Here is a 54,835-nt window from a genome sequence, read left to right as displayed (position 1 = left end):
TGACGTAGACGAGCAGGTCGGTGGCGCTGGTGTTGGCCACCTCCCCGGCCCAGGCCACGTCGACGCCGCCGTTGTGGGAGGGATCGACGACGGTGAAGGCGGTCTCGGCCAGCTGCGCGGCACCTCCGTCGGAGGCCGAACCCAAGGCGCGCAAGGGTTCGGTGAGCGTCGTGGCCGGCGGCTCGGGGTCCGGGGGCAGACTCGGCCGGCCCCCGCACGCCGAGGCGAACAGCAAGGGGGACAACGCGAGCAGGACGCCCGCCGCTCGCGTCGACCGGCGGATGGTCACCGCTTCGGGCCGAACTCGGACTCCGGCGGCACGTGACCGTCGGAGATGTCGGTGGTGCCGTCGTCGTTGGGCTCGTTGGCCAGGATCGTGCCGACGGTGAGGGGGTCGGAGGAGGACAGCCAGCCCTGCAGCTTCGTCTCGGTCTCGGCGAGACCGTCGGCGATGGCCTGCTCCTCGTTGTCCATGGCCTCCTTGAGGTCGTCGAGGGTGGTCCGCAGCTGCGACATCACCGACTCGACGGTGTCGCCGTTGATGTTCTGGGCGGCGCTGACGCCCGTGCTCACCGCCGAGATCCCGGATCCGATGAGCCCCAGCGTGAGTCCGGTCGCCGTCCCTCCAGATGCGACGGTCGCGACCACGCCGACGGCCACGCCGAGGACGCCGAGGGTCACCTGCACGTCCTCGGGAGTCTTGTCGGTGATGCTGTCGAGCACCTTGATCGTCTCCCTGGCGATGGCGACGGCGTCGTGGCGGCACTGCCGCAGGATGCTCTCGTAGGCCTGCATCGCGACGGTCAGCTCGTCGAACATGAGCTGCTGATTGCTCACCGCCTGGGTCAGCATCGGGTTGAGGAAGTAGGACTTGAAGTCGTGCTGCGCCTCGCCGGCCCAGGCGTCGGTGACGTCGGCGACGTTGTTGATGGGCGTCATGCGGCCCGACAGGAGCGACTGCTTCGCCTCCTGAAGGGACGAGGCGATGCCACCGGCGAAAGCCGGCCAGCGCTCGTAGAAGTACTGGAACTTCTCGCCGATCCAGTCGAAGTCGGCGTCGTTGACCATCTCGCGGTAACGCTGCGCGTCGCCGACGGTCGGGCCCTCGTTGAGCACGTCCGCCTGGTGGATCTCGGCGACCCTCGCCGTGATCGCGGCCTGCACGATCAAGTCGGCGGCCTCCTTGACGTCCGACCACGGGATCACCGAGACGCTGTTGAGCTCGTCGGCCGGTGCCGGGGTGAAGTCGACGTCGACGATCCGGGCCGAACCGCCGTTCTCCTCTTGCTTCGTAGCCATGGCGCGCCTCTTTCGGAAGAATCGTCGCGATCAGTTGGGTCCGGGATGGCCGCCGGAGTCCTCCGGGTGCGGATCGCCGCTGGAGGGCGCCTCGGGAACCGACGGCGGCCGCTCGTAGGCGGGACCGGTCTCGATGCCGGTCTTGAAGTCGGCGTACTCGTTGAGCTGCGCGGCGTTGAGCCGGTCGGTGGTCGCGAAACCGTCGGCGATCTTGGTCAGCGCGCGGCCCGCGGAGATGAGATTGTCGTGGGTGCGCACCAGGACGCGGTCCTGGAATGTGTCGCGCAACCGTTTGAAGACAGGGTGAAGGGGACCCATTCCGCCTTCGGAGCGACTGAAGGCCGAGGATTCCCCGACCGCGCTCGCGTGCGTCTTGGCCGCCGCCTCGGCGTATTGAATCGCCACGGTCGGAAGATCGACCGCCCCCGAACGCCACAGCGCTTCGAGGTCGTCCACTTTGATTTCGGCCGCCATTTGTCGTGGCACCTCCGTGTGTCATCGCTGCCGGTTTTGCGATCCGAGCACGTCGGACTCCCAAGCTACCCATCGACGTCAAGTAGATCGATCTTGCGCATTCAGCGAGGGCCTTCGATGCCGAATCCCCGCCCTGATCCACATCACCCACAGTCGCTACGCTGACACGGTCCGACGTTCGTTCCCCCACAAAGGACGCCCCATGAGCGAGACCCTGCGCGTCGATCCGGCCGTGCTGCACGCGACCGCGGTCGTGGCCGACGAGGTCGCGGCGGAGGCCGGCCGCGTCGCGCGGTCGCTGGAGCGGGACAGCGGCGAGGTCGCCGATCGCCTCAGCGGCTGGGTTCTGGCGTCGATCACCCGGGATCTCGTCGACGGGGTGTGGCACGACGACCTCGGGCACCTGCAACAGCGCCTGCAAGGCTTCGCGGGGAGCCTGCGCGCGGCGGCGTGGGCCTACGAGGCGGCGGACACCGAGAACACGCGCGGCCTGGGCGGGTAGCCGGCGTGGAGTTCGCGCGCTTCCGCGACACCGACGTCACCGCCTTCGCCGATGTGGCGCGGATCTGGCGCGATTTCGCCGAGGGCCTCTACACCCTCGACGACACCGTCGCGCCGAGGATGGTCGGCCCCTTGTCGCAGGCCCGCTGGAGCGGAAGCGGCAGCTTCAACGCGCGCAACGAGGTCGCCCGCATCCGCGAACTCTGCGAGAGCCGCGCGATGCGCGCCGAGGCCATGGCCGACGTCTTCGAACAGGTTCACGCGCAGGTCGGGCCGATCCACACCGAGCTGTGCGCCGTGATCGACGGCGCCCGGGCCGACGGACTGCTCGTCGGCGAGGACGGAACCGTTGCGGCACCGGGAATCGCGCCGATCGATCCCGGCACGGCCGGGCCCTGGCCCTCGGCAGCCGTTCGCGCGGGCGAGTACGGCACCACGATCGGCGCGCTGCTCGCCGAGGTCGAGCGGATCAGCGCCGCCGCCGCGAAAGCCGCCACCGATCTGGCCCCGGAGAGGCCGGGGATCCTCGCGCCGGACGAGTTCAACGACATCCGCGACGACTCGCATGAGCACTCCATCGCCGACGACGTCGTGTGGCCGCGCGAGAACATGTCGCCCGAGCAGGCGAGGACCTGGTGGGAGTCGCTGTCGGGTCCCGACCGTCGCGCCTACCTCCTGGCGTTCCCTGAGGAAGTGGGCGCCATGGACGGGCTCCCCACGCTCGTGCGCGACGAGGCCAACCGCTGGAACCTGCGCCGCGACATCGAGGTCGGCCACGACCCCACCGGGGCCCGCGACATGCTCGGCCGCCTGGAATCGCGTGACCACCTTCCTGCGAACCAGCGCGCCTACCTGATCGACTACGCCCCGCCGGGCCCGGGCGGCGCGCCCGACGCCCGCATCGTCGCCTCCATCGGCGACCCCGACAAGGCGACCAACACGGGGATCTACGTGCCGGGGATGACGACGGACCTGCCGAGCTTCAGCGACGAGGGCGGCGGCTTCGACCGGACGGTGGCGATGTTCGACGCCGCCGGCGGGATGTCAGCGGACGGAGACACCGCCATGGTCTTCTGGCTGGGCTACGACACCCCCGACGCACCGGATCCGATGAGCGGCGACCCTTTGACGGCGGGGATGCGGAGGGACGCCGCCCACGAAGGGGCACCGGAACTGGACAGGTTCGTCGACACCCTCAACGCCACCCACGACCCCTCGATCCCGTCGCACACGACCGTTGTCGGGCACAGCTACGGGTCCCTGGTCACTGGTGTGGCTGCTGCGAGCGGGGACGGACTCGCGGTGGACGACATCGTGCTGGTCGGCAGCCCCGGTGTGGGTGCCGACCACGCCGACGAGCTTCAGGTCGGCAGCGACCACGTCTGGGTCGAGGCGGCCGACGACGACCCGATCACCGCGTGGGGAAACCATGGGACGGATCCGGCGGGCGAGGACTTCGGCGCGCGGAGACTACTGACGGATACGCCGGGGCATAGTGCTTACTGGGATGAGGGCAGCACCAGCCTCATGAACTTGGGTGCGGTCATTGCTGAGGATTCTGAACGCAAGGTCGAAACCCCGGCTCGCAACGAGATACTCGGACTGGTCGTCGAGTGAAGCGGCTCGGACCACTCGCCGTAGTAGTCGCCACCTTGGGCGCCTGCGGCGGGGCTCCGGCGGTTCCGAAAGTGGCCACCGACGAAGCCGCGGAATCGGTGCAGTCACAAGGCCTTGAGATAGCCGAGTTGGCCGAAACCCAGCTGGTCTGGGGATTCGGTACTCCGCACGTGCTCAAGTGCACGGGTAAGGGCGGCGAGGACACTGATCGCATCTACAGCTACCTCGCGGCATTCGAGTTGTATCCGCCACCGGACCGGTCATTGCCGTTCGGCATGGATCTCCACGAGCAGTGGAAGTCGGCGGGCTGGCGAATCGCCGCCTACAAAGAGATCCCTGACGGACTCGTCCTGTTGACAACCAACCCGAGCAATGACCTTCAAGTAAGACTCGACGTCTTCGGCGACGGTCGCATCCTCCTCAACATCAGCACCCCCTGCTACGAGCAACCCGACGGTCCGGCCCCCTTCGGTGCCCAGTACTACTCCGGTGCCCAGGAAGGCGAACCCGTCCCCTCCCCCGCACCCGCCGAGTCGTGAGGCTAGAACAACCCGCCCTCGACCGCCTCGAAGTCCTCGTAGGCCACCGCCCGCCGCTCCCCCACCGGCCGCGCCAGCTCCTCGGCCATCCCCAGCGCCGCCAGCCGGTCGGCGCGCTCGTTCCCGTCGTTCCCCGCGTGCCCCTTGACCCAGAACCACGTCACGTCGTGCTCCCGGACCGCCGCGTCCAGCGCCCGCCACAGCTCCGCGTTCTTCACCGCCGACTTCCGGTCCCGCGTCCGCCAGTAGTCGTTGCGCCAGCGCACGATCCACTTCGTGATCCCGTCGCGCACATAGGTCGAGTCCGTGTGAATGTGCACAGTGGACCGCCCCGGCAGACTCCGCAGAGCCTCGATCGGCGCCGTCAACTCCATCCGGTTGTTCGTCGTCGGCCCGACGTCCCCGCCGTACAGCTCCGTCTCCCGCCCGTCGTGGAGCAACAGGGCCCCCCATCCGCCCGGGCCGGGGTTCGGGTGGCAGGCGCCGTCGGTGTAGATGTGCACGATCTCGTCCGTCACAGCTTGACAATAACTAACGTTCTCAACCGGAGGCGGCACCCGTCGGCCGGCGTGCCGCCCGTCGGTCGCCCTATCCGTGCCGCAATCCCTCCAGCACCGCAGCCGCCGCCGTTCCCGGCGCCGCCGAGTAGACCAGCACGCTCTGGTCGGCCTCCGGCACCGTCAGCACGTCGCAGTCGAGCGCCAGCCGCCCGAACCGGGGGTGGTCGATCGTCGCGGTCGCGGGACGGTGCTGGCCACCGCGGCCGGCGAGCCAGAGTTCCTCGAAACGCGGGCTTTCGGCGCGCAGTTCGGTGATGAGCGCGATGAGGTCGGGGTCCCCGGGGTAGCGGGCGTGGGCGGCGCGGAGGCAGCCGACGCAGTGGGCGGCGGAGGCGTCGTCCTCGGCGCGAGTGAGGGTGACGGGGATCGGCTTCTCGGCGAGGAATCGGTTGCGGGCGAGGTTGCGGTCGCGGGTCGATAGAGCGCCGAGGTCGCCCAGGATCATTGTGGCCGGCGGATTCCAGGCCAGGATGTCCGACTTGGCCGACAGAATGACCGCAGGTGTGTCGACCATGCGGTCGAGAAGGCGCCGGACACTCGGGCGGACGGTCATCGAGACGCGGCCGGCCGCCGGGGGCTGGGTACCCGCGAGGCGGTAGAGGAGTTCGCGGTCGTCGTCGCCGAGCCGAAGCGCCCGGGAAAGCGCCCCCAGCACCTGATCCGACGGTTTGGGCGCGCGGGCCTGCTCCAGCCGCACGACGTACTCGACGCTGACCCCGGCCAGTCGGGCGACCTCCTCGCGGCGCAGGCCCGGCACCTGCCTGCGCGTGCGCAGCGGCAACCCGACTTCGGCGGGGGTGAGGCGGGCGCGGGCGGTGCGAAGCACGGTCGCCAGTTCGGTGCGGTCCACCCGCCAATGGTGCCTCGCGGCCGATCTTCCCGCCTAGTACTCGCGGTACCTGGCCGTCGGCGGCATGCGCGGTGATGCTCGTGGCATGTCAACGACGATCGCCCTGGTTACCGGGGCCAACAAGGGTTTGGGGCGCGAGACCGTCCGGCGGCTCGCGGGTCTCGGCTGGCGGGTCTTCCTCGCCGCCCGGGACAGCACACGCGGGGAAGCCGCGGTGCAGGAGCTGGGCGCGGACAACGTCGAGTTCCTTCCCCTCGACGTCACCTCCGACGCCTCGGTCATCGCCGCCGCCGACCTCGTCCGCGAACGCGCCGGCCGCCTCGACGTGCTGATCAACAACGCCGGGATCGGCGCCCCGCCCACGCATCCCGAGGACACCACGGCCGACGAGGTCCGCGATGTCCTCGACGTCAACGTTCTCGGCGCCGTCCGCGTCACCAACGCCTTCCTTCCCCTGCTGCGCAAGGCCGGCAACCCGCGAATCGTCATGGTCTCCAGCGGCATGGGCTCCATCGCCGTCACCCGCGACCCGCGCTTCGCGGGAATGGTGCCGCCCATGCTCGCCTACCCGGCGTCGAAGGCGGCCCTGAACATGGTCACCGTCCAGTACGCCGCCGGCCTCGACGGCATCCGCGTCAACGCCGTCGATCCCGGCTACACCGCCACCGACATGACCGACAATGCCGGCGTCCAGACCGTCGAAGAGGGCACGGATGCGATCATCCGTCTGGCGACCGTCGAAGCCGACGGTCCCACCGGCGGCTTCTTCGACAGGACAGGAGACGTTCCATGGTGAACAGCGCACGAGCACTCTCGATCGGCCTGCACCCCGACGAACTCGACTACAGCAACTTTCCCGGCCTCACCAAGGAGATCCTCCTTGAGCGCGTCACCGCCGGCGAGGCCGCCATCCGCGCCCAGGGCATCGACTTCGTCCCCTGCTACGTCTCCGCCGACCCCGCCAAGGCCGAGGCGCAGATCCGCGCCACCACCGCCGACGGCCCCTTCCGCGTCGCCATGATCGGCGCCGGCATCCGCATGGACGCCGCCCAGACTCCGCTGTTCGAGCGCCTGATCAACGCCCTGGTCGAGACGCACCCGGGCATCAGGCTGTGCTTCAACACATCGCCGGAGTCCACGGTGGACGCGATTCGGCGGTGGCTCTGACGCCTGAACCGCGCTCCGTCCGGCGGACTGATCGCCCGCCGGACGGAGCCCGTCAGAGCTCGATCTCCGGGGTCGCAAGGGGAGGGCCCGGTTCCAGGTGCACCGTGACGGTCACCGGTCCGGCCGCCACTGCCGGGACGGCGAAGCGGCCGCCGGCATCGCTCTCGACACGGCGGGTCTCGTCGCCGGCGACGACCGTGACCTCGTACTCGCCCGGTGGCGCGAGCCATCCGTCGAGATGCGCCCCCTTTCCGGCGGCCTCGGTGGTGCTGACAGTGATCTCCAGGCGCCGCGACACGAAGACGTGCACGGCGTCCCCCTCGCCGCGCGCTCCGGTCGCGGGACAGGGTGCCGGCACCGCGATCTCGACGTGTGCACCGGCTTCCCGCATGCGGGCACCGGCCCGGCGCTTGACCTCGGCGAGGCCGGCGACGAGGTCGTGCTCACGGCGGAAGCGGGCGGCCGTACGGCGGTCGGCCCGTGCGACCAGCGCGTCGAAGCCGCTGAACTCCGGTCGTTCGTTCATGTCATCTCCCCCTTGACGGTGAACTTGGCCTTGAGCGTTCTCCTGGCACAAGACAGGCTCCCCCGAGCCGCCTCGGGCTTGATCGCGAGAATCCGCGCGATCTCGGTCGGCGTGAAGCCCACGTGGTAAAGCGACATCACCTCGCGCTGACGGGTCGGCAGTGCGGCGATGGCCGCGAGCAGCTCGCCGTCATCCTCGTCGGTGGCGGCCTGGACCGCGTCGACCGTCCACCAGCCGATGGTGCATTCGGTGCGGTCCCGTTCCCGTCTGCTGCGCGTGCGCTGCCGATAGAGGACGTTGCGCGCGGTCTCGTAGATCCAGGCGCGTGGCGCCGTGATCTCCGCCCAGCGCTCGTAGGCCTTGACGAACGCGGTCTGCGCACAGTCGCGGGCGTCCTCGCGGCTGCCGCCGAGCTTGGTGAGGAATCCGACGAGCGCGGGCAGCTGGGCGAGGTAGAACGCGTCGAAGTCGTCGTCTGTCATCGGTGCACCTCGGCGCTCTCGACGGTGTCGTTCGGTCCATGATGGACGGAGCCGGCGCGCATGGCGTCGACGGCCGCGAGAACGATGAGCGTCTGCCCCCGTTGGCGCTCGGCGGCGAGGTTCCCCCGCGTGACGACGATCAGCCGGGTGATCGCGAGAGTGCCGCGCAGCGCGACCATCGCGCAGCCGGCAAGGACGACCAACCACAGTTCGTACATGGGCTCTCCCACCTCGATGTGAGCTGACCTCTGGGAGAGTCACAGGAGGGCGAGAGCGTGAAACGGGAGGGCCTGATCGGGTGAGACGCCCACTCGATCGGGCGGGAGCCGTGGGGAGCCGGGGTCAACCCGCCCGCACGGCCTCCCTCTCCGCCATGTGGTGGCGTCCGAGCGGGATCACCATCGGCGTACCGCTGCGCGGGCAGGGCATGACGTCGCACGAGAGCCCGAAGACCTCCTGGACGACGTCGGAGGTGATGACCTCGTTGGGGCGGCCTTCGACGACGATGCCGCCGCTCCTCATGGCCACGACGTGGTCGGCGTAGCGGCAGGCGAGGTTCAGCTCGTGGAGGACCATGACGATGGTGGCGCCGCTGCGGCGGTTCAGATCTGTCAGAAGGTCCAGCACTTCGACCTGGTAGTTGATGTCGAGGTACGTGGTGGGCTCGTCGAGCAGGAGAATGTCGGTGCCCTGGGCCAGGGCCATGGCGATCCAGACGCGCTGGCGCTGCCCACCGGACAGTTCGGCGAGCTTGCGGTCGACGAGTTCCGCGGTACCGGTGGCTTCGAGGGCGTCACCGACGGCCTTGTCGTCCTCGGCGTTCCAGCGCGCGAACCAGCCCTGGTGGGGGTATCGGCCGCGGCTGACGAGGTCGCCGACGGTGATGGAATCCGGCGCCACCGGCGACTGCGGGAGCAGACCGATGACCTTGGCGACGTCGAGGCTGCGCATGTCGTGCACGGCCTTGCCGTCGAGGATCACCGATCCGTTGCGAGGCTTGAGGAGCCGGGCGACACCGCGCAGCAGCGTCGACTTCCCGGAGGCGTTGGCCCCGATGATGGCGGTGATCTCACCGGCCGGAATGGTCGTAGTGACCCGTTCGACGATGTTGCGGTCGTCGTAGCCGAGGGTGAGGTCGGCTACCTCAAGACTGTGGCTGCTGGTCACCCTGCTGCTCCGCTCTTGTTGGCACGGATGATGATCCACGCGATGTACGGGGCGCCGACGAAGCCGGTCACGATGCCCGTGGAGATCGGCGTGGCGAGGAGGTGCTGGGCGGTCATGTCCGACAGCTGCACGATCAGCGCGCCGACGCAGGCCGCGCGGAAGATGCTCTCGTCGGCGCGCGGCGAGATGCGCGAGGCGATGGGACCGGCCATGAGCGCGACGAAGGCGATGGGGCCCGCGGCGGCGGTGGCGAGGGCGACGAGGATGACCGCGGCCAGCATGAGCAGGAGGCGGTCGAGGGTGACCCGGGCGCCGAGCGCGGTGGCGGTCCCGTCGCCGAGTTCGAGCACCCGCAGTCGTTTCCCGAGGAACGCCGAGGCCGGCAGCAGCAGGACGAGGGCCACCGCCAGGGCGATGATGTCGCTGGTCTTGGCCATGCCCACCGAGCCGATGAGCCACGACATGGCGGCCTTGGCGTCGGAGATCGTGGCGCGCGTCAGCAGATAGGAGGTCGCCGAGGCCATCAGCGACGAGATGCCGATGCCGACGAGGATGAAGCGGTAGCCGCTGACGGTGCCGCGCCAGGCGAGCACGTAGATGAGGATCGCGGTGGCGAAACCGCCGATGATGGCGGCCGTCGACAGCTGGTAGCCGGTCAGGTTCCACAGCACGAACCCGGCGACGACGGCGACGTTGGCGCCCGAGGACACGCCGAGGAAGTCCGGCGAGGCCAGCGGGTTTCGCAGCAGGCGCTGGAAGATCGCGCCGGACGCGCCGAGGGCGAGTCCGACGACCACGGCGGTGATCGCGCGCGGCAGCCGCAGCTCGTAGATGATGAAGGTGTGCCACTTCTCCGTCGGGGAGCCGATCGTGGCCAGCACGACGTCCAGCGGTGGAACGGTGACGCTGCCGACGGACATGGAGAGCACGAAGATGACCACGACGGCGATGGCCAGTCCCGCCGACAGCGCGATTCCCCAGCGGACGCGGGCGCGCCGGTGCGCGCGGAAGCTCCTGGCGGCCGGCGCGATCGCTGTCCTGGTCACAGTTCCACCAGCTTGCGGAATCGCGCGAGGGCGATGAAGACGGGGGCGCCGACGATGCCGATGACCACGCCGACCTGGAGTTCGCCGGGCGCGGCGACGACGCGGCCGGCGATGTCGCAGGCGAGCAGCAGGATGGGGCCGAGGATCGCCGAGAAGGGCAGGATCCAGCGGTAGTCGGGGCCGCAGATGAAACGGGCGAGGTGCGGGACCATCAGGCCGAGGAAGGCGATCGGTCCGGCGGCGGCGGTCGAGGCTCCGCACAGGACCGCGATGAGCACGAACACGATCGTGCGGGTCAGCGCGACGGGCTGGCCGAGGGCGCGGGCGACGTCGTCGCCGAGCGCCAGGGTGTTGAGGGGGCGGCCGGCGAACAGCGCGATCGCCGAGGCGATCACCAGGAAGGGCGCCAGCTGCCAGAAGATCGGCATGAAACGGCCGGACAGGGCGCCTACCTGCCAGAACCGCAGCTCGTTGAGAACGTCCACGTTGGACAGCAGGATCGCCGAGGTGACCGAGGTGAACACGGCGGTGACCGCGGCTCCGGCGAGCGCGAGTTTGACCGGTGTGGCGCCTTCGCGGCCGGTCGCGGCGAGGCCGTAGACGATGACGGTGGCGATGCCGGCGCCGATGAAGGAGAACCAGACGTATCCGCCGGCCGACTGCACGCCGATGAGCATGATGCCGCCGACGATCGCGAGCGCGGCTCCGGCGTTGATGCCCATGACACCGGGGTCGGCCAGGGGGTTGCGGGCCACGCCTTGGAGGAGGGTGCCGCCAATGCCGAGGGCCATGCCGACGACGATCGCCAGAAGCGTTCGCGGGACGCGCATGTCGCGGATGACGGTGAGGTCGGTCGAGGTCGCGTCGGGGTCGAAGAACGCGTCGATGACGGTCTGGATGGTGATCGACCGGGAGCCGAGGGCGATGCTGAAGAAGGCGAGGACGGCGATGACGCCCAGGCCGATGAGGAGGCCGCCGCCGAGCCCGATCCCTTTGGTGATCGAGGTTCTCGGCGGTTCGGCCGCGGTGGAGGCCGCCTTGGCGGGCGGCCTCCCGGTGGTGACCATGGTTAGTCGCCGATGTTCTCGTCGGCCGCCTGGATGAACGTGGTCAGGCGGTCGAGCTGGGCGGCGTAGTCGGTGTAGGTGTGCAGCCAGTAGGCGGGCCATTCGGTCATGGCGCCGGCGGCGTAGGCCTTGATGCTGTTGGCGATCGGCTGCGAGGCGAGTTTCTCCTGGCCGCCGGGGGCGTTGCGGTCGTCGAAGAGCAGCACGTCGGGCTGGTACTTGTCGGCGTTTTCGAAGCTGAGCGACTCCCAGTACGGGAACTCGGGGTCGGGGGTCTCGGGGTCGATGACCTTCAGGCCCCACTTCTGGAAGTCGAGGAGCTCCGGCGCGTACTTCGGGACGGCGACGGCGTAGATGTCGTCGTAGGGGCTGATGGCCAGCGCGGTGAGGTTCGGCTTGGCGGCGGTGGCGGTCTTGAAGCGCTCAAGGGCCTCGTCGAAGGTCTTGCGGTGGCCTTCGATGACGGTGGTGTCGGCGCCGAGCGACTTGGCCAGCTCGGCGTAGCCCTCGATGACGCCGAGGATGGAGTCGCCCTGGGCCGGGCCGACGACGTCGGCGAGCTCGGAGAGCTTCTTGGCGGAGTCCTCGACGCCCTCTTCCTGGCCGCTGTAGACCTCTTCGGCGGGCCACCAGTCGGCGACGATGAGGTCGGGGGCGAGCGTGACGGCCTTCTCGGCGTCGATCTTGCCCCACTCCTCGCCGAGGATCTCGACACCGGTGAAGTCGACGCCCTTGAGGCCGACGTCCTCGGTGATCTTGCCGTCGGCGTAGATGCCGACGGGCTTGATGCCGAACTCCATCAGGGCCTTCGCGGCGTACGCGTGGGCGATGATGCGGGTCGGGGTCTTCTCGGCGGTGTAGGTCTTGCCGTCGCCGGCGGTGTACGACCAGGCGCCTCCGGTGGGGGCGGCGTCTTGGTCGTCGTCGCCTCCGCCACCGCAGCCGGCGAGGACGAGTGCGGCGGCGGTGAAGGCGGTGACAGAATGGAGCAGGGTGCGGCGGCGCATGGGGGTGTCTCTCGGTCCGTGGTGTAAGGGCAGGCTCACCTTACCGGAGACGAATGCCGAGTTGATCGGGCGTTCGGTGGACTTCGATGTCCGGGCGAATTCGCCCGGTAGCTCCTACAGCCGTCCCCAGGCCCGCAGGATCCGCAGCGCGCGCACCGTCGCGCCCGGGCGTGCCTCGAACTCCGTGGTCGGTGACCAGCGGGCCCATCCGATCGGCCAGCCGCCGTCATCTCGCTGTTCAGCGCCCAGGAAGTCGAGCGCGGCGTCCATCTCCGACGGTGTGAACCAGGCGGCGGCGACGCTGTCCGGGGTGGGCGCGTAGTCGTACGCGTAGTGGTGTTCACCGGGGGCGTAGCCCGAGGCGAGGTAGGCGTCGGCGGGGTCGAGCGGGTCGAGCGCCACGTGGCGCTGATCACGGACGAAGCGGCCGAGTCCGGCGGCGGCGGCGAGGGCCTGGCCGCGGTCGAGCAGGCCGTCGAGGTACGTGACGGCCGCCTCGATCTCGTAGGGGTGGGACTCACGCAGTTCGGCGACGGTCCGGCGGCAGAACTCGGCGGCCGGAGCGAGCCACGGGTGGTCGATGCCGCCGCCGAGCATGTGGCCCACGATCTCGGCCGTGGGGAGCAGCTGCCCGCGCGGCTCGTCGGGGATGGGCAGCCAGGTGGGGCGCGGGTATTTGCGCAGGCTCGGCAGGACGGCGGGGACGCCGCCGTCGGGGGCGGTGACGGTGGTGAGCCAGTCGAGGATCGGGAGGGCCGTCGAGCGGTCGAGGCGGCCGACGGAAGCGAGGACGTCGAGCGCCGAGCGCAGCGTGGCCGGCTGCGACTCGGGGCCGCGCACGTCGGGCTCCATGCCATAGGCGTAGCCGCCGTCGGCCGCACGGTAGGCGTCGAGGGCGGTGCGGACGGCGTCGGCGCTCCCACCGCGGAACAGATGCCCGAAGTGAAGCTGTTCGAGTACGCGTCCGCTGCGCCAGAGATAGGTCTCGGCCTTGCCGATGATGTCGTTCATGCGGCGACGCTATGCGCGTCCGGAGCGCCGATCTTGCAGAAATCGGACCTCTGCGAAGTCTCGCCGTTGACCACCGGCACTACCCTTCCGCCAAGCCTTTCGAAGGGATCCCGATGACCACCAGCTCCCGCGTCAGTCCCGTCGCACTCGCGCTGCTCACCCTGTGGCGCCTGGGCGTGGCCGTGTGCGGCCTGGTCGGGGTCTACTTCACCGTCGACGAGGTCGACGACTTCTACTACCTGAGCAGCCTGGGCAGCCTCGCGGTCGGCATCGTCTACATCGGACTGGCGCTGGTGCCGGTGTTCACCGGCGGCCGGACGCATGAGCCGCCGACGGCCTGGCCGCGCGGGGCGATGGCGGTCCTGATGGTGCTCATCTCGCTGACCTCGATCCTTTTTCTGCACCCGGGTCTCGACCACACCGGCCTGCTCTTCGAGCACCTGGTCACGCCGATCGTCGTGGTCGCCGACTACCTGTTCGTCGGCGGCGCCCAGCTCCGGACGCGGCCGTGGGAGCCGCTCACGTGGGTGCTGCCGCCGCTGCTGTACTTCGTGTTCCTGCTGTCGACCGGTGTGCAGGCCTACGCGAACCTCTTCGACCCGCACAACGACGACTTCGTCTCCACCGTCCTGGCCTTCTTCGCCGCGCTCATCCTGTGCGGATACGCGCTCTTCGGACTCGCGCGGTTCATCGGGACGATCCGCCGACCCGGTGCGGATTCGGCCACCCGCACCGAAATGCCCGCGACCGCGAGCCGCTGACCTGCGGCTATTGTCCGACTGGCGCGCAGGGCCCGCACTGCTGTCGGTGCCCGGTCATCCGCCGTTCACCTCTCGGCCTCCGGTGGCCGATAGACACATCGCGTGCGACTCCCCCTCTTGCGCCTGCTCGCCGGTTCCACCGGCCTGACCGCGGCGTTCATCGTGCCCGTATCCGCCCCCGCCCAGGCCGAGGACACCGCGGTGTTCCAGCGCGCGGCGACCTTCCCGGTCCACCTGAACACATCCATCGGCGAGGAGACCGCCGCCGAGATCTCGGCGGTCACCGACGACGGGAACACACTGGTCTACACCGACTCCCCCGGCGAGCGGCTGGGCTTCGTCGACATCTCCGACCCGAATGCGCCCAAGGCCGCCGGGATCCTCGCGCTCGACGGGGAACCGACGTCGGTGGCGGTCGCCGGGGACCGGATCCTCGCCGTCGTCAACACCAGCGCGGACTTCGTCGACACCTCGGGGCAGCTGGTGGTGCTCGACGCCGCCACGCGCGAGGTCGTCGAAACGGTGGAGCTGGGCGGGCAGCCCGACTCGATCGCCGTCGACGCCGGTGACGCCTTCGTCGCGATCGCCATCGAGAACGAGCGCGACGAGGACGTCGCCGACGGGGATCTCCCGCAGGCGCCGGCCGGTTTCCTGTCCATTGTCGACCTCGGCGACTACTCGGTCCGCGAGGTCGCGCTGACCGGCATCGCCGAGGTGGCGGGAGACGACCCGGAGCCCGAGTACGTCGCGATCAACTCCCAGGGCCTGGCCGCGGTCACCCTGCAGGAGAACAACCACGTCGTCTTCGTCGACGTCGCCCAGGCGAAGGTGACCGGCGACTTCTCCGCTGGGACGGCCACTGTGGACGGTGTGGACACCGTCGAGGACGGCGTCATCGATCCGACCGGTTCACTGACGGCGCCGCGCGAGCCCGACGCGGTGACCTGGATCGGCGACGACCTGATCGCCACCGCCAACGAGGGCGACTGGAAGGGCGGCAGCCGCGGCTGGACCGTCTTCGGCACCGACGGCCGGATCGTCTCCGACGCCGGGAACTCCTTCGAGCACCTGGCGATCGCGCACGGCCTCTACCCCGAGCACCGCTCCGAGAACGCCGGCGCCGAGCCGGAGGGCATCTCCTTTGGCGTCTTCGACGCAAAGCCCTACCTGTTCGTGGCGGCCGAGCGCGGCAACTTCGTCGCCGTCTACGACGTCGCCGACCCCGCGAAGCCGCGGTTCACGCAGATCCTGCCGGTCACCAACGGGCCCGAGGGCCTGGTGAGCGTGCCGTCGCGCGGGCTGTTCATCGTGTCGAGCGAGGAGGACCTGGCCGACGAGGGGATCCGCTCCTCCGTGCAGCTGTTCCGGCTCGGCGGGGAGCCGGCCTTCCCGACCATCGTGTCGGACACCGTCGAGGGCACCCCGATCCCGTGGGGCACCCTGTCCGGCCTGTCCGCCGATCCCGCCGCGGCCGACAAGCTGTACGCCGTGACCGATTCGGCCTACGCCGAGACGCGGCTGCTGAGCATCGATGTCGCGGCCTCGCCCGCGCGGATCACGTCGTCGAAAGCGGTCACCAAGGACGGCGCGCCCGTCGGCTACGACGGTGAGGGTGTCTTCGCGCGGCCCGCGGGCGGGTACTGGCTGGCCAGCGAGGGCAAGCCGAGCAAGGACGTGCCCAACCTGCTGGTGCGTCTCGACGCCGACGCCGTCGTCGAGCGGGAGATCCCCCTTCCCGCCGAGGTCGCCGGCGCCGTCTCCGACAACGGCCTCGAAGGCGTCACCGCGACCGGCAACGGCGCCGACGAGGTCGTGTGGGTCGCCGTGCAGCGGCCCGTCGACGGTGAGGACGCCGCCCGCATCGGCCGCTACGCGGTCGCCACCGGCGAGTGGACCTGGCTGTCCTACGAGCTCGACGCGGCACCGGAAGGCGCGACGGTCGGCCTCAGCGAGATCATCGCACTCGACGACGAGACCCTCGCCGTGATCGAACGCGACAACCTGCGCGGCCCCTCGGCGAAGGTCAAGCGCGTGTACACAGTGGACCTGGCCGGGGTCGCGCCGACTGCCACCGGTACTCCCCCGGTGGCGCCGAAGAAGCAGGCCGTCGACGTGCTCCCGGTGCTTACGGCCGGGCACGGCTGGACGCAGGACAAGCTCGAAGGCCTCGCGATCGCCGGAAACGGTCGCGTCTACGCCGTCACCGACAACGACGCCGTCGAGGACGCCACCGGCGAGACGGTCTTCGCCGACCTCGGGAAGGCAGCCGACCTGTTCGGCGGCAGGGACGGCGGCGACGACGGGCTCGCCACGACCGGTGTGGCCGTGCCGGTGCTGATCGCGCTGGCGGCCGTGGTCGCGGTGGGCGGCGGCGGGCTGTTCGTGCTAGCACGGCGCAGGAAGGTGCGGCTGTTCTGGTAGCGGGAGGGGTGTGACGCGGCGGTTCCCGGCTTCGGGGGCCGCCGCGGTCGTCAGGTGAGGAAGTTGTGGACGGAGACGACTTCCACATCGTGCTCATGCGCAGCACGGATCCGCGGGTCATCCGCAGGCGCGTCGTCGGCGATCACGAAGATGACGGTCTTCGTCACGTTCACAGCCGCCTTCGCGCCACTCTCGATGGCGAGATCCATGACTTCTCCGGCAGCGTGTGAATCGGCGACGGCGAACAGACGCCAGCCCTTCAAAGGCCCGTTCCGGCGGGCGCGCTCGCCTTCGGCCTCCGCCTCCAAATCGTGGATGAGGGTTGTGGCCGCGAGTTCCTTGGCCTCTCCTCGACGGAGCTCGACGGCTCGCGGGCAGATCAGACCGGTCCGCTGGATCTCAGGCAAGGCCGACGGTGTCGGCCCGTGCCACGACAAGGGCTGCGGTGCTTCGGCGATCATCGTCCGCAGATCCACCCGAGAGTCCGCGCCCCGTCGAGAGCGCGGTGAAGACACCGTGGCCGGCTGCCGGTGATGACGTGAGCGACACTCCCGAGGCGGTATCCCTTCCGATCGAGCTGAGTCCTGGCCATGGCGGGTGTGCACAGACCGGGAATTCCGGTGATCCGGACACCGAGTCGTTTGAACTCCGAGATCAAGAACCTGTCCTCGAACTCAAGGTTGTGGCCCACGGGGTGAAGGCCGGTCGTCTCCACGTCCATGAGAGCGAAGGTCAGGTCGCGCGGGTCAGTCCCGTGCTGCCGGGTGAGGTGGCCTTGAACTAACACCGATGCCTCCGACCGGACGACGTGGCGACCGGCACGAACGGCCAGCGCTTCGGTCACCGCTGCGTGCCCTCACACCACAGCGAACGTCCCACCCGTCAGGCCGCGACCGCCCGGCAGATCTCCGCGAACAGCCGCTGCTTCCACCTCGGCGCGAGCCCCAGGTGGTACAGGCTGAGCCGCTGCGCGCCCGCCTCCACCAGGCGGCGGACGTGCGGCAGCACATCGCTCTCGTCGGCCGGTGGGAGGACCGTGACGTAGGCGTCGACGGGGAGGCCGAGGTTCGCGGCGCGGGTGACGGTGTCGGCGGTGGTGGTCGCGGTGGGCCAGGCGGGAACCAGAAGGGCGTCGACTTCTGTCAGGGCCTGCGCTGTGATGCCCGGGGACGGGCCGGTGGCCCAGGGGTCGGGGCCGGCGTGCAGGGTGACGGGAGCGGTCGGCGCGACTCCCCTGACAGCGGCGAGGACCTGGGCGCGCAGCTTGTCGGCCGAGGCGTGGCGGGTGGCGAGGATGAGGGCTTCGACGTCGGCGTCGAGTGGGGCGGGTGTCCCGTGGGCTTCGCCGGTGACGGCGGTGCGGAGGGCTTTGACGACGGCCGCCGGGTCGAGGCCCCGTTCTCGCCAGCCACCGGTGCAGATCCCGCAGCAGCACACCGACAGCAGGCGCGCGGCCTCGGGCGTCCAAGCGCCGTCGGACTTCTCGTGGTGACCCAGGTGGGCCAGGCCGAGTTGGCCGCACGCCTCCAGCGACACCACGTCGACGGGGGCGTCGCGGATCGCCTCGGCGGCCAGCGTCGCGGCGAAGTCGCGCACCTCTTCCTGCGCGGGGCACAGGGCGTAGGGGTAGCGCTCGCCGAAGCAGTTGACGACGGTGAGCTCGGGAAAGGCCGTACCCAGGCGCGTGTTGTGGGTCAGGACGACCCAGGCGGCGACGGAGAGACCGGCCGCCTTCAGCTCGGCGGCGGCCTGGCCGTAGGGATCGGAGGCATCCATCCACTGTGGAGCGGCGGGGCGCAGTCGCCTGCCCTGCCAGACCTCGTCGCGGACCGGGCGGTACAGGGCCGCGCAGGTGGCGTCGACGATCTGGTGGGCGGGGTGAAGCGGTGTCGCCGCGCGGGCGGAATGGTAGGCGGCCGCGAGGGTCACGGTAGGGACGCCGTGGTCGGCGACGCGTGCAACGAAGTCGGCATCGCCCAGGACGTCCCAGGGGTAGGCGTGTCCGGAGACGGTCACCATGGCGGTCGCTTCCTCTCACGGGTCGGCCGGAGTTGATCTCGGCAGCGTATCCGGTACCGGGCCGCGCGGGAATGGACTCGCCCCGGTTTGCCCGCCACCGCTACCGTCCACATTGCACTCCACCCCGAGGAGACGACGTGAAGAAGATCCCCACCCTGTTCGGCCGCGACCCCCAGGACATGAAGCTCGTGACCCGCGAGGTCCACCCGGACTGCGCCTGGGTCCTCGACGGCGAGGGCACCGCGACCCGCAAGTACGACGGGACCTGCGTCCTCCTCGACACCGACGGCACCTGGTGGGCGCGCCGGGAGGTCAAGCCGGGTAAGACCGCCCCGCCGGACTACCGGCCCGAGGAGACCGACCCCAACACCGGCAAGACCGTCGGCTGGGAACCCGTCGGGCAGTCGGCCTTCGCGAAGTTCCACGCCGAGGCGCTCACCGGCGGCGAGGACTTCGAGCCCGGCACCTACGAACTCCTGGGCCCGAAGATCAACCGGAACCCCGAAGGATTCGACGCGCATGCCCTGGTACGCCACGGATGGGCCGCGCCGGAGGTCGACGAGGACTTCGCCGCCGCGCCCCGCGACCGGGACGGACTGCGCGACTGGCTTCGCGCGCGGCCCTTCGAGGGCATCGTGTGGCACCACCCCGACGGCCGGATGGCCAAGCTGAAGCGGCGCGACTTCCCCGGTTAGTTCGGCTCCCCCAAAGGGATCGAGCACCAGTTACCGCCGACCCGGCGCAGCTCCGGGTCGTCCTCGTCGAGCGGCCCGAACCTCGCGATCAGCTCCTCGGCGTAGACCTCTGAGTCGTCCTGCGGGTGATAACCGATCGCCTCGCCCTCGGCGAGGGAGTACCAGCCGCGCGTGTTGCGGCTGACGCCCCACACCAGCCGGTAGCCGGGGTCCGGAGTGGACAGACACGCCTCGATGAGCCGGCCGCCGTCGTCGGGCGACATCCACAGCGCCAGGCCCCGCACGTCCGCCGGACTGCTGAACCAGACGCCGATGCGCAGGCAGATCACGTTCATGCCGAAACGGTCGGCGAACAACCGGCCCGCCGACTCGATGGAGACCTTGGACCAGCCGTAGAGGGTGTCGGGCCGCGCCGGGACGTCGGCGGGAAGACCGCCGGCCGGAATGTCGGCGCGGTCGTGGAAACCGACCGCGTGGTTGGAGGACGCCAGGACGACCCGGTCGACACCGGCGCGCCGGGCGGCCTCCAGAACGTTGTAGGTGCCCCGGATGTTGTGCTCGATCACGTCGGCGGCGCTCGCCTCGCGGCTCTTGCCACCGAGGTGGATGACCGCCCGGGCGCCCGCGAAGTCCTCGACGAGACCGTCGAGGTCGGCGACCGAGCGCTCGACGAAGGTCTCGCCCACCTCCGGCGGCCGGGCGGGGGCGTGCAGGTCGAGCAGGCGGATCTCGCGGTCGGCACGCCGAACGCGCGGCCGCAGCAGGGTCGCGACCCCGCCCGAGGCGCCGGTGATGACGATGGTTTCGGCTCCCATGGCTGACTCCCGGTCGGGTCGCGCGCGTGCGGATCTGGGTCGAGCGGCCCTCAAGATACCCCTCGCCGCGGCCTCGCGCCGGGTTTCCCGATCTTGACCGGCGGACCGGTGGTGGGGCGGGCCGGTGCGTCGGCTCGCCCCACCGCCCGGCAGTCCATCCACAGTGGACGGCCGCGCGCCGGGAGCGGGCGGATAACGAGGGACCCTGTGGTTCCCCACTCCTCACAGGGTCCCCCGCCTCGGGCGGATGTCGCCATCCGCTCCCGACGGGCCGGTGCCGCGGCCCGACGGGAGCGCCCCGCCCGAGGAAGCTCAGCCGGCCGGTGTCTCTTCCGTCCCGGTCGCCGTGGCGACCCCGGCCGTCCACCGATGGCCGATGGCGTCGAAGGCGATGACGTGGCCGGAGGACTGCTCGGTGGCGTTGCCGGAACCACCGTGGAACTCCCGGCCCGAGGGCGCCGGCGGGGCGGTGAACGCGACCGCGAAGTTCTCGCCGGTCGGCGTCCTGGGATGCCCTGCCATGTCTCCCTCTCAGGTCATGCGTTCGCCTTCGCCACATCGGCCGTTCGGTGTGGCTTCCGCTGTCCTGTTGTTCCATGCCGGGAGCGAAAAATCACGCCCCGGAGGGCCCCGCAAGGGTGGGCGCAAGGGAAAACCTCCACCGAAAGCGAAACTTCGGGGAGGCTTGATCAGGCAGGTGTGGGGACGGGCAAGGGGCGGCCGCGCGTGGAAGCGTTCGCGCCGGGCAGGAGTGGGACGCGGAGGACCGGGAGGCGGTTTCCGTCGGGGGAACTCACTCCGTGAGCCGGTGCAGCAGCTCCGCCCGGTTGCGCACCCCGAAACGCCGGTACAGCCGGGAAAGCCGCGCCTCCACGGCCTTGACCGACAAGAACAGCGCGGCCCCGACCTCGCGGTTCGTCGCACCCGCGCGCACCATCGCGACGAGCCGCCGGTCGGCCTCGGAGAGGCCGTCGCCACCCTCGGCGCGGCTGTCGCGGTGGTGGTCGAGGCGGTCGAGTTCGTCGCGCGCGACGGCGAGGTGGGCGTGGGCGCCGATCGCGGCGAAGCCCTCGACGGCGGCGGTGAAGGCGGTGCGCGCGATGGCGCGGCGGCGGGCGCGACGGGCGATGCGCCCGAGGGTCAGTTCGGCGCGAGCGGCCTCGATCGGGTAAGCGGCGGGCCCCTGGGCGTCGATGGCCGCCCGGAGTCGCGACAGCGCGGCGAGCGCGTCGCCTTTGGCGGCGGTGAGGAGGGCGCGGACGCGTTCGACCTGCACGCCGATCACCGGGCGGGTGAAGAGTTCCATGCGCTCGGCGAGGTCGGTGAGGCGTTCTTCGGCGGCGTCGAGGTCACCGGTGGCGATCAGCGCCTCGATGTGGTCGGCGTGCCAGGGGATGATGGCGGGATCCCGTGCGGCGCTTGCCATTTCGAGTTCGGCGGCGCGGTCGAAGGCGGTCACGGCGGCGGTGGCGTCGCCGGTGGTGAGCAGGGCCTGGCCGTGGATGGCGAGGGCCGGTTCCAGCCATTCGTCGTCGCCGAGGCGTTCGCAGACGGCGACGGCGTTGGCGGCGCGTTCCACCGCCCGGCGCGGGTCGCCCGCGCACCATTCGCCGCTGGCGCCGACGACGAGTCCGACGCAGGGGGTCGGGGCGGCGTCGAGGAACAGCCGTTCGCACTCGTCGCCGGCGCGCAGGGCGGCGGGGCCGTCTCCGGCGCGGACGTTGACCGAGGTCGTGGAGATGAGCACGCCCATGAGGTCGGAGACGAGGCCGCGCGAGCGGACGTCGCGTTCGAGGCGGCCGATCTCGTCGACGGCGGTGGCGAGGTCGCCGCGGAACAGCGCGGTCATCGCCCACATCTGCCGGGCGTCGATGGAGGCGGTGGTGACCGGGAGTCCTTCCGCGAGGCGGTATGCGGCCTCGTGCAGGGCGTCGGACGACTCGCTGCCGCCTTCGGAGGCGTAAGGGGAGGCGATGGTGGCGCGGACGCCGAGCGCCTCGACGATCAGCGCGGTCTCGCCGGCCTTCCGGGCGAGGCTTTCGGCCCGGTCGGCGTGGTCTGCGGCGTCGTCGTTGCGGCGGTCGAAGTACGCCAGCGAGGCCTCGTAGAGGCTCACCCGGGCGCACAGCGCGGTGTCCTCGCCGGCGTCGGCGGCGGCCGCGGCGAGGTGCTCGGGCGCGTCGGAGAGGTCGCCGAGGTCGATGAGCAGGATGCGGGCCCGTACGCGCGTCTCGGGCTCGCCCCCTGCCGACAGGGCGGCCTGGGCGAGTTGCCGCGCCTCGGCGACCTGCCCGGCGTCGTGGGCATAGCAGGCGGCGGTGAGGAGGCGGGCGGCGATCGCGGCCGTGTCCTGCGGCGGGGTGCGGCGGGCCGCCAGGCGTGCCAGCGACACGGCGGTGCCCGGCGCTCCCCTGCCCGCGGCCTCGGCGGCGGCGGTCTCGGCGAGCGCGGCAATGTCGGCGTCGGCGGCGGGGTTGCCGAGGGCGTGATGGCGGGCGCGTTCGACGGGGTCGTCGACGACGGTGGCGAGTTCGGCGTGGGCGGCGCGGCGGGCGGCGCAGCCGGCGTCGCTGGTGACGAGTTCGCGCAGGAGGGGGTGGAGGAAGCCGACGTCGCCGTCGTCGGTGGCGGTGATGATGCGGGCGGTCTCGGCGGCCTGTAGTCCGTCGGCGGGGAGGGTTCCGGCGCGGATGAGCAGCGCGAGGGTGGGGCGGGAGACGAGCGCGGCGTAGAGGAGGGCGCGGCGGGTGTCGTCGTCGAGGCCGGTGAGGCGCTGGGCGAGGAGGTCGCGGAGGCGGTCGGGGACGGGGAGGGGTTCGTGGTCGGCGGGTGCGGGGCCGCTGCCGAGTGCTCGGGCGAGTTCGACGGCGTACATGGGGTTGCCGCCGCTGGCCTCGAAGACGCGGCGGGCGGCGTGGGCGCCGGGTTCGCCGGTGAGCAGTTCGGTGATGGCGGCCTGGCCGAGGGGTTCGACGGGGAGGGTGAGGGGGTCGGGGCACAGGGCGCGGGCGGTGGGTTCGCCTTCGTCGACGCGTTCGGTGACCAGTAGCGCGACGGGGAGGTCGCCGATGCGGCGGGCGGCGAAGGCGAGGACGTCGGCGCTGGCCTCGTCGACCCATTGGGCGTCGTCGATGACGAGGAGGACCGGCGACTCGGCGGCCATGCGGCGCAGGTGTTCGAGGACGGCGATGCGCACGGTGAGCTCGTCGGGGCCGATGCCGGCGCCGCGGGTGCGCAGGAGGGCGACGTCGAGGGCTTCGCGCAGGTGCGCGGGGAGCGTGCGGGCGGCGGTGACGCTCTCGCCGAAGAGGTCGATGAGCACGAGGTAGGGCAGTTCGCTCTCGACGGCGGCGGGAACCGCGCGCAGGACGCGGACGCCTTCGGCGCGGGCGCGGGCGGCGAGGGCGTCGGCGAGAGTGGACTTGCCGATGCCGGGAGGGCCGTGGAGGAGGACGTTGCGGTGCCCGGCGAGGGCGCACGCGGCCTCGTGCATCGTCCGTTCGCGCCCCACCATGCGCACGTCGGCACCTCCCCGCCGTTGGCTGACGGCCAGGATAGTGGCGTTCAGTCACGGATTGAAATACGTCGTCGCTGGTGGACACACCGGCGTGGGCAGGTTTGTTTACCGGCGGTGGTTCAGATGCGGCCCGCTTTACGTTCGGTGACCAGCAGCCAGACGAGGTATCCGCCGCCGAGGAGGCCGCTGACGACGCCGACGGGCAGCTGGTGTCCGGGGAAGGCGCGCTGGGCGACCCAGTCGGCGACGACGAGGATCGCCGCGCCCATCGTCGCCGAGGCCAGCAGGTTGGGGCCGGGCGCGCGGGTGAGGCGGCGGGCGAGATGCGGGGCGGTCAGCGCGACGAAGGAGACCGGTCCGGCCGCGGCGGCCGCGAAGGACACCAGCAGGACCGAGACGGTGAACAGCAGCAGTCGCAGGCGTCCGACGGGGACGCCGAGCGCGCCGGCGCTCTGGTCGCCCATTTCGAGCATGAGCAGCGCGCGGGACGCCGCGACGAGCAGTGGGATCACCGCGACGAGGAGGACGGCGAGCGGCAGCGCGTCATCCCAGCCGCGGCCGTCGAGGCTGCCGGTGAGCCACAGGGAGGCCTGGGCGGCGTCGATGATCTGTGCCTTGGTGAGCAGGTAGCCGTTGACCCCCGACAGGATCGCGGCGAGGCCGATGCCGACCAGGACGAGGCGGTAGCCGTGGGCGCCGGCGCGGCCGGCGAAGCCGAACATGATCGCGCCGGTGACCAGTCCGCCGACGACGGCGCCGCCGGCCAGGACCGCGCCACCGCCGCCGAAGAGGACGATGACGGTGAGCGCGCCGGCCGAGGCCCCCTGTGTGAAGCCGAGGACGTCGGGACTGCCCAGGGGGTTGCGGACGAGGGCCTGGAAGACCGTGCCGGACAGGCCGAGGGCGATGCCGACGACGAGGGCGGTCGCCACGCGCGGGAGGCGCAGTTCGTTGACGACGAAGGCATCCATGCGGCTGCCCTCGCCTAGGAGGGTGGTGACGACCTCGGCGGGACTGAGCGGGTAGTCACCGCTGCCGATGGAGACCACGGCGACCGCGGCGGTGATCAGCGCGCAGCCGGCCGCGACGAGCAGGGGCCGGGCGCGCAGTCGCAGCGAGATGGAGCGGTGGCGCAGGACGGTCATGCCGCGACCGCCTTGCGGCGCAGCAGCAGGAACAGGAAGAGCGGGCCGCCGACGACGGCGGTCACCACGCCGACGAGGATCTCGCCGGGGCGGGCGACGACGCGGCCGATGATGTCGGCGCCGAGGAGCATGACCGGCGACAGGACGACGCAGTAGGGCAGCATCCAGCGCAGGTCGGGGCCGGTGACGGAGCGGACCATGTGCGGGACCATCAGGCCGACGAAGACGATCGGGCCGCACGCGGCCGTCGCGGCGCCGCAGAGCAGGGTCACGGCGATCATGGCGACGACCCGGGTCGGGGCGGGGCGGGCGCCGAGCGCGCGGGCGGTGTCGTCGCCGAGGGCCAGCGCGTTGAGGCCGCGGGCGAGGAACAGCGACAAGGCGACACCGACGGCGATGAAGGGCAGGACGCGCCAGACGGTGGCCATGCGCGCGTCGGCGAGGGAGCCGACGGTCCAAAAGCGCATCCGGTCGAGGGAGGCCGCCGACAGGAGCTGGGCGCCGCTGACGAAGGAGTAGAGGGCGGCGTTGACGGCGGCGCCGGCCAGGGCGAGGCGGACGGGTGTGGCGCTTCGGCTGCCGCTGACGACGTAGACGAGGGCGGAGACGACGGCGGCTCCCGCGAAGGCGGCCCAGATGTAGCCGGTGAAGGACGTCACGCCGAGGAAGGTGATCGCCGACACGACCGCGGCCGAGGCGCCGGCGTTGATGCCGAGCAGGCCCGGGTCGGCGATGGGGTTGCGGGTCAGGGCCTGCGCGACGGCGCCCGCGAGGCCGAGGGCGACGCCGACGAGGAGGCCCAGAAGCGTGCGCGGGAGGCGCATGTCGTGCACGACGGTGTAGGTCGCCGAGGCCGCGTCGGTCAGGCCGGCCCAGACCTCGCCGACGCCCAGGGGGCGCGACCCGAGGCCGAGGCTGGCGACGGTCACGGCGAGGAGGACGGCGAGGGCGGCGAGGAGTCCGAGCGCGCGCACCGCTTGTGGCGCGTACTTGGCCGGAGGGGCGGCCGCCTCGACCTGCGATCGAAGCATTTGGCTAGGCTAACCTAACTCAATTCCCTCGGCACGAAAGGCACCGACCATGCGCAGCCCCTCGACCATCTCACGGCGCGGCCTCCTCACCGCTGGCGGCGCCATCGGCCTCGGCGCGCTCCTGGCCGCGTGCGGCTCGAAGGACGACGCCGGCTCCGGCGGTGGCGCCTGGTCCTTCACCGACGACCGCGGGCAGACCGCCACCCTCGACGCCGCGCCCCAGCGCATCGTCGCGTTCATCGGCGCCGCCGCGGCACTGCACGACCTCGGCCTCGGCGACCGCGTCGTCGGCGTCTTCGGGCCCACCACCAAGGCCGACGGCACCCCCGACGTGCAGGCCGGCGAGCTCGACGTGTCGAAGGTGACCGTGCTGGGCAACGCGTGGGGCGAGTTCAACATCGAGGAGTACGCCAAGCTCGACCCGGACCTGCTGATCAGCAACATGTTCGAGCCGGACAGCCTCTGGTACGTGCCGGCGGAGTCGAAGGACAAGATCCTCGGCGTGATCCCGAGCGTGGGGATCAAGGTCTACGACGCCACGCTCCAGACGCCCATCGACCGCTACAACCAGCTGGGCGAGGCGATCGGGGCCGACCTGTCGTCGGCGGCCGTGACCGCCGCCAAGACCCGGTTCGAGGCGGCCGTCGAGGCGATCCGGCAGGCCGTGGCGGCCAATCCCGGGATCAAGATCCTCGCGTGCTCCGGCGACGCGGACCTGTTCTACGCGTCGAACCCGGCGATGAGCACCGACCTGACCTTCTTCACCGAGCTGGGCGTCGAGCTGATCGTGCCCGACAAGCTCGACGACGGCGACTTCTTCGAGAGCCTGAGCTGGGAGAACGCCGACAAGTACGCCGCCGACCTGCTCCTGCTCGACGACCGCACCTCCGCGCTCCAGCCCGCCGACCTCGCGTCGAAGCCGGCGTGGGCGAAGCTGCCGGCGGTCGTCACGGGGCAGATCACGCCGTGGTCGAGCGAGCCGCGCTACTCGTACGCGGGATGCGCGCCGCTGCTGGAGCGGCTGGCGCAGGCGATCTCGGGGGCGAGGAAGGTCGCGTAGGGGCCCCTCGGCCCGGTGGGCCTGGGCCACTTGTGGCGGGGACGTGAAACCTTATTGAGCGTTCGGCACGTCTTAGCCATTGGATCGGCCCGTCAGCGGAAACGGGTCGGTCCGCGTTCGTTGAGGGCTCCCCCGCGCTAAGCTATGACCGAATATCCCATCCGTTCATAGCAGGAGCCACCCCATGGCCGTCCCCTTCACCCCCGCCGAGCGCGAGCGCATTCGCGCGCTCCTCCTCCAAACCGGCGAGCGCCTGTTCGCCGCCCAGGGCCTCAAGAAGACCTCCCTCGACGAACTGGTCGCGCCCGCCGAGGTCGCCAAGGGCAGCTTCTACGCCTTCTTCGACTCCAAGGAGGCGCTCTATGCCGCCGTCATGGTCGGCCGGGCGCCGCTCATCGCCGAGCGGCTCGCGCCGGCACTGAAGGCGCCGCCGACGGTCGACGGCCTGTGCGACGTGATGCGCGCCCTGACCGAGGTGCTCACCACCGACCCGTTCTACCGGCGCCTGCTCACCCATCCCGACGAGCTGCGGGCGGTCGCCAGGCGGGTCGGCGCCGGCGAACTCGCCCAGGTCCGCCCGCATCTGGTGCAGCCGCTGCTCGACTACGTCACCGCCGGTCAGAAGCAAAGCCTGATCGCCGCCGACGTCGGCGCCGAGACGGTCATCGGGGTCATGCGCACCGCGGGGCTCGTCGTGATGAACCGTGAGCTGTTCGGCGAGGAGTACCCGCAGGTCCTCGACGCCACGATCCGCACGCTCGCCCGCGGACTGAGCACCGAGGGGAGCCCGCGGTGAGCGCGCTGCCGAAGATCGCCGCCGCCTTCAGGATGTCCGACGAGGCCTGGCGGCGGCACGCGAACCCGTGGAGCGTGTGGACGCGCTTCGCCGCCATCCCGCTGATGCTCGCCGCGATCTGGAGCCGGACGTGGATCGGCTGGTGGTCGCTGCTTCCCATCGCGGCCGTCGTGGTGTGGCTGTGGCTCAACCCGCGCGCGTTTCCGCCCGTCGACTCCCCGCGGAGCTGGACGGCCCGAGGGATCTATGGCGAGCGGCGGTGGCTGGCCGACAAGTCGGCGATCTCGGCCGACCATCGCGGCGTGCTGCGCCTGCTGATCGGCCTGGGCGTCGCCGGGTTCGCGATGATCGCCTGGGGCCTGGTCGCCTTGGAGATCTGGCCGACCGTCTTCGGTGCGACGCTGGTCGTCGTCGGCCAGTTGTGGCGCATCGACCGGCTCGGGCTGTTCTACACCGAGGTCACGGCGCGAGACGGTTGATGTCGGCCATCTCCAGCACGCGCTTGTCGGCGCCGTCGGCGGCGACGTCGACCATCACGCGCCCGAGCAGGTCGGTGGTGGTGACGGCGTTCGGCGCGACCGCCCGGAGTCCACTCAGGACGGGGAGCATGACCGTGTAGCCGATCCGGTAGAGCCGCGTCCTCGACTTGATGCCGTCGCGCGGCTGGATGATCCCCGGACGGATCATGTAGGCCTCGAAGGACAGCGCCAGCAGGGCGTTCTCGGTGGTGCCCTTGACGCGCGACCACATGCTGCGGCCATCGGGATCGGTTCCGGCGCCGGAGATGTAGAGGAACCTCATCGACGGGTTGCGCCGGGCCAGCGGTTCGGCGACCGACAGCGTCAGGTCGTGGGTGACGCGCCGGTACTCGGGCTCCTTCATGCCCGCCGAGGACACCCCGAGGCAGAACAGGCAGGCGTCGTATCCCGCCAACCGTTCCTCCGCATCGGACAGGTCGAACAAGTCCTCTCGGATCAGCTCGGTCAGCTTGGGATGCGCGCGGCCCGTCGCGGCGCGCCCGACAGCCAGCACCTCGCTGACGCGCTCGTCGCGCAGGCACGCCAGCAGCGCACCTTGCCCGATCATTCCCGTCCCACCGAAAAGCAGCACCCTCATGCCGACACCGTGGGCGATTCCGGCGCCGCCGGATGGATGTCCAGCTCACGGAGCCTGCCGACGAGTTCGGTGAGGGCCGCGTCGGGGTCGACCGCGAAGGCCGACTCCCGGACCCGGTGGAAACGCCACCCGCAGCGCTCAAGGTCGCGCTGGCGGGCCAGGTCGTGCTCGTAGGCCTGCGGACCGTGCCAGGTGTCGCCGTCGCACTCGACGGCCAGCCGCGCCTTCGCGCCGACCACGACCAGGTCGATCTCGTAGCCCTCGACGGGGAAGCGGGGCAGGACGGTGTACCCGAGCCCGCAGAGTCGATTGTGGACACGCTGCTCGAACAGCGACTCGAAGGGCGCGACCCGAACGGTGTCGCCGACCTGCTCGCTCGCCGCGAGCGCGCCGGTGCCCCGGGCGACGGCGTAGCAGTGGTCGAGGAGCTGGAAGCGCATGTCCTCGGGGTTGCCCAGGTCCGACAGCGGCACCGAGTGGAACAGCCACATCTGGTCGCGGGCCCGGGATGCGGCGACGTTGTAGCGCTGCACGTAGACGTCGCCGGTGAGCACGCCGAGGCGGTCGCTCGGGGCGGCGACCATCGACAGGAACATCACGTCGCGCTCGGCGCCCTGGAAGTCGGCGGAGTCACCGCAGCGCAGGTCGCGGGCGGCCCACTCCTCGGGCGGGATCCGGTCGAGGAGTTCGCGCTCGATCGCCTTGGCCTGCGCGGTTCCCAGCAGCGAGATGACCCCGAAGCTCAGCCCGTCGTAGCGGGGGTCGGTCACGCACTTCTCGATCTGGGCGACGACGGCCTCGACCTCGACCGGGTTGACCTTCCCGCCGGTCTGGCCGCGCGTGTACCCGTCCGGGCAGTGCACCGGCCGGACCGGGTCGAGGCGCTCGACCCCGTACTGCCGCACGGGAAGCAGGCGGATGCCGTCGGGTTCGTAGGCGACCCGGTTGGAGAAGCCGATGATCTCCGGGACGCAGCGCCGGTGCTCGGTGAGCGTGAGCATGCCCCGGAAGCGCATCTTCGCCTCGTCGAACAGGCTGCGCCGGGGATCCTGCCAGGAAGCGCGGTAGGGATCGTCGGACAGGTACTGGCCGGCCAGGTCGCGCAGCCGCTGCTGATTGACGCCGACGGCCGAGGGCGAGACCTGCCGGTCGTCGCCGATCACCACGATCTTCGGCGCCAGGTACTGCAGGAAGGTCGCCTCCAGGCCGGCCTGCGACGCCTCGTCGACGATGACCACGTCGAACATGCCCGGCCGGATCCGCAGCTGCTCGGCGATCCGGTAGACCGGCATGATCCACACCGGGACGGCCTCGCGGCAGCGGTCCATGGCCTGGCGGATCTCGCCCCTGCGCTGCACGGCGTACTTGCCCGTTCCCTTACCGAGCCGCTGGACCAGCTGCGCGTAGTGGGTCAGGTTGGCCCGGGCGGCGCCGGTGAGGCGTTCGGCCGACACGGCGTGGCTCCACGCCCGGGTGGCCGCCAGCCGCTCGACCTGCGCGCGGATGCGCTCCTCGACGGCCGTGACCTCGCCGCGCAGAACGTTGACGTCCTCGGCGTCGCGGCCGGAGATCCACGCGCCGGTCGCGGCCCAGTCCCAGGCCTCGGCGAAGTCACCGAGGCGCTTGCGCCACAAAGGATCGGCCGGTTCGGCCTGCACAGCCTCGCGCAGGCCCTCGGCCACAGTGGACAGCCGACGCGCGAGTTCGTCGCGGCGGGCCGCCTGCGCGCGGACCTCGTGCAGCCGCGCGAGCCGCGCGTGGGCGGCGGCGTAGGCGTCGACGTCACGGGCGGAGACGGCCTCGTCGAGTTCGCGGACGCAGGGCGCGGCGTCCTTCCAGCGCGCCACTTCCCCGATGACCTCGGCGATCCGGGCCAGCGGGACGCCCGTCGAGCGGACCGTGTCGGCGGCGGCCGCGGCCTCGACGAGGGCGGCGTACGAGCGCACCGAGGCGAGATCCGTCCAATCAGGACGCGGCAGGCCCAGGCCCGACAGCGACTGCTCCTCGCGGTCGAGGGCGCCGCCGAGCGCCAGCACCCGGCCGAGCTGCGCTCGTTCGGTCAGGTGCCACTGGAGGCGCTCCGACAGCGACTTCCCCGCGGGGACGGGCGTTCCGTCCGGCCAGGCCCGGTCGAGCGCGGCCAGCGCGGCCAGCGCGTCGGCGTAGGTGCAGAAGACGTCGACTCGCTCGCGGGTCGTCGGCGGCAGGCCGTCGACGCGGACGCGCTCGAACAGCGGCTGCGCCTGCTTGACCGGCTTCGGCGTGAAGGTGCCCGGACGCACGACCCCGTCCGGTCCGGCCTTGATGCGGCCACCGGCGACCAGGTGCGCCTGCAACTGACGGGCCAGCGCGGTGAGCGCACCGAACTCGCCGGCCTTGACCTCGACGTGGGTCAGCGGGCCGATGCGCTCGACGAGCGGGGAGGCGCGGTCGATGAGCTCGCTGATCTGGCGGGCGCGGGCCCGCCAGATCTGGGCGCGGCCGGAGCGGACGTCGACGAGCGCCTCGTCCATCCAGCGCTCGCGCCAGCGGGCGAGGTCGCCGGCCTCGTCGGCCAGGCGGTGCAGCCGCTCCCGCAGTTCCCCGCGAAGTTCGGGATCCAGCGCGGTGACCGCGCGGTAGGCGGGGTGCTCCCGCAGCTCCTTGTGGGCGGTCTCGGCCTCGACGGCGGTGCGTTCGGTGGCGACCAGGTCGGCGAACACGCGCGGGACGGGAGCGGCCGCGACGCGGTCGGCGAGCACGCCGAGGCCGGGCACGGAGGCGAGCAGATCGGCGTAGATTCCCCGATCCGGCACCGTGGCCAGCTCCACGAGGCGGGCGTCGGCCTCGGGTTCGTCGGCGGCGAGGCTCTCGTCGCGCAGCATCGCCAGCCAGGCGAGGGCCTCGGCGGAGTCGAGCGGGGCCACGTCGGCGGCGTCGACCTCCGCGTATCCGTTGAGCCAGGAGAAACGGGGGGCCAGCTCGCGGTGCCGGGTGGCGATCTGGGCGAGGGTGCCCCGGTTGCCGCGGAAGTCGTGCACGCGGACCTCGTCCTCGCGGGCGTCGACGAGACGCGCGTGGAGTCCGGCGCGTTCGTGGCCGAGCCGGTCGATGGCCGCCAGGCAGGCGTCGATGGTCTCGGCGGCGACCCGCGGGTCGTGCTCGGCCGAGGCGACGGCGATGCGTTCGACGGCGACCTTCAGGTCGGACATGTCCTCGCGCGAGGTGCCGACGACGGCCACCGACAGCGGCTTGATCGCCGAGGGGAGCTTGTCGCGGACCTCCTTGAGGGCGCGGTCGGTGTGCGCGGTGACCAGGACCCGCTCGCCGCGCGCGAGCAGGTGGGAGATGAGCAGCGCGGCGGTGTGGGTCTTGCCGGTGCCCGGCGGGCCCTGCACGAGGGTCTGGGCGCGGGTGTCGACCTGTTCGAGGATGCGGCGCTGGGTGTCGTTGGCGGGCAGCGGAAGGAAAGGATCTCCGTCCACAGTGACCAGTGCGCCGTCGCGCCCGCCCGGTTCGGTCTCGGGGATGTGGTCGGGGTCGACGAGGGGCCGCAGACCCTCGGGCACGCGGCGGGTGTGGGTGAGCTCCTCGCCGATGGCCTCGTAGATCTCGACCAGGTCGCGGTGGGAGCGCCTGCGCAGGATCAGCGCCGGCGCGAAGGACGCCTGCGCCCGGCGGCCGTGCTCGGGCGCGACGTCGGCGTCGCTGTAGCCCCCGTCGGCGTCGAGGGTGTGCACGAGCCTGCGGACGAGCGGGCCCTGCTCGCCCCGGTGCATGGGGTGGGCGACGGTGCCCTGCGCGTCGGAGCGGATTCCGGGCAGCTGTGCCGAAGCGGCGATGCGGCCGGGGTCGATCATCTCCAGTTCGACGGCGAGCGCGTCGAGCGCCTTGACGCGCACCACCGACAGGCGGCCGGTGTCGGCGTCGAAGCCGATGGCGATGGGCGCGGTCAGGAGGTGGCGCCGGACGGGCGGTTCCTCGGGCGGGGTCCAGGCGAGGCAACCGATCCCGAGGACGAGTTCGAGGTCTTCGGGGTGGCCGCTGGCGGCGACGTGCATCGCGAAGAGCCGGCCGTACAGGTCGCGGACCGGCGCCTCGACGCGTTCGGTCGCGGCCCACTCGTTCCAGGTCTCCAGGTAGGCGGCGTGCTCCGGGTCGGGACCGTGCTCGACCTGGGGCGGCAGCTCGGGATCGTCGAGGACCCCGATGAGCCGGGCGGCGAGGCCGCTGGTCGGGCGGGGCGGGTCCACGCGGGCCACCCGGTCGACGGTGAGCAGCACGTCGTCGGGTTCGGGCTCGGGCCCGATCGCGGTGACGGCGGGATGTTCGGGGATGCCGGCGAACCACAGCACGGCACCGCCGCCCTGTTGGTAGGCCTCGACGGTGCGCGGCGGATCGGACCGCAACTGCTGTACCCGCGCGAGGAACCGGAACAGCCTGACGGCGCGGTCGACGAGATTCGGCACTGGCACGGCGGGTCACCTCTACTAGAGGATGACACGGGCGGGCAAGGGCGGCGAGCGGCCTCGGGCACTACTCCCGGCACTGGACCGTCGACTTAGGACGCCGCGCCCCACACGCCGGTCCTCCTCGTCATCGACATGCAGAACTTCCTCCCTGACCATGCCCACCTATGGGCGAAGGCAATCGCGCGGGGCCGCCACCTGCGGATCCATGCCTGCCTCAGGGCACCGTGACGAGCTCGGCGAGCACGTCGGGGTCGAGGTTTCCGCCGGTGATGACGGCGACGGTGCGGCCCCAGCTCTCTCCGTGGCGGAGGTAGGCGGCGGTGCTCAGGGCGCCGGTGGGCTCGGCGACGAGCTTGGAGCGGCGGGCCAGGCGGCCGGTGGCCGAGCGGATCTCGTCCTCGGTGACGGTCACGATGTCGTCGACGCGGGCCTTGATGTGGGCGAAGGTGAGCTCGGACAGGCAGACGCGCACGCCGTCGGCGATGGTCCGGTAGGTCTTCTCCTGGGGCCACACGACCAGTTCGCCGGTGTGCAGGCTCTCGGCGGCGTCGGCGGCCAGTTCGGGTTCGACGCCGATGACCTTCACCGTCGGCGCGAGTGCCTTGACGGCGGTGGCCACGCCGGAGCTGAGCCCGCCGCCGCCGACGGGCACCACAATGGTGTCCACATCGGACAGCTGGGCCAGGATCTCCAGTCCGACGGTGCCCTGTCCGGCGATGACGTCGGGGTGGTCGAAGGGCGGGATGACCACCAGGCCGCGCTCGGCGGCCAGCCGCTCGGTGGCGCTGAAGCGCTCGGCGGGGGTGACCATGACGATCTCGGCGCCCGTTTCGGCGATCCCGGCGACCTTCGACGAGGGCGCGGTGTCGGGGACCACGACGACCGCCGGGACGCCGCGACGCGCGGCGGCGTAGCCGAGGGCCCGCCCGTGGTTGCCCGAGGAGTGGGTGATGACCCCGGCGGTGCCTTCCGGCAGGCGGGCGACGGCGTTGGCCGCGCCGCGCAGCTTGAACGCGCCGACCGGCTGAAGGTTCTCGGCCTTGAGCCACAGCTCACCGGCCCACTCGGCGCGCAGCAGCGGGGTGCGGACGGCCAGCCCCTCGATGGCCTTCTCGGCGGCGCGGATGTCGTCGATCGTCACCAGGTTCATGGCTCAAGTGTGCCCAGGACTGGTGGCCGGGCGCGTCGCGGCCCTACCATCGGGCAATCGCCGACGTAAGGAGCGGACCATGCGAGCGGTGCTTTTCGACGCCTACGGCCGCCTGCCCGCGGTCACCGAGGTCGCCGACCCCGCCCCCGGCCGCGAGGGTGCGGTGATCCGTGTCGAGGCGACCGGGCTGTGCCGCAGCGACTGGCACGGCTGGGCCGGCCACGACCTCGACATCGCCCTCCCGCACGTGCCCGGCCACGAGTTCGCCGGGGTCGTCGAGGCGGTCGGCGAGGGCGTCACCGGCTGGAAGCCCGGCGACCGCGTGACCGCGCCCTTCGTGTGCGCCTGCGGCCGCTGCGCGTTGTGCGCCGCCGGTGAGCAGCAGGTCTGCGAGTTCCAGACGCAGCCCGGTTTCACGCACTGGGGCTCCTTCGCCGAGTACGTGCGCGTCGACGCCGCCGACACCAACCTCGTCGCCGTCCCCGCCGACCTCGACTTCACCGCCGCGGCCGGGCTGGGCTGCCGTTTCGCGACGGCCTACCGCGCGGTCGTGGCGCGCGGCGCGGTCCGGCCGGGCGAGTGGGTGGCCGTGCACGGCTGCGGCGGGGTAGGGCTGTCGGCGGTCATGATCGCCGTCGCGGGCGGGGCCCGGGTCGTGGCCGTCGACGTGTCCCCCGTCGCGCTGGCGCTCGCCGAGCGCTTCGGCGCCGAGGTGTGCGTCGACGCCGCCGACGGGGACGCCGCCGAGGCGGTGCGGGCCGCGACCGGCGGTGGCGCCCAGGTCTCCCTCGACGCGCTGGGCAGCGCCGGGACCTGCGCGTCCTCGCTGCTGAGCCTGCGACGGCGGGGGCGGCACGTCCAGGTCGGGCTGCTGCCGAGCGCGGCCGGGGACCCGGTGCTGCCGATGGAGCGGGTCATCGCCTACGAGCTGGACGTACTCGGCGGCCACGGGATGGCCGCGCACGCCTATCCGGAGATGATGGCGCTGGTGGCCTCGGGCCGTCTGAGGCCCCAGGACCTGGTGACGAGCACGATCGGGCTCGACGAGGCGCCCGCCGCCCTGGCGGGAATGGGTTCGCGGCCGGGGGCCGGAGTCACCGTCATCACGCCGAACAGTTAGCGGCCGGTGTCGGCCAGGCCGTGGTGCACCGCCCACAGCGCGGCCTCGGTCCGCGAGGCCGAACCGGTCTTGCGGAGCAGGTTCGACACGTGCACGGTCACCGTGCGAATCGAGATGCCGAGCCGGCTGGCGACCTGCTGGTTGGTCATCCCCTCGGTGAGGCAGCCGAGGACCTCGCGTTCGCGCGCGGTCAGCTCGGCGCCCGGCGCGTCGGCGTCGATCCCCAGCGCCGCGCCGCCGTCGGGCAGGAGCCTGGCCACGCGCGCCTCGTCGACTCCGGCCTTGAGAGCGGTGCGCCCGGCCTCGGCCAGGTCGGCGGCGTGCGACTCCGGGCTCGCGGCGGCGACGTAGGCGCGCAATGCGTCCTCGGCGGCCTCCGCCCCGTCGGCCAGCGCAAGGTCGAGCGCCGCCGACGCGCGGAGCACACGCGGCAGGTCCATGCCGATCATCTCGGCGGCGAGGCGGTCGCGCAGGACGAGGGCGCGCTCGCGGTCACTCTCGGCGGACAGACGGCCGGCGTAGCCGGTGAGGACGGCGCGCTCGGCGGGGTCGGTCTCGACCGGCAGCCGTTGCTCGGCCAGGGCCCGGGCGCGGTCGGTCTCGCCGGCGGCGGTCGCGGCGGCGACGGCGGCGGCGACCACCGGCCCGGCCCGGCCGGTGAGTCCGTGGCGGGCGAGGGCGGTGAGGTGCTCGTCGAGGACCCGCCGGGCGGCCTCGCCGGACAGTCCGGGCAGGCGGATCGCCGCGGAGGCGGCCACCGCGCGGCCGAAGGCGACCAGGTCGCGGCGGGCGGCGGCGTAGCGGCGCCCGGCCGCGAGGAGAGCGATGCCGCGCCGGGTGTCGCCGGTCAGGGCGGTGGCGTGGCCGAGGACGGTGAGGGCGGCGGGGTCGGGACCACTGGTGAGTTCGAGGGCCTGTGCGGCCCAGCCGACGGCCTCGCCGGGACGGTCCCCGCACAGCGCGGCCCAGCCGAGGCTGGTCAGGTAGGCGGCGCGTTCGGCCGACGGGATGCGCGGGGCGATGGTGCCGAGGATCCGGTGCTGCGCGGCGGCACGGCCGAGGTGGGCGCTGAGGTCGGCCTGGACGCGCATGGCCGCGACCCGTTCGGCGGCGTCGCCGGCCGCGTCGCGCCAGGCGCGGGCGTGCGCGGCGGCGCGCGGGTAGTCGCCGATGGCGTGGGCGGCGGCGGTCGCCTGCCGCAGCAAGGACGGGGTGAGCGTGCCGGTGGCGTCGAGGAGGTCGAGGGCAGCACGGGGGCGACCCGCGGCGAGGTGCGCGGCGACGGCGGGCGCGGCGTCGGCGGGGCGGCCCAGGTGCACGCCGTGTCGGACCTGGCCGTCGAGGTCGCCGGCGGCCACCGACCGCGCGTGGGCGCGCTCGTGGACCTCGGCCCGCAGCGAGGCCGGAGAGGTCTGCACAAGGGCCTCGGCGACCAGCGGGCAAGCGAAGCGCGGCTCGCCGGTCGAGGTGCGGACCAGCACGCCCGAAGCGGCAAGGCGCGCGACGGCGGGCTCGGCGGCGTCCCCGCACAGGTCGGCGAGCGCGCCGGTGCCGAGCCTGCCGCCGAGGAGGGCCGCGACGCGGGCGACGCGGGCGTCGGGGCCGTCGTCGAGGTGTCCGGTCGCCAGTGCGGCGAGGTAGGGCGGGAGAGGGCCGTCGGTGACGGCGGCGAGTTCGCCGGCTTTGACGGCGGTGGCGAGTTCGGTGAGCCAGCGGGGGTTCCCGCCGGTGCGGCGGTGTGCGCGCAGGACGGCGCCGGGTGGGGGCGCGGCGCCGAGCGCGGCGGTGAGCAGGGCGGCGGCCTCGGGAGGAGCGAGGGGGCCGAGGTGGCAGCGGGTGGCGCTCGACAGCTGGGTGAGGACGCGGGCGGCGCTGCCGGCGGTCGGGCGGCTGGTGACCAGCAGCAGCGCGGGCAGTGAGCGCGCGCCGGCGAGGTCGGCGACGAGGTTGAGGCTGGCCGGATCGAGGTCGTGCAGGTCCTCGACGAGCAGTACCCCCGGCCCGTCGCCGATGCGGCGGCGGACGACGTCGGCGGCGACGCGCAGCAGCGCGCCGGGTTCGAAGCGGTGCGGTGACGGGCGCTGGGTCAGCCAGGCGAGGGCCTCCGGAGCTGCGGGGAGGTCGTCGAGGGGCTGCCCGTGGAGGGCGGAGGCGAGCCAGTCGTAGGGCGCCGGGCCGACCGCTCGCGCCCGTCCGGCGAGGACCGCGGTGGGGTCCATGCCGGCGAGGGCCTCGGCGGCCAGGCGGGACTTGCCGACGCCGTCGTCGCCGGTGATCACGACGGTCTCGGGGGCGCCGCCGCGCACCCGTGCCCATGCGGCGGCGACCGCCGCCAGTTGCGCGGCGCGGCCCACCATCGGCAGCCCCGTCACTGTCGCTTCCCGTCCTCGTACGTCACCGGACCTGCCACCATACGCACTACTACGTATGGACAGCCCGGGCGTGGACGGAGCAAGCTGCTCACATGATCTCCTGGCGCCACGCGGCACGCACCCACCACGGCCTCGTCCGGGCCAACAACGAGGACTCGATGCACGCGGGGCCGCATCTGGTCGCCGTCGCCGACGGGGTGGGCGGCGCCGAGGCCGGCGAGGTCGCCAGCGCCCTCACGATCGCGTCGATCTCCCCGCTCGACGAGGAGCAGGACGTCGTCGAGATGGCCGACCGGCTGCGCGACGCCGTCGACATCGCCAACGACGCCATCCGGCTGGCCGGTGAGGCCGATCCGGCCATCGTCGGGATGGGGACGACGCTGACGGCACTGCTGCTGGTCGACGGGCGGCTGAGCATCGCCCACGTCGGCGACTCCCGCGCCTACCGCGTCCGCGACGGCGAACTCACGCAGCTGACCCGCGACGACACCTACGTGCAGATGCTCGTCGACAAGGGCAGCATCACCGCCGACGACGTGTTCACCCACCCGCACAAGTCCTTCGTGACGAAGGTCCTCCAGGGCGAGCCGGTCCAGCCGCACGTGCGGACGATCACCGCCGAGCCCGGCGAGCGGTACATGGTGTGCTCCGACGGTCTGCCCGACGCGGTGGTCGCCGAGCTGATCGAGGAGACGATGCTGGCCGGCGGGAGCGTCGACGAGTGCGCCGACCGGCTGGTGGAGCTGGCCCTCGAAGGCGGAGGGCCGGACAACGTGACGGTGATCGTCGCCGAGGTCGCCGACGCGCCCGTGACGGCGGCGAAGCGGGGGTTCCTCAGCCGCCTCTTCAAGCGCTGAGGGCTCCCGCCTCAGTACAGGGGAACCGCCAACCGCCGGGGTAGAACGGCTCCCTGTCGGCGCGGAAGGCGAGCGTCGCGGCGGTCAGGGCGCCCGGGCGCAGTTCGCGGACCTGCCCGGCGGCGGCCGGCGAGGCCAGGGTCGTGCCGCCGAGGAAGGCGGCGCCCAGTTCGGTCGAGGTGAGCGCCAGGTCGGCGGGCGCCTCGGTGCGTTCGCAGGTGACGGTGCCGCCGTCGGCTCGCAGCCGGTGGCGGCCGGTGTTCCACGGGCAGAAGGCGTCCTCGACGTCGAGGACCACGTCCAGCGGGGTGGCGTATCGGCGGGCGGCCAGCGCCCGGTCGACGTCGACGAGGCGCACCCACGGGCGGTCGACGACGTCCGAGCGGGCGGCGCGCGGGTCGACCAGCAGCTGGAGCAGCTCCTCGTCGAGGGCGGCCTCGTACTCGATCCACGGGAGCACGTCGATCCCGGCGAGGAAGCGCCACAGGGCCGCGTAGGCGGTCGGTGAGAGCGCGGCCAGTTCGCAGACCACCACCGTCCCGGCGTTGACCATGCCGCGCTTGTCGCAGCGCAGCCGGTTCCCGCGGGAGGCGGCGGCGTAGCCGTAGCGGCCGTAGATCGCCGCCTCCGTCGGTCATGGCGGGTGTCCTTCCGGAAGGTTCTAGCCGCGGGCCAGGTAGTCGGCGGTGATCTCGTCGAGCCGGCGCAGGGCGCGTTCGACACGGTCGGGGCGGCCGGCGAAGAAGGGGTCGCCGGGGACCGGGAGCGAGGAGGCGAGTCCCCGGCCGCGGGCGCGCGTCCAGGTGTCGTCGTCGACGCCGAGTTCGGCGCGGAAGATCTCGCGGGTGGCGTCGTCGAAGAAGGTCCAGGCGGCGAGGAGGTTCCCGATGCCGAGGTCGCCGTGCACCCACACCGGCTGCCCGTGCCAGGCGGGCGCGGCCAGCGACGCCTCCCATACCTCGGTGAGCAGGGCGGTGTCGACCATCCCGGCCAGCGCCGCGATCTTCGGGCGCACGCGGGCCTCGACGGCGATGGAGTCGGCGGGGTCGCCGAGCGCCACACCGCGAAACGCGCTGCTCCACTGCGGGCCGGGGCCGCCGGTGGTGTCGACGGCCTGGAGGGCGGTGATGAACTCGGCGAGGTCGCGGGCGGCCTGCGCGGGGTCGGCGAGCGCTTCGAGGACGGCGTTGCCGCCGTCGAGCCAGCGGTAGATCGACCACGGGTAGGGGTAGCCCTCGCCGGGGTCGCCCTTGGCCAGCGGGGTCGAGACGGCCAGCGGCAGGAAGGGCGCGGGGCGGGGCAGCCAGTGGTGCTCTCGCTCGACCTGTCCGGCCCAGCGTTCGTAGCGCGGCATGCGGACGGACTGCGGGAACTGGGCCGCCAGGAGCCGCCGCACGAGCGCTTCGTCGATGTGTGCTGGCGGCGCTGCTCGCGGCGTTCCGCGCGGCGGCACCGACGGGCCGGGGGTGGCGCTGCTGGCCGGTGAGGCGGGGATCGGGAAGTCGCGGATCCTCGCCGAGTTCGCCGCGGCGCTGCCGGCGCCCGGTCTGGAGCTGGCCAGGTGGTTTCCCCGCCTCGGGCCCGTCGCCGGGGAGCATGGCGGCAAGCACCCGCTGTTCGTCGAGGCGCCGGCGCAGACCGGTGACCGCACGCCGGAAGGGCTGCGCGAACTCCTGCTGTACGGCCCCAGGGCGCTGCCCGACAGCGGCCGGCAGGTGCTGCGCGCGGCGGCCGTGGCCGGTGGGCGGGTCGGGCACCGGCTGTTGGAGACGGTCTCGGGCCTCTCCGGCGCGGAGCTCGACGAGGTGCTGCGCGGGCTCATCGACGCCGGCCTGCCGGTGCAGGCCGACGACGGCTTCGACTTCCGGCAGGCGCTGATCCGGGAGGCGGTGTATCAGGATCTGCTTCCCGGAGAACGGATCCGGCTGCACACCGCCTAACCCGAAGCGCTGCGCGAGGCCGACGCGCCCGACGAACTGGCCGCGCACGCCTACGCAGCCGGTGACCATCCGGCGGCGCTGGCCGCCGCGTGGCGCGCGGCGGTCGCGGCCTGCGAGTCCTATGCCTACGGCGAGGAGGCGCGGCAGCTCGACCGGGTGCTGGAGCTGTGGGAGCGCGTGCCCGGCGCGGGCGGGCTGCTCGGCATCGACCGGATCGACACCCTGGATCTACGCCGCCGAATGCTGCATGCTCGGCGGCGACTACCGGCGCGGGGTCGAGTACGCCACCGCCGGGCTGGCCGCCGTGACGAGGACGCCGACCCCGAACGGGCGGCGGTGCTGCTGGAGCATCGCGGCCGACTGCGCAACCGGACGCACGGCGGCGCGATGGACGACTTCGCGCGCGCCCTGGCGCTGCTGCCCGAGGGGGCCGCGGTGTCGCGGGGACGGTTGCTCGGGCTGATGGCGATGGGCTCGCTGCCCGCCGACACCCAGGAGGCTCGGCGGCTGGGCGCCGAGGCCCTGCGGATCGGCCGCGAGACCGGTGAGATGACCGTGCTGGTGCGCGGGCTGCTGGTGACCGGGCTGCTGACCGCGCGGGCCGACATGCTGTCGGAGGCCCGCACGCTGACCGAGGCCCACGGCGACCACGACCTCATGCTCACCGCCGCCATGTACGCGTCCATGCACCACGGCGAGTCCGGCGAGCCCGGCCGCGCCGCCGAGGCCGCCCTGGAAGGGCTGCGCCTGGCGCTGATGCGCGGCGACGAGACCGCCGCGCGGGAGGCCGCCGGGGCCGCCGACGCCATCGCCGCCGCGCTCGACGAACCCGGGGTGCGGCTGTTCCCCCGCTATCGGCTCAGGCTGCTGCTGGCCCCCGCCCCGGGCGCGTCCTCGCCGAGACGCCGGCCGATCCCCTGCTGCGCAAGACCTTCGGCGGCGATGTGCGGTCGGTGCCGGCCGCCGCCGCGCTGCGGTGCCCCGAGTCGGCCGGGCTGATCGCCTCGGCCGCCGCCGGCCTGACCCCGTCGGGGCCGCTGGGCACCGCCTGGCAGTCGACGATCGACGCACTGACCACCATGGACGGCAAGGACGGCGGGGAGCGCGCCGCCGAGGCCTGGCGGGAAGTCGGGCAGCCCTTCGAGCTGGCCCTGTGCCTGCACCACGGCGCCCAGGCCGCGTCGGCGAAGGGTCGGGCGGCGCTCGCCTCCGCGCGCCGGAGAGAGGCCACCGAGATCGCCGCCGGGCTGGGGACGCGGCTGCCGGATACGTCGGGCGATGTGAACGCGTCGGACGACTCCGGGCTCACGCCCCGCGAGCGCGAGGTGCTGGAGCCGATGGCGACCGGGCTGAGCAACCGGCGGATCGCCGGCGCGCTGTTCATCTCGCCGAGCGCCGCCTGCTCGCCGGGGATTCGGGGCACTGAGCAAAGGGCGCGGCTTTTCTTTTCCGCGCATTTGATCGGCCGAAGAATTGTCGGCTTCGATCAATGCCGCAGCGAGCTACCGTTGCCTTTCCGGCAGCTTTCCCGCAGTGGACATTCGCCGCCCTTTTCCCCAGAGAGGGAGGATCACCGTGCCCGAACCACCCGACCCCCGGCGCTTTCCCCGAGTCGGGGATCCCGTCGTGCCGGTGCCCCGCCGACGGACTCCGGACGAGCCGCCCGGCCTGCGGGATGCCGTGGAGGCGCACGTCCTCGGAGAGCACGCGCGCGGTCTGGCGGCGCGCAAGAAGCTCGTGCTGCTGCTGGTGATGGCCGCGACCGCCGCGCTGGCGATGGTCGCCGCCGCCGTTCTGAGCGTCGCGACCGGCCTGTGGACGGCGAAGCCGACGATCGAGGCGCAGCAGGACGCCAATCGCGAGATCGACGCCGAGAAGGCGCCTTTCACCGCGTCGATCGAGTACGACGAGAACACGCAGGGCGCCTGGATATTCGTCCTCGGCAGGACCTTCACCGAGAAGGAACAAGACGCGCTCAACGCCATCGCGTTCGAGGATTCGAGCGGGCTCCTCTACGGCGAGCGCCTGCTGCGTTTCCTCCAGCCGCTCGGCGGCCGGTTCCTCGCCCGCTCGTCCTATATGGACAAGGGCTGGCCGACGTGGCGCATGGGCGCCGGCTACGACGCGACGGTCTTCCGGATGAACCTGTACAGCGAGCGCGCCGGCCAGTTGTCGATCACCGGCATGGAGGCCGTCGACCTCGACTGCGAGCCGTCGAGGGCCGAGACGATCGTGGACTTCGCGCCGCAGGGGGCGGCGCCCTACGAGGGCGTCCTGTTCGACCTGAGCGCGGGCGGCAGCGGCCCCTACATCACCGATCCCGAGCCGTTGGAGAACCAGGGGCTGCCCTACTTCGACGTCCGGCGGATCGACCTGGGCGCCGGTGCCTCGCCCGGCGGGCTGCGCGTCGAGGCGCTCGTCGACGGCGAGTCGTGCCGCTGGGGAATCCTCGCCCACTTCGTCGACGCCTCGAACAAGCGCGGCGAGGTCGCGCTGCTCGACGAGGGCGAGCCCTTCTTCGCCGAAGCCGCGCCGACCGACCCGGTGCAGCACTGGATCGCCGACGTCGGACGCGCCGTCGAGGGCAAGCCGCCGCTGGCACCGTGCCACGAGGACCCGGGGGCGTCGGGGATGTGTCCCTGACCGGGAGAGACGACCGTCTCCGCCCCGGGATCCGGCGGCATGGTGCGCCCTGCCTACCGAACCAGCGTCTCCACCAGCCGCTCCAGCTCCGCCGCCGGGTCGGCCGTCATCCCCGTGTGCACCGGCCCCGGCTGGATGATCGTGCTGCGCGGCGCCGTCAGCCAGCGGAAACGCTCCCCCAGGCGCGTCTCCCGCGCCGCCGGCCCGCCATCGGCCTCTCCGCCGCACACGCGCCGCCAGGCCGTCAGGCCTTCGCCGACGGCATCGAGGTCGGCGTCGGCGTGCAGCGCGCGGACGCGCTCGGCGTCGAGGTGGGTCCGGGCGCCGAGGAAGTCGTACATCTGGCAGTAGAGGACCACGCCGACGTTGACGAACTCCTCGCGCTCGACGCGCGGGACGAGCCGGATCGTCGCGTAGGTGAAGGGCTTCTTCACGAGGTCACCACCGTCGGGAGCCAGGTTGCGTGGGCGGCGGCGCGGGCGAGCAGGTGCTCGCGGTAGGCGGCGCGGACGGCGGCGGGGCCGTCGTGGTCGGGCGAGTCGAGCCACGCGTCGGGGACCAGCGCGAGGACTTCGTCGAGGGTCGCGGGGGTGATCTTCGGGGCGAGTTCGGCGTCCGCGCCGGGGAGGTCGGCGGCGAAGGCGGACAGGACGTGGTCGTCGGCCTTGAAGGGCCGGGCGACGGCGGCGTGCGCGCGGGGCCAGTTGTGGTGGAAGTAGAGGCTCGCGCCGTGGTCGATGAGCCAGGGCCGCCGGTGCCACATGAGCATGTTCGGGTTGCGCCAGGAGCGGTCGACGTTCTCGGTGAAGGCGTCGAGCCACAAGATCCGTGAGGCCAGGCCCGGCTCGACGGTGTGGACGGCCGGGTCGAAGCCCAGCGAGCCGGGGAGGAAGTCCATGCCGAGGTTGTCGCCGACGCTGGCCAGCAGCAACTCCTGCACCTCCGGGTCGGGCTCCCCGCGCGCGATGAGCTCGTCGAGGCTCACGACGGACAGGTCCGGCACGGGCAGGCCGAGGCGGCGGGCGAGTTCACCGACGATCACCTCGGCGACCAGGGCCTTCGGCCCCTGCCCGGCGCCGCGCCACTTGACGACGTAGGTGCCGAGGTCGTCGGTCTCGACGAGGCCGGGGAGCGATCCGCCCTCCTTGAGGGGCGTCACGTACCGGATCGCGGTGACGGTTGGGAGCATGGGGTCAGCCTACGAAACCCGTGGCCCGGTCGGCTTCGTACCCGGCTCACGGCCTGGTGCGGCATGGTCGCCACCGGTGGCAGCCGGGCTCCGCCGCCGACCGAGCACTCGCGAGGCCGGGTCGTGCGAGCACCGCCGACGGCCGTGCCCCGCGAAACCCCGCGTCCGCGACCCGACACTCCCAATCCGCGTCGAGCGCGCTCTCGATCACCGTGACGGTCCAAGATGGACCGATGGGCAAACCACGACGCGAGCACGCGGTCGTCATCGGCGCCGGCGTCGCCGGCCTGGCCACCGCCGCGGCGCTCGCCGGCCGCTACGCACAGGTCACCGTCCTCGACCGCGACACCCTCGGCGACTCCCCGGTCCCCCGGCGCGGGGTGCCGCAGAGCGAGCACGGCCACATCCTCCTCGCCGCCGGCGAGAGGGCCCTGGGCGAACTGTTCGACGACCTCGTCGGCGAGCTCGTCGAGGCCGGCGCGGTGCCCTTCGATCCCAGCTCCCAGATGGCCTTCCACCGCTGGGGCGCGCTGTGGCCCGACATCCCCGGCGACCTCCACCTGGTCAGCTTCAGCCGTCCGCTGCTGGAGTGGGCGGCGCGGCGGCGGATCCGGGCGCTGCCCAACGCGACAGTCCGCGACGGCACGGCCGTCTCCGACCTCACCGGCGCCGAGGGCACGGTCACCGGGGTCGTCCTCGGCGACGGCACCGAGCTGGCCTGCGACCTCGTCGTCGACTGCACCGGCCGGGGCAGCCGCTCCGACCGCTGGCTGTCGAGCCTGGGCGTGCCCGCCCCGCGCGCGACCGAGGTGCGGATCAACGTCGGCTACGCCACGAGGCTCTTTCGGCGCCTGCCCGGCGACATCGACGAGACGGTCTGCCACTTCGCGCTGCCCTCGCCGCCCGACGAGCGGCGCACGGGCCTGGCCCTGCCGATCGAGGGCGACCGCTGGCTGATCACCATGGGCGGCTGGCACGGCGACTTCCCCGACACCGACGAGAAGTCCTTCCTCGCGCACGCCGAGAGCCTGCCCCTGCCCTCCATCGCACGCCTGATCGCCGAGCGCGAGCCTCTCAGCGACCTCGTCGTGTGCGGCTTCCCGTCGAGCCGGCGGCGCCACTTCGAGGAACTCAACCGGCTCCCCTCGGGCTACCTGGCGCTCGGCGACGCCGTGTGCAGCTTCAACCCGATCTACGGGCAGGGCATGACCTGCGCGGCGCTGGAGGCCCTCGCCCTCGGCCGCCTCCTCGACCGCCGCGAAGCCGTCGACGGCGACTTCGCCGCGGAGTTCTACCGCGAGGCCGCGCGGATCATCGCCACGCCGTGGCAGTTCGCCGTCGGCGGCGACTTCGCCTACCCGCAGACCCGCGGCGAGCGGCCGCGCGGGATCGGGCTGGTCAACTGGTTCGGGCGGCAGGTGCAGCTCGGTGCCATGGTCGACCCGGACATCCGGCGGCTCTACATGTCGGTGCAGCAGCTCCTGGTGCCCCCGACGGTGCTGCGCAGGCCCGGCACGGTCCTGGCGATCCTGCGCGCGGCCAGGCGCGCACGCCGTGCCCTGCCCGTCGAAACGCGCGTCGAAACTCCCACAAAAGGGTGAGTCGGACAGATGAGAAAAGTCGGCGGGAAACCGCCATTCCTCAACGCGCTTCGGGGCCCGCACATGCACTCCACTGTGCACATAAGGCTTACCTAAGGCACTGATTCGGGAGTCGAAACCGACCGGGAAGTCATACCGTCAAATGAGATTTCCGCGGTCGACCGCAACTCTCGGGGGCGGTTGCGCGTTTCTCTAGACGGAAGGAGCAGTCAATGTCGAATTCAACGGGCGGCCCGACGGCCACCGCAGTTCTGGAACATCCCACTGAGCTCTCCGTGGTCGAAACACCGATCTCCGTGCCCGACTCCCCGGCCGGCCTGTGGGTGTCCACCAGCCGACCGGTCAGCGCCACGGGCGCCTCCACCTGGGAGCACGTGTCAGCCGACACCGCCTCCTGGGTCGCGCCGCCGGTGACGATCTGCTCCACCTGAGCGAGCCGAACAGCACACTCGAAACAACGGGGGCACGCACGCGAAACAAGCCGCCGATTTCCGTCACCCGATGTGAACGAGAAATCGCGAGCCGTGCGGAGCCGAAGAAAACGAGCGGCCACTTTAGACGAACGGCAAGGCGACGGCCCCGACCAAATGGTCGGGGCCGCCTTCATGACTTCAGTCGATCAGCAACCGGGAAGGCGCTCGATCAGGTAAGTCTCGACGCTGTCGAGCGAGACCCGCTCCTGCTTCATCGAGTCGCGGTCGCGAACCGTCACGGCGTTGTCCTCCAGCGTGTCGAAGTCGACCGTCACGCACAGCGGCGTACCGATCTCGTCCTGGCGGCGGTAGCGACGGCCGATCGCGCCGGCGTCGTCGAAGTCGACGATCCAGCGCTTGCGGAGGTCGGCGGCCAGGCCCTTGGCCTTCGGCGACAGCTCCGGGTTGCGCGACAGCGGCAGCACCGCGACCTTGACCGGCGCCAGGCGCGGGTCGAAGCGCATGACCGTCCGCTTGTCCATGCCGCCCTTGGCGTTGGGCGCCTCGTCGACGTCGTAGGCCTCCAGCAGGAAGGCCAGCACCGAACGCGTCAGACCCGCCGCGGGCTCGATCACGTACGGCGTCCAGCGCTCGCCCTTGGCCTGGTCGAAGTAGGTCAGGTCGGCGCCGGAGTGCTTCGAGTGGGTGGACAGGTCGAAGTCGGTGCGGTTGGCGATGCCCTCCAGCTCACCGAACTCCGAGCCGCCGAACTGGAAGCGGTACTCGATGTCGATGGTGCGCTTGGAGTAGTGCGAGAGCTTGTCGGCGGGGTGCTCGTAGCGGCGCAGGTTCGACTCGGACAGGCCGAGGTCGATGTACCAGTTCCAGCGCTCGTTGATCCAGTACTCGAACCACTCGTCGTCGGTGCCCGGTTCGACGAAGAACTCCATCTCCATCTGCTCGAACTCACGGGTGCGGAAGATGAAGTTTCCGGGCGTGATCTCGTTGCGGAAGCTCTTGCCGACCTGCGCGATGCCGAAGGGCGGCTTCTTGCGCGCGGCGGTCTCGACGTTCTTGTAGTTGATGAAGATGCCCTGCGCGGTCTCGGGCCGCAGGTACTGCATGCCCTCCTCGCTCTCGACCGGGCCGAGGAAGGTCTTCATCATCCCGTTGAACATCTTGGGCTCGGTGAACGCGCCGCGCGTGCCGCAGTTGGGGCAGGCGAGCGAGGCGAGGCCGCCCTCGGGCGCCTTGCCGTCGTGCTTCTCGGCGTAGGCCTCTTCGAGGTGGTCGGCACGGAAGCGCTTGTGGCACGACTGGCACTCGGTCAGCGGATCGGTGAACTCCTTGAGGTGGCCGGAGGCCTCCCACACCTGGCGGGCGAGGACCACGGCGGAGTCGAGGCCCACGACGTCGTCGCGCTGCTGGACCATGTTGCGCCACCACTGACGGCGGACGTTCTCCTTCAGCTCGACCCCGAGCGGACCGTAGTCCCACGCCGATCGTGTACCGCCGTAGATCTCGCTCGACGGGAAGACGAAACCGCGGCGTTTGGCGAGACTGACGAGAGCCTCGATACGGTCTTGGGACATGGGGATTAACTCCATCCGGCTGGGGGTCGGCGGGTCGCCACCGGGGATAACGTCCCTGGCGGCCGGTAGGTTACGTGGCTCAGCGTACTTCCGCGCCCGAAACGGTCGCGAGGGGATATCGCGCGGCCGACGGCCCGGCGTGGCGTACGGCGACGCCGGTCACAGGCGTTCGGCGGCCCCCGACTCCGCCGCCCTTCCCCGCACCCCGAAGGCCCTCCGGTACTCCCTCGGCGGCACTCCCCGCCGCCGCACGAACTGCTCGCGGAGCACGGCGGCGTTGCGGTAGCCGACCCGGCGGGCGATCTCCTCGACGGGCAGCGCGGTCGACTCCAGCAGCTCCTCGGCGGCGTTGAGCCGCTGCGCGAGCAGCCACGCGTGCGGGCTGGTGCCGGTGGCCGCGGTGAAGCGGCGGCTGAAGGTGCGCCTGCTCATCAGGGCCTTGCGGGCCAGGACGTCGACGGTCAGCGGCCGGTCGAGGCCGGCGCGCATCCAGTCGCACAGCTCGGCGAAACGGTCGCCGTCGCCCTCTTCGGGGACGGGGGCGGCGAGGAACTGCGCCTGTCCCCCGTCGCGGTGCGCGGGCAGGACGAGGTCGCGGGCGACGGCGTTGGCCACCGCGGTGCCGTACTCGCGGCGGAGCAGGTGCAGGCAGAGGTCGAAACCGGCCGCCGCGCCGGCGCCGGTGACCACCGCGCCCTCGTCGACGTAGAGGGCCTCGGCGTCGACGGACACGTCCGGGTGGCGCTCGGCGAGCAGGGCGGCGAAGCGCCAGTGCGTGGTGGCGCGCAGGCCGTCGAGGAGCCCGGCGGCGGCCAGCGCGAAGGCACCGACGCAGTGCGCGGCGACGACCGCGCCCCGGCGGTGGGCGGCGCGCAAGGCGTCGAGAACGGCGGCGGGCGGAGGCTCGCGGAAGTCGCTCCAGGGCAGGGCGAGGACCAGGTCGGCCTCGGCGAGGCGGTCGAGGCCGTGCTCGATCGTCAGCGGCGCGCCGAGGTCGGTGCGAACCGGCCCGGGCCGCTCGGCGCAGAACGCGAGGTCGAAGGCGGGCAGTCCGGCACGCTCACCGAAGACCTCGGTGACCACGCCGAGGGCGAGCAGGCCGACGCCGGGAGGGGCGTAGGCGGCGACGCGGGGGAAGTCGGGCATGGCGCGAGCATGGCATGAAACCTGCGATCATGGGCAGTCGTGCCACTGTTGGCCCGCCTCGTTCTTGGGCAGGCTGTGGTCATGACCGACGCACCCTTGGCCGCAGGCGCCGCCTACACCATCCTGAGCACCGGATACACCCTCTCGACCGGGCCGGGAGTGGCCGCGACCGTCTCCCTGATCACGGAGGGGGACCTGCGCATCGTCTTCGATCCGGGCATGGTCGCCTCGCGGTCGAAGATCCTCGACCCGCTCGCCGCGCTCGGCCTGTCCCCCGACGACATCACCGACGTCGTGCTGAGCCACCACCACCCCGACAACACCGTCAACGCGGGGATGTTCGCCAAGGCCCGGGTGCACGACCACAAGGCGATCTACCGGGCCGACGGCTGGGAGGACCGCGAGGCCGAGGGTTATGAGTTCACGCCGTCGCTGCGGCTGCTGGCGACCCCGGGGCACAGCCCGGAGGACATCACGCTGCTGGCCGGGACGGCCGAGGGCGTCGTCGCCTTCGCCGGGGACCTGTGGTGGCGGCCGAACGGGCCCGCCGACGACCCGGTGGCGCCCGACCGCGAGCTCCTGCGGGCCAGTCGGCGGCGGGTCCTGGGCCTCGCCGACGTGATCGTGCCCGGCCACGGACCGGCTTTCCCGGCCGACGACTCGGCTCCGCTCTAGGGCGTGTCCGGGTGATCACTGCGGGGCTGCGGCGGACTCGCACCCACAAGACCACCAGGACACGCCCTAGGAGATTCACCAGCGACAACAGTGCGAAGGCCCGGCCCGGCGGCCGGGCCTTCGCCGTGTCCGCGGCGGGGAGGGGAGCCCTCCCCTTGACACCGAACAGCGCTAGATACCTATAGTGCTAGTTAACTAGTTAAATGGAGGACTGAGTGATCGAGTTCCACCTCAACGGCCGCTCCGGCCTCTCGCCCTACCAGCAGCTCGTCCAGCAGGTACGGCACGCGCTGCGCCTGGGGCTGCTGGACGAGGGCGACCGCCTCCCCACCGTCAAGGAGGTGTCGAAACAGCTGGCGATCAACCCCAACACCGTGCTGAAGGCCTACCGCGAGCTGGAGTACGACGGGCTCGTGGCGGCGAGGCAGGGCGTCGGGACCTTCGTGACCGCGACGCTGACCGACGGCAGCCTGGCCGCTCACGCACCCCTCCGCAAGGACCTCCGGCGCTGGCTCGCCAAGGCGCGCCTGGCCGGACTCGACGAAGAGAGCATCGAGGCCCTGTTCATGAACACCTTTCGAAACAATGCAGGAGAGGACGTAGCGTGACCGCCGTCTTGAGAGCCCGCGCGCTCGGCAAGCAGTACCGCCGGCGCTGGGCGCTGCAGAACTGCAACCTCAACATCCCCGCCGGCCGCGTCGTCGGCCTCGTCGGCCCCAACGGCGCCGGCAAGTCCACCCTGCTCAACCTCGCCTCGGGCATGCTCACCCCCACCGCCGGCACGATCGAGGTGTGCGGCGGCAGGCCCGCCGCCGACGCCGGGCAGCTGACCAAGGTCGGCTTCGTCGCGCAGGACGCGCCGGTCTACACCGGACTGAGCGTCGCCGACCACCTCGCGTTCGGCAGGCGCCTCAACCCCGCGTGGAACGACGACATCGCCCGCGACCGGATCACGGCGCTCGGCCTCGACCCCAAGCAGAAGGCCGGGAAGCTCTCCGGCGGCCAGCGCGCCCAGCTCGCGCTGACCCTCGGCATCGCCAAGCAGCCCGAACTGCTCATCCTCGACGAGCCGGTCGCCGCGCTCGACCCGCTCGCCCGCCGCGAGTTCATGCAGAACCTCATGGAGTCGGTCGCCGAGCAGGAGATGAGCGTCATCCTCTCCTCGCACCTGGTCTCCGACGTCGAGCGGACCTGCGACTACCTGGTCGTGCTGGTCGACTCCCGGGTGCAGGTCGCCGGGAACATGGACGACCTGCTGGCCACCCACTACCGCCTCATCGGACCGCGCCGCGACCTCGACACGCTCCCCGCCGAGCTGCACGTGATCTCCGCCAGCCACACCGACAAGCAGTCGACGCTGCTCGTGCGCACCGAGGCGCCCGTCCACGATCCCTCGTGGACGGTCAGCTCCCTCACCCTCGAAGACCTGGTCCTGGCCTACATGCACGAGTCGGCCAACACCGCCGTGCGCCCGAAACTGGAGGTACTGCGATGATCCGCCTGACCTGGCGACAGTTCCAGGCCTCCGCCGTCGGCCTGTTCGGCGCCCTCGCCGTCCTGGTGGCGCTGCTCGGCGCCACCGGAGCGGGACTGGCCGACGAGTACGACACCGGGCTCACCGCCTGCACCACGGCCGGCGGCGACTGCCAGGTCTTCATCGAGAACTTCGCCGACGACCACTCCGCGACGTTCCTCGGCGTCATGGCCGCCATGCTGCTGCTCCCGGCCCTGATCGGCCTCTTCTGGGGCGCGCCGCTCATCGCCCGCGAACTGGAGTCCGGGACGCTTCGCCTGGTGTGGAACCAGAGCATCACCCGCGGTCGCTGGTTCGCGGTGAAGCTCACCCTGACCGGACTGGCGACCGTCGTGGCCGCCGGAGCGCTCGCCTGGGTCGTCAACTGGTGGTCGACGCCCGTCGACAAGTCCATGGCCAAGGACTTCGCGCGCATGGACCCGCTGATGTTCGGCACCCGGGGCATCGTGGTCGTCGGCTACGCGGCCTTCGCCTTCGCCCTCGGCGTCGTGGTCGGGATGCTCGCCCGCAAGACGCTGGCTGCCATGGCGATCACCCTCGCCGTCTTCGTCGGCCTCCAGATCGCGATGCCGATCCTCGTGCGGCCCCACCTCGCACCGGCGATCAGCACGACTGTCGCGGTCACCGAGGACAACGCCGCCGACACGCAGCTGAGCAACGGCACCACACTGCTGATATCGGCCAGGCCCGCCGACAAGGGCGCCTGGATCCTCGCCGACTACACCGTCGACCCGTCCGGAAAGCGCGTCGAGTCCATCACCCTCCCGGCCTCGGCGACACAGCCCGGCGGAGCCTGCGCGCCCGGGAAGGGCCGCGGCTCGTGCCTGGAGCTGGTCGCCGACATGGGCTACCGGCAGGTCCTGGAGTACCAGCCCTCCGGGCGCTACTGGGGCTTCCAGTGGGGCGAGACGGGGATCTACCTCGGCCTGGCCCTCGGACTCGCCGGGTTCTGCTCCTGGTGGGTCAGGCGCCGGCTGTCCTGACACGGATTGGGCGCGGCCGCGTGCGGCCGCGCCCTAGTACGCCACCCAGCCGCACACCGACATGCCCGCCTGGTCGTCCTCCGACTCGGCGGGCTCGCTCTTCATGTGCAGATCGACCGAGCGCTTCTGCTCGGCACCGCCGGTGAGCACCACCGGCACGAACTGGTTGCCGTCCTCGTCGTAACTCAGCCGGTCCAGGCCGTACTTCGTGCCCGGCGGGAACAGCAGCACCCACTCCGACTGGAAGACCTGCGGGCTCACCGCGTCCCTTGCCTCCGGGCACATCGACTGGTAGGCGCCGTCGAAGTCGCCGGCCTCGATCTCGCCGAGGAACGCCGTCGCCGCGACCTGCGCCTTGTCGTTCATGTCCCGCTCGAACCAGCTCAGCAGCCCGCCGAGCCCGAACAGCGCGCCGATCCCGCACAGGGCCAGCACGACGACACCGACGACGATGGTCACCGCCAAGCGCGTGTTGTTGCGATCCTTCGGCGGAGCCAGGAACGGCGCCCGCACGCCGGGTCCACGCGGCGGCGAAGGCGACGCGGGCGGACCCGACACCGGAGGCGGCCCCGCCATCGGGGAACCGCCCACGGGCGAACCCATCGAGGTGCCGGCCGGCGGGTACTGAGGCGGCGGGGGCGGGGAGCCCATCGTCGACATCTCAGGCTCCTCGCGGGCCGTCGGGCGCGAGATCCCCGCCGTGCTCGGCGACCTCGCCGGGCCGGGCGTCCAGCAGCACCTCGAAGGCCGAGGCCTCCGGCAGCGCCGCCGCCAGCAGCGGGGTGCCGTACATCTTCACGTCGAAGTTCGACAAGGCGCGGCGATACGTGCCCACCGACTCCCACTCGGTCGTCAAGACCCAGCGGTCACGCTCGTCCATGGCACGGCCCAGCCGCCCCCGCACGAAACCCGGGCAGGCGCCCAATGCCGCGAGCGCGGCCTTGCCCCGGTCGACGAATCCCTCTTCGTCTCCGTCCGGTACTTCGAACCGGTTCACAACGAGCACGCCGCTGCCTCCTGGGGTCTGACTTCCGCAAGCTAGTCTGACGCTACCGGTAGAGGAGGAAGAACCGTGGTCGACCACAGTCAGACGAACGGACAGGCGAACGGCGGCGAGGCCCCCGTCCGCTGGCTCCTGTGGCTCGAACGGCTCCCGAAGGTGGCGATCTTCCTCGCGGTCCTCGTCGTGGCCCTCGGCCTGCTCTTCACGCCCGGCATCCCCGGCGCGGTCCTGGTACTGGCGCTGGCCGCGGGAACCGCGTTCATGGTCTACGCCACATGGTCGAAAGCCGGAACCGTCACCCGCCTGGTGCGGATCCTCGTCGTGCTGGCACTCGCCGGACTGGGTGTGGCGAAGTTCTTCATCTGAGGCCCCCGCACAGGCCACGATGGAGGAATGAGCAGGTACGACGAGTACGCCGAGTCATACGACAGCTATAAGGAATCGGCGACGCTGGTCATCCCCGAAAGAGCCCTGTTCGAACGGCTCACCGGAGACGTCGAAGGACGCACGGCGGTGGATCTGGCCTGCGGAACCGGGTACTACACGCGCAACCTGCGCCGCCGAGGCGCCGTCGACGTCCTCGGCGTCGACCTCTCCCGCCGGATGATCGAGATCGCCACCGCACGCGAAGCCGCCGAAAACCTCGGCATCGACTACCGCGTCGGCGACGGCACCGCACTACCCCACACCAAGGCCGCCGACCTCGTCACCGCCGTCTACCTATTCCCCTACGCCACCACCACCGGCGACCTCGCCGGCATGTTCACCTCCGCCAGAGCCTGCCTCCACAAAGGCGGACGCCTGGTCGCCCTCACCGTCGACAGCGACTTCGAACCCCGCCCCGACCTCGCCGAATACGGCTGGACCGACGCCCGCTTCGAAGACGCCGACGGACACCGCAAGATCACCATCCGCTTCCTCGGCGACCCACCCGCCGACCTCGTCAACCACCAATGGCCCCGCGGGGCCTACCAGCGAGCAGCGAGAGAAGCCGGATTCGCAAACCTGGCGTGGCATCCCCTGGAGATACCCCCAGGCGCGGTAGCGGGATACGGCGAGGCGTACTGGCGGGAACTGCTGGAAAACCCGTTCATCACCGGGTTGACAGCAGAGGCTGTGTTAGCTGGGCTGGGTTTGCTGGGCTGGGTTTGCTGGGCTGGGTTTGCTGGTCGGAGGCTAACGAAATCTCCTGCCAGGTAGGGGATCGGGCTGCGGCACCTCCTCCGGTGCCGGGTCCCCGACGTCGGGTTACGCCTGAACTGGCGGGTGCCCGGCGCCCGGCACGAGGCCGGCGGACAGCGATCTGCGGGCCTGCGGGCCTGCGGGCCTGCGGCCGAGGCGAAGCCGGCCGCTCAAGGGCAGGGAAGTACGGCCCGTAGCCGAGGCGAGAGAACCGGGTCCAGGGACGGAGTTCCTGGTGGGGGTCTGGGGGCGAAGCCTCCCAGCAGGGTCTGGGACGGAGTCCCAGCGGGGTCCG

At 72.0% G+C, this 54,835-nt stretch carries 56 protein-coding genes and 1 pseudogene (1 of these 57 cut by a window edge); 25 read left to right on the top strand and 32 right to left on the bottom strand.

Annotated elements, in window-relative coordinates:
- The 3 genes in view from AB0I28_RS29805 to AB0I28_RS29795 are tightly spaced (at most 30 nt apart) and all read right to left on the bottom strand, a layout consistent with a single transcriptional unit that may run on beyond the window.
- On the bottom strand, positions 1-289 hold the 5' end (the start) of the coding sequence (locus AB0I28_RS29805) for a hypothetical protein (protein ID WP_357498884.1). 497 nt of this gene lie to the left of the window's left edge; 289 of the gene's 786 nt are visible here — the first part of the coding sequence; its start codon is at positions 287-289; its stop codon lies beyond the left edge, outside the window.
- Complete coding sequence (locus tag AB0I28_RS29800; RefSeq protein ID WP_357498882.1) at positions 286-1,299, bottom strand: hypothetical protein; 1,014 nt, start codon at positions 1,297-1,299, stop codon at positions 286-288. Before AB0I28_RS29800 ends, AB0I28_RS29805 begins: the two co-directional genes overlap by 4 nt.
- A gap of 30 nt (positions 1,300-1,329) precedes the next feature.
- The gene (locus tag AB0I28_RS29795; RefSeq protein ID WP_357498881.1) at positions 1,330-1,773 is read right to left on the bottom strand and encodes a hypothetical protein; all 444 of its coding nucleotides are present in this window, start codon (positions 1,771-1,773) and stop codon (positions 1,330-1,332) included.
- Between the two features lie 202 nt (positions 1,774-1,975).
- Between AB0I28_RS29795 and AB0I28_RS29790 the strand changes: the two genes are divergently transcribed.
- The 3 genes from AB0I28_RS29790 (at position 1,976) to AB0I28_RS29780 (ending at position 4,430) form a co-directional block, all read left to right on the top strand.
- Positions 1,976-2,275, top strand: a complete 300-nt coding sequence (locus tag AB0I28_RS29790) for a type VII secretion target (RefSeq protein ID WP_357498879.1) — start codon at positions 1,976-1,978, stop codon at positions 2,273-2,275.
- 5 nt (positions 2,276-2,280) lie between these two features.
- Complete coding sequence (locus tag AB0I28_RS29785; protein ID WP_357498877.1) at positions 2,281-3,891, top strand: alpha/beta hydrolase; 1,611 nt, start codon at positions 2,281-2,283, stop codon at positions 3,889-3,891.
- 71 nt (positions 3,892-3,962) lie between these two features.
- Positions 3,963-4,430, top strand: a complete 468-nt coding sequence (locus tag AB0I28_RS29780; protein WP_357498875.1) for a hypothetical protein — start codon at positions 3,963-3,965, stop codon at positions 4,428-4,430.
- Between the two features lie 2 nt (positions 4,431-4,432).
- On the opposite strand, the gene rnhA is transcribed toward AB0I28_RS29780, so the two are convergent.
- Complete coding sequence (gene rnhA / locus AB0I28_RS29775) at positions 4,433-4,948, bottom strand: ribonuclease HI (protein WP_357498873.1); 516 nt, start codon at positions 4,946-4,948, stop codon at positions 4,433-4,435.
- Positions 4,949-5,018: 70 nt separating this feature from the next.
- Positions 5,019-5,840, bottom strand: coding sequence for a helix-turn-helix transcriptional regulator (locus AB0I28_RS29770; protein WP_357498871.1), 822 nt, complete (start codon positions 5,838-5,840; stop codon positions 5,019-5,021).
- 85 nt (positions 5,841-5,925) lie between these two features.
- Between AB0I28_RS29770 and AB0I28_RS29765 the strand changes: the two genes are divergently transcribed.
- The gene (locus AB0I28_RS29765) at positions 5,926-6,636 is read left to right on the top strand and encodes an SDR family oxidoreductase (RefSeq protein WP_357498869.1); all 711 of its coding nucleotides are present in this window, start codon (positions 5,926-5,928) and stop codon (positions 6,634-6,636) included.
- Positions 6,630-7,007, top strand: a complete 378-nt coding sequence (locus AB0I28_RS29760; protein WP_357498868.1) for a hypothetical protein — start codon at positions 6,630-6,632, stop codon at positions 7,005-7,007. The genes AB0I28_RS29765 and AB0I28_RS29760 overlap by 7 nt, the downstream gene beginning before the upstream one ends.
- Positions 7,008-7,059: 52 nt before the next feature.
- Here AB0I28_RS29760 and AB0I28_RS29755 read toward each other — a convergent pair whose 3' ends face one another.
- The 8 genes from AB0I28_RS29755 to AB0I28_RS29720 form a co-directional block, all read right to left on the bottom strand.
- Positions 7,060-7,533: a hypothetical protein gene (locus AB0I28_RS29755; RefSeq protein ID WP_357498866.1), complete on the bottom strand. Its 474-nt coding sequence runs from the start codon at positions 7,531-7,533 to the stop codon at positions 7,060-7,062.
- The gene (locus AB0I28_RS29750) at positions 7,530-8,015 is read right to left on the bottom strand and encodes a sigma-70 family RNA polymerase sigma factor (protein ID WP_357498865.1); all 486 of its coding nucleotides are present in this window, start codon (positions 8,013-8,015) and stop codon (positions 7,530-7,532) included. Before AB0I28_RS29750 ends, AB0I28_RS29755 begins: the two co-directional genes overlap by 4 nt.
- A complete protein-coding gene (locus AB0I28_RS29745) occupies positions 8,012-8,233 on the bottom strand; it encodes a hypothetical protein (protein WP_357498864.1) in 222 nt (73 codons plus the stop codon). Before AB0I28_RS29745 ends, AB0I28_RS29750 begins: the two co-directional genes overlap by 4 nt.
- Positions 8,234-8,357: 124 nt before the next feature.
- Positions 8,358-9,182, bottom strand: a complete 825-nt coding sequence (locus AB0I28_RS29740) for an ABC transporter ATP-binding protein (protein WP_357498863.1) — start codon at positions 9,180-9,182, stop codon at positions 8,358-8,360.
- Positions 9,179-10,228, bottom strand: a complete 1,050-nt coding sequence (locus AB0I28_RS29735; protein WP_357498861.1) for an iron chelate uptake ABC transporter family permease subunit — start codon at positions 10,226-10,228, stop codon at positions 9,179-9,181. The genes AB0I28_RS29740 and AB0I28_RS29735 overlap by 4 nt, the downstream gene beginning before the upstream one ends.
- Positions 10,225-11,295, bottom strand: coding sequence for an iron chelate uptake ABC transporter family permease subunit (locus tag AB0I28_RS29730; protein ID WP_357498859.1), 1,071 nt, complete (start codon positions 11,293-11,295; stop codon positions 10,225-10,227). Before AB0I28_RS29730 ends, AB0I28_RS29735 begins: the two co-directional genes overlap by 4 nt.
- Positions 11,296-11,297: 2 nt before the next feature.
- Entirely contained in the window at positions 11,298-12,302 is a 1,005-nt protein-coding gene (locus AB0I28_RS29725; RefSeq protein WP_357498858.1) for an ABC transporter substrate-binding protein, read from the bottom strand.
- A 114-nt stretch (positions 12,303-12,416) separates the two neighbouring features.
- Positions 12,417-13,313: a hypothetical protein gene (locus tag AB0I28_RS29720; RefSeq protein WP_357498856.1), complete on the bottom strand. Its 897-nt coding sequence runs from the start codon at positions 13,311-13,313 to the stop codon at positions 12,417-12,419.
- A 113-nt stretch (positions 13,314-13,426) separates the two neighbouring features.
- Here AB0I28_RS29720 and AB0I28_RS29715 point away from each other — a divergent pair, with 113 nt between their 5' ends.
- Both AB0I28_RS29715 and AB0I28_RS29710 read left to right on the top strand, forming a co-directional pair.
- A complete protein-coding gene (locus tag AB0I28_RS29715) occupies positions 13,427-14,074 on the top strand; it encodes a hypothetical protein (protein ID WP_357498855.1) in 648 nt (215 codons plus the stop codon).
- A gap of 102 nt (positions 14,075-14,176) precedes the next feature.
- Positions 14,177-16,495, top strand: coding sequence for an esterase-like activity of phytase family protein (locus AB0I28_RS29710; protein ID WP_357498853.1), 2,319 nt, complete (start codon positions 14,177-14,179; stop codon positions 16,493-16,495).
- A gap of 50 nt (positions 16,496-16,545) precedes the next feature.
- Here the strand turns inward: AB0I28_RS29710 and AB0I28_RS29705 are convergent, their stop codons facing one another.
- Both AB0I28_RS29705 and AB0I28_RS29700 read right to left on the bottom strand, forming a co-directional pair.
- The gene (locus AB0I28_RS29705; protein WP_357498852.1) at positions 16,546-16,956 is read right to left on the bottom strand and encodes a hypothetical protein; all 411 of its coding nucleotides are present in this window, start codon (positions 16,954-16,956) and stop codon (positions 16,546-16,548) included.
- A 421-nt stretch (positions 16,957-17,377) separates the two neighbouring features.
- Positions 17,378-18,514 carry a hypothetical protein gene (locus tag AB0I28_RS29700; protein WP_357498850.1) on the bottom strand — a complete coding sequence of 379 codons (1,137 nt, stop codon included), beginning with the start codon at positions 18,512-18,514 and terminating at the stop codon, positions 17,378-17,380.
- Positions 18,515-18,651: 137 nt separating this feature from the next.
- Here AB0I28_RS29700 and AB0I28_RS29695 point away from each other — a divergent pair, with 137 nt between their 5' ends.
- The gene (locus tag AB0I28_RS29695) at positions 18,652-19,209 is read left to right on the top strand and encodes a hypothetical protein (RefSeq protein WP_357498848.1); all 558 of its coding nucleotides are present in this window, start codon (positions 18,652-18,654) and stop codon (positions 19,207-19,209) included.
- On the opposite strand, the gene AB0I28_RS29690 is transcribed toward AB0I28_RS29695, so the two are convergent.
- From AB0I28_RS29690 to AB0I28_RS29670, 5 genes are all read right to left on the bottom strand, one after another.
- Positions 19,206-20,024, bottom strand: coding sequence for an NAD(P)-dependent oxidoreductase (locus AB0I28_RS29690; RefSeq protein ID WP_357498846.1), 819 nt, complete (start codon positions 20,022-20,024; stop codon positions 19,206-19,208). The genes AB0I28_RS29695 and AB0I28_RS29690 overlap by 4 nt on opposite strands.
- Before the next feature lie 312 nt (positions 20,025-20,336).
- On the bottom strand, positions 20,337-20,546 hold the full coding sequence (locus AB0I28_RS29685; RefSeq protein ID WP_357498844.1) for a hypothetical protein: 210 nt from the start codon (positions 20,544-20,546) through the stop codon (positions 20,337-20,339).
- Positions 20,547-20,817: 271 nt separating this feature from the next.
- Complete coding sequence (locus AB0I28_RS29680) at positions 20,818-23,538, bottom strand: AAA family ATPase (RefSeq protein WP_357499205.1); 2,721 nt, start codon at positions 23,536-23,538, stop codon at positions 20,818-20,820.
- Positions 23,539-23,660: 122 nt separating this feature from the next.
- Positions 23,661-24,686, bottom strand: coding sequence for an iron chelate uptake ABC transporter family permease subunit (locus tag AB0I28_RS29675; protein WP_357498842.1), 1,026 nt, complete (start codon positions 24,684-24,686; stop codon positions 23,661-23,663).
- Positions 24,683-25,717 (bottom strand): iron chelate uptake ABC transporter family permease subunit, encoded by a 1,035-nt coding sequence (locus tag AB0I28_RS29670; RefSeq protein WP_357498841.1) that lies wholly within the window; start codon positions 25,715-25,717, stop codon positions 24,683-24,685. Before AB0I28_RS29670 ends, AB0I28_RS29675 begins: the two co-directional genes overlap by 4 nt.
- Positions 25,718-25,766: 49 nt before the next feature.
- Between AB0I28_RS29670 and AB0I28_RS29665 the strand changes: the two genes are divergently transcribed.
- The 3 genes from AB0I28_RS29665 to AB0I28_RS29655 all read left to right on the top strand — a co-directional run bounded on the left by AB0I28_RS29665 (position 25,767) and on the right by AB0I28_RS29655 (position 28,052).
- Positions 25,767-26,777 (top strand): ABC transporter substrate-binding protein, encoded by a 1,011-nt coding sequence (locus tag AB0I28_RS29665; RefSeq protein ID WP_357498839.1) that lies wholly within the window; start codon positions 25,767-25,769, stop codon positions 26,775-26,777.
- A 184-nt stretch (positions 26,778-26,961) separates the two neighbouring features.
- The gene (locus AB0I28_RS29660; RefSeq protein WP_357498838.1) at positions 26,962-27,573 is read left to right on the top strand and encodes a TetR/AcrR family transcriptional regulator; all 612 of its coding nucleotides are present in this window, start codon (positions 26,962-26,964) and stop codon (positions 27,571-27,573) included.
- Entirely contained in the window at positions 27,570-28,052 is a 483-nt protein-coding gene (locus tag AB0I28_RS29655; protein WP_357498836.1) for a DUF6653 family protein, read from the top strand. Before AB0I28_RS29660 ends, AB0I28_RS29655 begins: the two co-directional genes overlap by 4 nt.
- On the opposite strand, the gene AB0I28_RS29650 is transcribed toward AB0I28_RS29655, so the two are convergent.
- The 3 genes from AB0I28_RS29650 to AB0I28_RS29640 form a co-directional block, all read right to left on the bottom strand.
- Positions 28,033-28,689, bottom strand: a complete 657-nt coding sequence (locus AB0I28_RS29650; protein ID WP_357498834.1) for an NAD-dependent epimerase/dehydratase family protein — start codon at positions 28,687-28,689, stop codon at positions 28,033-28,035. The genes AB0I28_RS29655 and AB0I28_RS29650 overlap by 20 nt on opposite strands.
- Positions 28,686-33,143 carry an AAA domain-containing protein gene (locus AB0I28_RS29645; protein WP_357498832.1) on the bottom strand — a complete coding sequence of 1,486 codons (4,458 nt, stop codon included), beginning with the start codon at positions 33,141-33,143 and terminating at the stop codon, positions 28,686-28,688. The genes AB0I28_RS29650 and AB0I28_RS29645 overlap by 4 nt, the downstream gene beginning before the upstream one ends.
- Positions 33,144-33,354: 211 nt before the next feature.
- Positions 33,355-34,290 carry a threonine/serine dehydratase gene (locus AB0I28_RS29640; protein ID WP_357498830.1) on the bottom strand — a complete coding sequence of 312 codons (936 nt, stop codon included), beginning with the start codon at positions 34,288-34,290 and terminating at the stop codon, positions 33,355-33,357.
- Between the two features lie 79 nt (positions 34,291-34,369).
- Here AB0I28_RS29640 and AB0I28_RS29635 point away from each other — a divergent pair, with 79 nt between their 5' ends.
- Complete coding sequence (locus AB0I28_RS29635; protein ID WP_357498829.1) at positions 34,370-35,410, top strand: zinc-dependent alcohol dehydrogenase family protein; 1,041 nt, start codon at positions 34,370-34,372, stop codon at positions 35,408-35,410.
- Here the strand turns inward: AB0I28_RS29635 and AB0I28_RS29630 are convergent.
- Positions 35,407-37,782 (bottom strand): AAA family ATPase, encoded by a 2,376-nt coding sequence (locus AB0I28_RS29630; RefSeq protein WP_357498828.1) that lies wholly within the window; start codon positions 37,780-37,782, stop codon positions 35,407-35,409. The genes AB0I28_RS29635 and AB0I28_RS29630 overlap by 4 nt on opposite strands.
- A 92-nt stretch (positions 37,783-37,874) precedes the next feature.
- Between AB0I28_RS29630 and AB0I28_RS29625 the strand changes: the two genes are divergently transcribed.
- Positions 37,875-38,639, top strand: coding sequence for a protein phosphatase 2C domain-containing protein (locus AB0I28_RS29625; RefSeq protein ID WP_357498826.1), 765 nt, complete (start codon positions 37,875-37,877; stop codon positions 38,637-38,639).
- Here AB0I28_RS29625 and AB0I28_RS29620 read toward each other — a convergent pair.
- Together AB0I28_RS29620 and AB0I28_RS29615 are read right to left on the bottom strand one after the other, a co-directional pair.
- Positions 38,629-39,192, bottom strand: a complete 564-nt coding sequence (locus AB0I28_RS29620; RefSeq protein ID WP_357498824.1) for a sterol carrier protein domain-containing protein — start codon at positions 39,190-39,192, stop codon at positions 38,629-38,631. The two genes, AB0I28_RS29625 and AB0I28_RS29620, sit on opposite strands and share 11 nt — an antisense overlap.
- A 108-nt stretch (positions 39,193-39,300) precedes the next feature.
- Positions 39,301-40,035, bottom strand: coding sequence for an aminoglycoside phosphotransferase family protein (locus AB0I28_RS29615; RefSeq protein ID WP_357498823.1), 735 nt, complete (start codon positions 40,033-40,035; stop codon positions 39,301-39,303).
- A 13-nt stretch (positions 40,036-40,048) separates the two neighbouring features.
- Here AB0I28_RS29615 and AB0I28_RS29610 point away from each other — a divergent pair, with 13 nt between their 5' ends.
- The 4 genes and pseudogenes from AB0I28_RS29610 to AB0I28_RS29595 all read left to right on the top strand — a co-directional run bounded on the left by AB0I28_RS29610 (position 40,049) and on the right by AB0I28_RS29595 (position 43,222).
- Complete coding sequence (locus tag AB0I28_RS29610) at positions 40,049-40,579, top strand: hypothetical protein (protein WP_357498821.1); 531 nt, start codon at positions 40,049-40,051, stop codon at positions 40,577-40,579.
- A gap of 156 nt (positions 40,580-40,735) precedes the next feature.
- Positions 40,736-41,578 carry a hypothetical protein gene (locus AB0I28_RS29605; RefSeq protein WP_357498819.1) on the top strand — a complete coding sequence of 281 codons (843 nt, stop codon included), beginning with the start codon at positions 40,736-40,738 and terminating at the stop codon, positions 41,576-41,578.
- Positions 41,579-41,658: 80 nt separating this feature from the next.
- Positions 41,659-41,958: pseudogene (locus tag AB0I28_RS29600) on the top strand (LuxR C-terminal-related transcriptional regulator); the annotation flags it as partial.
- Between the two features lie 196 nt (positions 41,959-42,154).
- Entirely contained in the window at positions 42,155-43,222 is a 1,068-nt protein-coding gene (locus AB0I28_RS29595; RefSeq protein ID WP_357498817.1) for a hypothetical protein, read from the top strand.
- Positions 43,223-43,275: 53 nt separating this feature from the next.
- On the opposite strand, the gene AB0I28_RS29590 is transcribed toward AB0I28_RS29595, so the two are convergent.
- Complete coding sequence (locus tag AB0I28_RS29590; RefSeq protein WP_357498816.1) at positions 43,276-43,656, bottom strand: DUF3037 domain-containing protein; 381 nt, start codon at positions 43,654-43,656, stop codon at positions 43,276-43,278.
- Positions 43,653-44,411, bottom strand: coding sequence for a HipA family kinase (locus AB0I28_RS29585; RefSeq protein ID WP_357498814.1), 759 nt, complete (start codon positions 44,409-44,411; stop codon positions 43,653-43,655). Before AB0I28_RS29585 ends, AB0I28_RS29590 begins: the two co-directional genes overlap by 4 nt.
- 233 nt (positions 44,412-44,644) lie before the next feature.
- Here AB0I28_RS29585 and AB0I28_RS29580 point away from each other — a divergent pair, with 233 nt between their 5' ends.
- Together AB0I28_RS29580 and AB0I28_RS29575 are read left to right on the top strand one after the other, a co-directional pair.
- On the top strand, positions 44,645-46,012 hold the full coding sequence (locus AB0I28_RS29580) for a hypothetical protein (RefSeq protein WP_357498813.1): 1,368 nt from the start codon (positions 44,645-44,647) through the stop codon (positions 46,010-46,012).
- Between the two features lie 212 nt (positions 46,013-46,224).
- A complete protein-coding gene (locus AB0I28_RS29575; protein WP_357498811.1) occupies positions 46,225-46,443 on the top strand; it encodes a hypothetical protein in 219 nt (72 codons plus the stop codon).
- Positions 46,444-46,631: 188 nt separating this feature from the next.
- Here the strand turns inward: AB0I28_RS29575 and AB0I28_RS29570 are convergent, their stop codons facing one another.
- Both AB0I28_RS29570 and AB0I28_RS29565 read right to left on the bottom strand, forming a co-directional pair.
- Entirely contained in the window at positions 46,632-48,017 is a 1,386-nt protein-coding gene (locus AB0I28_RS29570) for a glycine--tRNA ligase (protein WP_357498809.1), read from the bottom strand.
- A gap of 159 nt (positions 48,018-48,176) precedes the next feature.
- On the bottom strand, positions 48,177-49,163 hold the full coding sequence (locus AB0I28_RS29565; protein WP_357498807.1) for a helix-turn-helix domain-containing protein: 987 nt from the start codon (positions 49,161-49,163) through the stop codon (positions 48,177-48,179).
- A gap of 81 nt (positions 49,164-49,244) precedes the next feature.
- Between AB0I28_RS29565 and AB0I28_RS29560 the strand changes: the two genes are divergently transcribed.
- The 4 genes from AB0I28_RS29560 to AB0I28_RS29545 all read left to right on the top strand — a co-directional run bounded on the left by AB0I28_RS29560 (position 49,245) and on the right by AB0I28_RS29545 (position 52,355).
- A complete protein-coding gene (locus AB0I28_RS29560; RefSeq protein WP_357498806.1) occupies positions 49,245-49,838 on the top strand; it encodes an MBL fold metallo-hydrolase in 594 nt (197 codons plus the stop codon).
- Positions 49,839-50,053: 215 nt separating this feature from the next.
- Positions 50,054-50,446 (top strand): GntR family transcriptional regulator, encoded by a 393-nt coding sequence (locus tag AB0I28_RS29555; protein ID WP_357498804.1) that lies wholly within the window; start codon positions 50,054-50,056, stop codon positions 50,444-50,446.
- Positions 50,443-51,333, top strand: coding sequence for an ABC transporter ATP-binding protein (locus AB0I28_RS29550; RefSeq protein WP_357498802.1), 891 nt, complete (start codon positions 50,443-50,445; stop codon positions 51,331-51,333). The genes AB0I28_RS29555 and AB0I28_RS29550 overlap by 4 nt, the downstream gene beginning before the upstream one ends.
- On the top strand, positions 51,330-52,355 hold the full coding sequence (locus AB0I28_RS29545) for an ABC transporter permease subunit (RefSeq protein WP_357498800.1): 1,026 nt from the start codon (positions 51,330-51,332) through the stop codon (positions 52,353-52,355). Before AB0I28_RS29550 ends, AB0I28_RS29545 begins: the two co-directional genes overlap by 4 nt.
- Before the next feature lie 33 nt (positions 52,356-52,388).
- Here the strand turns inward: AB0I28_RS29545 and AB0I28_RS29540 are convergent, their stop codons facing one another.
- Positions 52,389-52,868 (bottom strand): hypothetical protein, encoded by a 480-nt coding sequence (locus AB0I28_RS29540; protein ID WP_357498798.1) that lies wholly within the window; start codon positions 52,866-52,868, stop codon positions 52,389-52,391.
- A gap of 148 nt (positions 52,869-53,016) precedes the next feature.
- Positions 53,017-53,352: an antibiotic biosynthesis monooxygenase gene (locus AB0I28_RS29535; protein ID WP_357499204.1), complete on the bottom strand. Its 336-nt coding sequence runs from the start codon at positions 53,350-53,352 to the stop codon at positions 53,017-53,019.
- A 75-nt stretch (positions 53,353-53,427) separates the two neighbouring features.
- On the opposite strand from AB0I28_RS29535, the gene AB0I28_RS29530 reads away from it, so the two are divergent.
- The gene (locus AB0I28_RS29530) at positions 53,428-53,724 is read left to right on the top strand and encodes a DUF6703 family protein (RefSeq protein ID WP_357498796.1); all 297 of its coding nucleotides are present in this window, start codon (positions 53,428-53,430) and stop codon (positions 53,722-53,724) included.
- 27 nt (positions 53,725-53,751) lie between these two features.
- Positions 53,752-54,558: a class I SAM-dependent methyltransferase gene (locus AB0I28_RS29525; RefSeq protein ID WP_357498794.1), complete on the top strand. Its 807-nt coding sequence runs from the start codon at positions 53,752-53,754 to the stop codon at positions 54,556-54,558.
- Positions 54,559-54,835 lie beyond the last annotated feature (277 nt).

It is taken from the genome of Phytomonospora sp. NPDC050363 (assembly GCF_040655735.1).
Classification (GTDB): domain Bacteria; phylum Actinomycetota; class Actinomycetes; order Mycobacteriales; family Micromonosporaceae; genus Phytomonospora.
Note: the sequence above shows the minus strand (reverse complement) of the source record. Positions and strands in the feature narration are given on the sequence as shown.

Excerpts from the sequence above, each read along its gene's own strand:
- AB0I28_RS29800 (WP_357498882.1), bottom strand. The coding sequence starts at position 1,299 with ATGGCTACGAAGCAAGAGGAGAACGGCGGTTCGGCCCGGATCGTCGAC.
- AB0I28_RS29660 (WP_357498838.1), top strand. The coding sequence starts at position 26,962 with ATGGCCGTCCCCTTCACCCCCGCCGAGCGCGAGCGCATTCGCGCGCTC.
- AB0I28_RS29610 (WP_357498821.1), top strand. The coding sequence starts at position 40,049 with ATGTGTGCTGGCGGCGCTGCTCGCGGCGTTCCGCGCGGCGGCACCGAC.
- AB0I28_RS29730 (WP_357498859.1), bottom strand. The coding sequence starts at position 11,295 with ATGGTCACCACCGGGAGGCCGCCCGCCAAGGCGGCCTCCACCGCGGCC.
- AB0I28_RS29580 (WP_357498813.1), top strand. The coding sequence starts at position 44,645 with ATGGGCAAACCACGACGCGAGCACGCGGTCGTCATCGGCGCCGGCGTC.
- AB0I28_RS29750 (WP_357498865.1), bottom strand. The coding sequence starts at position 8,015 with ATGACAGACGACGACTTCGACGCGTTCTACCTCGCCCAGCTGCCCGCG.
- AB0I28_RS29640 (WP_357498830.1), bottom strand. The coding sequence starts at position 34,290 with ATGAACCTGGTGACGATCGACGACATCCGCGCCGCCGAGAAGGCCATC.
- AB0I28_RS29625 (WP_357498826.1), top strand. The coding sequence starts at position 37,875 with ATGATCTCCTGGCGCCACGCGGCACGCACCCACCACGGCCTCGTCCGG.
- AB0I28_RS29705 (WP_357498852.1), bottom strand. The coding sequence starts at position 16,956 with ATGATCGCCGAAGCACCGCAGCCCTTGTCGTGGCACGGGCCGACACCG.
- AB0I28_RS29765 (WP_357498869.1), top strand. The coding sequence starts at position 5,926 with ATGTCAACGACGATCGCCCTGGTTACCGGGGCCAACAAGGGTTTGGGG.
- AB0I28_RS29575 (WP_357498811.1), top strand. The coding sequence starts at position 46,225 with ATGTCGAATTCAACGGGCGGCCCGACGGCCACCGCAGTTCTGGAACAT.
- AB0I28_RS29635 (WP_357498829.1), top strand. The coding sequence starts at position 34,370 with ATGCGAGCGGTGCTTTTCGACGCCTACGGCCGCCTGCCCGCGGTCACC.
- AB0I28_RS29745 (WP_357498864.1), bottom strand. The coding sequence starts at position 8,233 with ATGTACGAACTGTGGTTGGTCGTCCTTGCCGGCTGCGCGATGGTCGCG.
- AB0I28_RS29545 (WP_357498800.1), top strand. The coding sequence starts at position 51,330 with ATGATCCGCCTGACCTGGCGACAGTTCCAGGCCTCCGCCGTCGGCCTG.
- AB0I28_RS29760 (WP_357498868.1), top strand. The coding sequence starts at position 6,630 with ATGGTGAACAGCGCACGAGCACTCTCGATCGGCCTGCACCCCGACGAA.
- AB0I28_RS29665 (WP_357498839.1), top strand. The coding sequence starts at position 25,767 with ATGCGCAGCCCCTCGACCATCTCACGGCGCGGCCTCCTCACCGCTGGC.
- AB0I28_RS29690 (WP_357498846.1), bottom strand. The coding sequence starts at position 20,024 with ATGGGAGCCGAAACCATCGTCATCACCGGCGCCTCGGGCGGGGTCGCG.
- AB0I28_RS29680 (WP_357499205.1), bottom strand. The coding sequence starts at position 23,538 with ATGGTGGGGCGCGAACGGACGATGCACGAGGCCGCGTGCGCCCTCGCC.
- AB0I28_RS29725 (WP_357498858.1), bottom strand. The coding sequence starts at position 12,302 with ATGCGCCGCCGCACCCTGCTCCATTCTGTCACCGCCTTCACCGCCGCC.
- AB0I28_RS29720 (WP_357498856.1), bottom strand. The coding sequence starts at position 13,313 with ATGAACGACATCATCGGCAAGGCCGAGACCTATCTCTGGCGCAGCGGA.
- AB0I28_RS29565 (WP_357498807.1), bottom strand. The coding sequence starts at position 49,163 with ATGCCCGACTTCCCCCGCGTCGCCGCCTACGCCCCTCCCGGCGTCGGC.
- AB0I28_RS29670 (WP_357498841.1), bottom strand. The coding sequence starts at position 25,717 with ATGCTTCGATCGCAGGTCGAGGCGGCCGCCCCTCCGGCCAAGTACGCG.
- AB0I28_RS29715 (WP_357498855.1), top strand. The coding sequence starts at position 13,427 with ATGACCACCAGCTCCCGCGTCAGTCCCGTCGCACTCGCGCTGCTCACC.
- AB0I28_RS29570 (WP_357498809.1), bottom strand. The coding sequence starts at position 48,017 with ATGTCCCAAGACCGTATCGAGGCTCTCGTCAGTCTCGCCAAACGCCGC.
- AB0I28_RS29585 (WP_357498814.1), bottom strand. The coding sequence starts at position 44,411 with ATGCTCCCAACCGTCACCGCGATCCGGTACGTGACGCCCCTCAAGGAG.
- AB0I28_RS29685 (WP_357498844.1), bottom strand. The coding sequence starts at position 20,546 with ATGGCAGGGCATCCCAGGACGCCGACCGGCGAGAACTTCGCGGTCGCG.
- AB0I28_RS29525 (WP_357498794.1), top strand. The coding sequence starts at position 53,752 with ATGAGCAGGTACGACGAGTACGCCGAGTCATACGACAGCTATAAGGAA.
- AB0I28_RS29675 (WP_357498842.1), bottom strand. The coding sequence starts at position 24,686 with ATGACCGTCCTGCGCCACCGCTCCATCTCGCTGCGACTGCGCGCCCGG.
- AB0I28_RS29620 (WP_357498824.1), bottom strand. The coding sequence starts at position 39,192 with ATGGTCAACGCCGGGACGGTGGTGGTCTGCGAACTGGCCGCGCTCTCA.
- AB0I28_RS29790 (WP_357498879.1), top strand. The coding sequence starts at position 1,976 with ATGAGCGAGACCCTGCGCGTCGATCCGGCCGTGCTGCACGCGACCGCG.
- AB0I28_RS29795 (WP_357498881.1), bottom strand. The coding sequence starts at position 1,773 with ATGGCGGCCGAAATCAAAGTGGACGACCTCGAAGCGCTGTGGCGTTCG.
- AB0I28_RS29755 (WP_357498866.1), bottom strand. The coding sequence starts at position 7,533 with ATGAACGAACGACCGGAGTTCAGCGGCTTCGACGCGCTGGTCGCACGG.
- AB0I28_RS29650 (WP_357498834.1), bottom strand. The coding sequence starts at position 28,689 with ATGAGGGTGCTGCTTTTCGGTGGGACGGGAATGATCGGGCAAGGTGCG.
- AB0I28_RS29560 (WP_357498806.1), top strand. The coding sequence starts at position 49,245 with ATGACCGACGCACCCTTGGCCGCAGGCGCCGCCTACACCATCCTGAGC.
- AB0I28_RS29700 (WP_357498850.1), bottom strand. The coding sequence starts at position 18,514 with ATGGTGACCGTCTCCGGACACGCCTACCCCTGGGACGTCCTGGGCGAT.